58 protein-coding genes, 1 tRNA gene and 1 pseudogene (2 of these 60 cut by a window edge) are annotated in these 55,146 nt (G+C 63.6%); 42 read left to right on the forward strand and 18 right to left on the reverse strand.

Annotated features, from left to right (window positions below; all coding sequences use genetic code 11):
- Window positions 1-364 carry the 5' portion of a DUF2628 domain-containing protein gene (locus LB559_RS23525; protein WP_224675095.1) on the reverse strand. 113 nt of this gene lie to the left of the window's left edge, so only the first 364 of its 477 coding nucleotides appear in the window; its start codon is at window positions 362-364; its stop codon lies off the left edge, out of view.
- A 4-nt stretch (window positions 365-368) separates the two neighbouring features.
- Window positions 369-968, reverse strand: coding sequence for an imidazoleglycerol-phosphate dehydratase HisB (hisB, locus tag LB559_RS23530; RefSeq protein ID WP_024502002.1), 600 nt, complete (start codon window positions 966-968; stop codon window positions 369-371).
- Window positions 969-1,210: 242 nt separating this feature from the next.
- Between hisB and hslV the strand changes: the two genes are divergently transcribed.
- The 6 genes from hslV to LB559_RS23560 all read left to right on the forward strand — a co-directional run bounded on the left by hslV (window position 1,211) and on the right by LB559_RS23560 (window position 6,582).
- Window positions 1,211-1,762 carry an ATP-dependent protease subunit HslV gene (gene hslV, locus LB559_RS23535; protein WP_013528351.1) on the forward strand — a complete coding sequence of 184 codons (552 nt, stop codon included), beginning with the start codon at window positions 1,211-1,213 and terminating at the stop codon, window positions 1,760-1,762.
- Window positions 1,752-2,267, forward strand: a complete 516-nt coding sequence (locus LB559_RS23540) for a GNAT family N-acetyltransferase (protein ID WP_224675096.1) — start codon at window positions 1,752-1,754, stop codon at window positions 2,265-2,267. Before hslV ends, LB559_RS23540 begins: the two co-directional genes overlap by 11 nt.
- Complete coding sequence (locus LB559_RS23545; RefSeq protein WP_027161037.1) at window positions 2,264-3,424, forward strand: hypothetical protein; 1,161 nt, start codon at window positions 2,264-2,266, stop codon at window positions 3,422-3,424. Before LB559_RS23540 ends, LB559_RS23545 begins: the two co-directional genes overlap by 4 nt.
- A gap of 52 nt (window positions 3,425-3,476) precedes the next feature.
- The gene (locus LB559_RS23550; RefSeq protein ID WP_013528354.1) at window positions 3,477-4,076 is read left to right on the forward strand and encodes a DUF2585 domain-containing protein; all 600 of its coding nucleotides are present in this window, start codon (window positions 3,477-3,479) and stop codon (window positions 4,074-4,076) included.
- Between the two features lie 4 nt (window positions 4,077-4,080).
- Entirely contained in the window at window positions 4,081-5,391 is a 1,311-nt protein-coding gene (gene hslU / locus LB559_RS23555; RefSeq protein WP_024502005.1) for an ATP-dependent protease ATPase subunit HslU, read from the forward strand.
- 231 nt (window positions 5,392-5,622) lie between these two features.
- On the forward strand, window positions 5,623-6,582 hold the full coding sequence (locus LB559_RS23560; RefSeq protein WP_064992846.1) for a DUF1402 family protein: 960 nt from the start codon (window positions 5,623-5,625) through the stop codon (window positions 6,580-6,582).
- A gap of 118 nt (window positions 6,583-6,700) precedes the next feature.
- Here LB559_RS23560 and LB559_RS23565 read toward each other — a convergent pair whose 3' ends face one another.
- The 3 genes from LB559_RS23565 to LB559_RS23575 all read right to left on the reverse strand — a co-directional run bounded on the left by LB559_RS23565 (window position 6,701) and on the right by LB559_RS23575 (window position 9,430).
- Complete coding sequence (locus LB559_RS23565) at window positions 6,701-7,939, reverse strand: NAD(P)/FAD-dependent oxidoreductase (protein ID WP_064992845.1); 1,239 nt, start codon at window positions 7,937-7,939, stop codon at window positions 6,701-6,703.
- Window positions 7,936-8,250: a MocE family 2Fe-2S type ferredoxin gene (locus LB559_RS23570; protein ID WP_224675097.1), complete on the reverse strand. Its 315-nt coding sequence runs from the start codon at window positions 8,248-8,250 to the stop codon at window positions 7,936-7,938. The genes LB559_RS23565 and LB559_RS23570 overlap by 4 nt, the downstream gene beginning before the upstream one ends.
- Before the next feature lie 88 nt (window positions 8,251-8,338).
- Complete coding sequence (locus tag LB559_RS23575; protein WP_224675098.1) at window positions 8,339-9,430, reverse strand: fatty acid desaturase family protein; 1,092 nt, start codon at window positions 9,428-9,430, stop codon at window positions 8,339-8,341.
- A gap of 170 nt (window positions 9,431-9,600) precedes the next feature.
- On the opposite strand from LB559_RS23575, the gene LB559_RS23580 reads away from it, so the two are divergent.
- The 7 genes from LB559_RS23580 to LB559_RS23610 all read left to right on the forward strand — a co-directional run bounded on the left by LB559_RS23580 (window position 9,601) and on the right by LB559_RS23610 (window position 17,383).
- The gene (locus LB559_RS23580) at window positions 9,601-10,632 is read left to right on the forward strand and encodes a LacI family DNA-binding transcriptional regulator (protein ID WP_013528360.1); all 1,032 of its coding nucleotides are present in this window, start codon (window positions 9,601-9,603) and stop codon (window positions 10,630-10,632) included.
- Window positions 10,633-10,932: 300 nt separating this feature from the next.
- A complete protein-coding gene (locus LB559_RS23585; protein WP_024502009.1) occupies window positions 10,933-11,874 on the forward strand; it encodes a sugar ABC transporter substrate-binding protein in 942 nt (313 codons plus the stop codon).
- Between the two features lie 114 nt (window positions 11,875-11,988).
- The gene (locus tag LB559_RS23590) at window positions 11,989-13,065 is read left to right on the forward strand and encodes an ABC transporter permease (RefSeq protein WP_013528362.1); all 1,077 of its coding nucleotides are present in this window, start codon (window positions 11,989-11,991) and stop codon (window positions 13,063-13,065) included.
- A 2-nt stretch (window positions 13,066-13,067) separates the two neighbouring features.
- On the forward strand, window positions 13,068-13,835 hold the full coding sequence (locus tag LB559_RS23595) for an ATP-binding cassette domain-containing protein (protein ID WP_023810655.1): 768 nt from the start codon (window positions 13,068-13,070) through the stop codon (window positions 13,833-13,835).
- Between the two features lie 114 nt (window positions 13,836-13,949).
- Window positions 13,950-14,942 carry an inositol 2-dehydrogenase gene (gene iolG / locus LB559_RS23600; protein WP_224675099.1) on the forward strand — a complete coding sequence of 331 codons (993 nt, stop codon included), beginning with the start codon at window positions 13,950-13,952 and terminating at the stop codon, window positions 14,940-14,942.
- A gap of 37 nt (window positions 14,943-14,979) precedes the next feature.
- The gene (locus LB559_RS23605; RefSeq protein ID WP_224675100.1) at window positions 14,980-15,774 is read left to right on the forward strand and encodes an SDR family oxidoreductase; all 795 of its coding nucleotides are present in this window, start codon (window positions 14,980-14,982) and stop codon (window positions 15,772-15,774) included.
- A gap of 517 nt (window positions 15,775-16,291) precedes the next feature.
- The gene (locus LB559_RS23610; RefSeq protein ID WP_224675101.1) at window positions 16,292-17,383 is read left to right on the forward strand and encodes a 3-deoxy-7-phosphoheptulonate synthase; all 1,092 of its coding nucleotides are present in this window, start codon (window positions 16,292-16,294) and stop codon (window positions 17,381-17,383) included.
- 34 nt (window positions 17,384-17,417) lie between these two features.
- Here LB559_RS23610 and LB559_RS23615 read toward each other — a convergent pair whose 3' ends face one another.
- Entirely contained in the window at window positions 17,418-18,053 is a 636-nt protein-coding gene (locus tag LB559_RS23615) for a LysE family translocator (protein ID WP_024502012.1), read from the reverse strand.
- 129 nt (window positions 18,054-18,182) lie between these two features.
- Between LB559_RS23615 and LB559_RS23620 the strand changes: the two genes are divergently transcribed.
- Window positions 18,183-18,884 carry a helix-turn-helix transcriptional regulator gene (locus tag LB559_RS23620; RefSeq protein WP_024502013.1) on the forward strand — a complete coding sequence of 234 codons (702 nt, stop codon included), beginning with the start codon at window positions 18,183-18,185 and terminating at the stop codon, window positions 18,882-18,884.
- 11 nt (window positions 18,885-18,895) lie between these two features.
- Here LB559_RS23620 and LB559_RS23625 read toward each other — a convergent pair whose 3' ends face one another.
- Window positions 18,896-20,005, reverse strand: a complete 1,110-nt coding sequence (locus LB559_RS23625; protein WP_013528369.1) for a Gfo/Idh/MocA family protein — start codon at window positions 20,003-20,005, stop codon at window positions 18,896-18,898.
- 155 nt (window positions 20,006-20,160) lie between these two features.
- On the opposite strand from LB559_RS23625, the gene LB559_RS23630 reads away from it, so the two are divergent.
- The 9 genes from LB559_RS23630 (at window position 20,161) to phnN (ending at window position 29,891) form a co-directional block, all read left to right on the forward strand.
- Window positions 20,161-21,006 carry a MurR/RpiR family transcriptional regulator gene (locus tag LB559_RS23630; protein ID WP_024502014.1) on the forward strand — a complete coding sequence of 282 codons (846 nt, stop codon included), beginning with the start codon at window positions 20,161-20,163 and terminating at the stop codon, window positions 21,004-21,006.
- A 141-nt stretch (window positions 21,007-21,147) separates the two neighbouring features.
- Window positions 21,148-23,082 (forward strand): bifunctional 5-dehydro-2-deoxygluconokinase/5-dehydro-2-deoxyphosphogluconate aldolase, encoded by a 1,935-nt coding sequence (locus LB559_RS23635; RefSeq protein WP_024502015.1) that lies wholly within the window; start codon window positions 21,148-21,150, stop codon window positions 23,080-23,082.
- A 34-nt stretch (window positions 23,083-23,116) separates the two neighbouring features.
- Window positions 23,117-24,967, forward strand: coding sequence for a 3D-(3,5/4)-trihydroxycyclohexane-1,2-dione acylhydrolase (decyclizing) (iolD, locus tag LB559_RS23640; protein ID WP_224675102.1), 1,851 nt, complete (start codon window positions 23,117-23,119; stop codon window positions 24,965-24,967).
- A gap of 114 nt (window positions 24,968-25,081) precedes the next feature.
- Entirely contained in the window at window positions 25,082-25,999 is a 918-nt protein-coding gene (gene iolE, locus LB559_RS23645) for a myo-inosose-2 dehydratase (RefSeq protein ID WP_224675103.1), read from the forward strand.
- 58 nt (window positions 26,000-26,057) lie between these two features.
- Window positions 26,058-26,276: a hypothetical protein gene (locus LB559_RS23650; protein WP_027161053.1), complete on the forward strand. Its 219-nt coding sequence runs from the start codon at window positions 26,058-26,060 to the stop codon at window positions 26,274-26,276.
- 150 nt (window positions 26,277-26,426) lie between these two features.
- Window positions 26,427-27,239: a 5-deoxy-glucuronate isomerase gene (iolB, locus tag LB559_RS23655; protein WP_224675104.1), complete on the forward strand. Its 813-nt coding sequence runs from the start codon at window positions 26,427-26,429 to the stop codon at window positions 27,237-27,239.
- A 153-nt stretch (window positions 27,240-27,392) separates the two neighbouring features.
- Window positions 27,393-28,100 (forward strand): DUF1045 domain-containing protein, encoded by a 708-nt coding sequence (locus tag LB559_RS23660; protein ID WP_224675105.1) that lies wholly within the window; start codon window positions 27,393-27,395, stop codon window positions 28,098-28,100.
- Window positions 28,101-28,113: 13 nt separating this feature from the next.
- Entirely contained in the window at window positions 28,114-29,265 is a 1,152-nt protein-coding gene (locus LB559_RS23665) for an alpha-D-ribose 1-methylphosphonate 5-triphosphate diphosphatase (protein WP_127368108.1), read from the forward strand.
- Entirely contained in the window at window positions 29,262-29,891 is a 630-nt protein-coding gene (gene phnN / locus LB559_RS23670; RefSeq protein ID WP_027161056.1) for a phosphonate metabolism protein/1,5-bisphosphokinase (PRPP-forming) PhnN, read from the forward strand. The genes LB559_RS23665 and phnN overlap by 4 nt, the downstream gene beginning before the upstream one ends.
- Window positions 29,892-29,896: 5 nt before the next feature.
- Here phnN and LB559_RS23675 read toward each other — a convergent pair whose 3' ends face one another.
- The 3 genes from LB559_RS23675 to LB559_RS23685 all read right to left on the reverse strand — a co-directional run bounded on the left by LB559_RS23675 (window position 29,897) and on the right by LB559_RS23685 (window position 33,623).
- Complete coding sequence (locus LB559_RS23675; RefSeq protein ID WP_027161057.1) at window positions 29,897-30,892, reverse strand: ABC transporter permease; 996 nt, start codon at window positions 30,890-30,892, stop codon at window positions 29,897-29,899.
- Window positions 30,893-30,943: 51 nt separating this feature from the next.
- The gene (locus tag LB559_RS23680) at window positions 30,944-32,488 is read right to left on the reverse strand and encodes a sugar ABC transporter ATP-binding protein (RefSeq protein ID WP_081714222.1); all 1,545 of its coding nucleotides are present in this window, start codon (window positions 32,486-32,488) and stop codon (window positions 30,944-30,946) included.
- Between the two features lie 172 nt (window positions 32,489-32,660).
- Window positions 32,661-33,623: a sugar-binding protein gene (locus tag LB559_RS23685; RefSeq protein WP_013528381.1), complete on the reverse strand. Its 963-nt coding sequence runs from the start codon at window positions 33,621-33,623 to the stop codon at window positions 32,661-32,663.
- Window positions 33,624-34,181: 558 nt separating this feature from the next.
- On the opposite strand from LB559_RS23685, the gene LB559_RS23690 reads away from it, so the two are divergent.
- From LB559_RS23690 to LB559_RS23710, 4 genes and pseudogenes are all read left to right on the forward strand, one after another.
- Complete coding sequence (locus LB559_RS23690) at window positions 34,182-35,300, forward strand: LacI family DNA-binding transcriptional regulator (protein WP_224675106.1); 1,119 nt, start codon at window positions 34,182-34,184, stop codon at window positions 35,298-35,300.
- An 808-nt stretch (window positions 35,301-36,108) separates the two neighbouring features.
- Window positions 36,109-36,354, forward strand: coding sequence for a hypothetical protein (locus tag LB559_RS23695; RefSeq protein WP_127223424.1), 246 nt, complete (start codon window positions 36,109-36,111; stop codon window positions 36,352-36,354).
- Complete coding sequence (locus LB559_RS23700; protein ID WP_013528384.1) at window positions 36,311-36,703, forward strand: MAPEG family protein; 393 nt, start codon at window positions 36,311-36,313, stop codon at window positions 36,701-36,703. Before LB559_RS23695 ends, LB559_RS23700 begins: the two co-directional genes overlap by 44 nt.
- A 198-nt stretch (window positions 36,704-36,901) precedes the next feature.
- Window positions 36,902-37,015, forward strand: a pseudogene (locus LB559_RS23710) (DUF899 family protein); the annotation flags it as partial.
- 51 nt (window positions 37,016-37,066) lie between these two features.
- Here LB559_RS23710 and LB559_RS23715 read toward each other — a convergent pair.
- The 3 genes from LB559_RS23715 to LB559_RS23725 all read right to left on the reverse strand — a co-directional run bounded on the left by LB559_RS23715 (window position 37,067) and on the right by LB559_RS23725 (window position 39,782).
- Window positions 37,067-37,143, reverse strand: a tRNA-Arg gene (locus LB559_RS23715).
- Between the two features lie 132 nt (window positions 37,144-37,275).
- The gene (locus LB559_RS23720) at window positions 37,276-38,202 is read right to left on the reverse strand and encodes a DUF1003 domain-containing protein (RefSeq protein ID WP_224675107.1); all 927 of its coding nucleotides are present in this window, start codon (window positions 38,200-38,202) and stop codon (window positions 37,276-37,278) included.
- 692 nt (window positions 38,203-38,894) lie between these two features.
- Complete coding sequence (locus tag LB559_RS23725) at window positions 38,895-39,782, reverse strand: D-alanyl-D-alanine carboxypeptidase family protein (protein ID WP_224675108.1); 888 nt, start codon at window positions 39,780-39,782, stop codon at window positions 38,895-38,897.
- A 216-nt stretch (window positions 39,783-39,998) separates the two neighbouring features.
- On the opposite strand from LB559_RS23725, the gene LB559_RS23730 reads away from it, so the two are divergent.
- From LB559_RS23730 to LB559_RS23745, 4 genes are all read left to right on the forward strand, one after another.
- A complete protein-coding gene (locus tag LB559_RS23730; RefSeq protein WP_224675109.1) occupies window positions 39,999-41,813 on the forward strand; it encodes a methyl-accepting chemotaxis protein in 1,815 nt (604 codons plus the stop codon).
- Window positions 41,814-41,931: 118 nt separating this feature from the next.
- Window positions 41,932-43,032 carry a hypothetical protein gene (locus LB559_RS23735; protein ID WP_224675110.1) on the forward strand — a complete coding sequence of 367 codons (1,101 nt, stop codon included), beginning with the start codon at window positions 41,932-41,934 and terminating at the stop codon, window positions 43,030-43,032.
- 110 nt (window positions 43,033-43,142) lie between these two features.
- Window positions 43,143-43,763 (forward strand): nucleoside triphosphate hydrolase, encoded by a 621-nt coding sequence (locus LB559_RS23740; protein ID WP_013528389.1) that lies wholly within the window; start codon window positions 43,143-43,145, stop codon window positions 43,761-43,763.
- A gap of 85 nt (window positions 43,764-43,848) precedes the next feature.
- Window positions 43,849-44,196: a hypothetical protein gene (locus LB559_RS23745; RefSeq protein ID WP_027161062.1), complete on the forward strand. Its 348-nt coding sequence runs from the start codon at window positions 43,849-43,851 to the stop codon at window positions 44,194-44,196.
- 23 nt (window positions 44,197-44,219) lie between these two features.
- On the opposite strand, the gene LB559_RS23750 is transcribed toward LB559_RS23745, so the two are convergent.
- The 3 genes from LB559_RS23750 to LB559_RS23760 form a co-directional block, all read right to left on the reverse strand.
- Window positions 44,220-44,924: a glutathione S-transferase N-terminal domain-containing protein gene (locus LB559_RS23750; protein WP_027161063.1), complete on the reverse strand. Its 705-nt coding sequence runs from the start codon at window positions 44,922-44,924 to the stop codon at window positions 44,220-44,222.
- A 158-nt stretch (window positions 44,925-45,082) separates the two neighbouring features.
- Window positions 45,083-46,291: a beta-ketoacyl-[acyl-carrier-protein] synthase family protein gene (locus LB559_RS23755; RefSeq protein ID WP_224675111.1), complete on the reverse strand. Its 1,209-nt coding sequence runs from the start codon at window positions 46,289-46,291 to the stop codon at window positions 45,083-45,085.
- 5 nt (window positions 46,292-46,296) lie between these two features.
- The gene (locus LB559_RS23760; RefSeq protein WP_013528393.1) at window positions 46,297-46,551 is read right to left on the reverse strand and encodes an acyl carrier protein; all 255 of its coding nucleotides are present in this window, start codon (window positions 46,549-46,551) and stop codon (window positions 46,297-46,299) included.
- Window positions 46,552-46,766: 215 nt separating this feature from the next.
- Between LB559_RS23760 and LB559_RS23765 the strand changes: the two genes are divergently transcribed.
- From LB559_RS23765 to LB559_RS23785, 5 genes are read left to right on the forward strand one after another with little or no spacing between them, the layout of a single operon-like run.
- Entirely contained in the window at window positions 46,767-47,600 is an 834-nt protein-coding gene (locus LB559_RS23765; RefSeq protein WP_411970111.1) for an urease accessory protein UreD, read from the forward strand.
- Between the two features lie 28 nt (window positions 47,601-47,628).
- The gene (locus LB559_RS23770) at window positions 47,629-47,931 is read left to right on the forward strand and encodes an urease subunit gamma (protein WP_013528395.1); all 303 of its coding nucleotides are present in this window, start codon (window positions 47,629-47,631) and stop codon (window positions 47,929-47,931) included.
- A 10-nt stretch (window positions 47,932-47,941) separates the two neighbouring features.
- Window positions 47,942-48,196, forward strand: coding sequence for a DUF1272 domain-containing protein (locus LB559_RS23775; RefSeq protein WP_013528396.1), 255 nt, complete (start codon window positions 47,942-47,944; stop codon window positions 48,194-48,196).
- A 33-nt stretch (window positions 48,197-48,229) separates the two neighbouring features.
- A complete protein-coding gene (locus LB559_RS23780) occupies window positions 48,230-48,817 on the forward strand; it encodes a HupE/UreJ family protein (protein WP_224675112.1) in 588 nt (195 codons plus the stop codon).
- Between the two features lie 8 nt (window positions 48,818-48,825).
- Complete coding sequence (locus tag LB559_RS23785) at window positions 48,826-49,131, forward strand: urease subunit beta (protein WP_127366072.1); 306 nt, start codon at window positions 48,826-48,828, stop codon at window positions 49,129-49,131.
- A 20-nt stretch (window positions 49,132-49,151) separates the two neighbouring features.
- Here LB559_RS23785 and LB559_RS23790 read toward each other — a convergent pair whose 3' ends face one another.
- Window positions 49,152-49,640, reverse strand: coding sequence for a hypothetical protein (locus LB559_RS23790; RefSeq protein ID WP_024502035.1), 489 nt, complete (start codon window positions 49,638-49,640; stop codon window positions 49,152-49,154).
- Window positions 49,641-49,769: 129 nt separating this feature from the next.
- On the reverse strand, window positions 49,770-50,153 hold the full coding sequence (locus LB559_RS23795) for a hypothetical protein (RefSeq protein ID WP_064992829.1): 384 nt from the start codon (window positions 50,151-50,153) through the stop codon (window positions 49,770-49,772).
- 182 nt (window positions 50,154-50,335) lie between these two features.
- Here LB559_RS23795 and ureC point away from each other — a divergent pair, with 182 nt between their 5' ends.
- The 6 genes from ureC to ureG all read left to right on the forward strand — a co-directional run.
- The gene (ureC, locus tag LB559_RS23800; protein ID WP_027161069.1) at window positions 50,336-52,048 is read left to right on the forward strand and encodes an urease subunit alpha; all 1,713 of its coding nucleotides are present in this window, start codon (window positions 50,336-50,338) and stop codon (window positions 52,046-52,048) included.
- A gap of 92 nt (window positions 52,049-52,140) precedes the next feature.
- Window positions 52,141-52,734: a hypothetical protein gene (locus LB559_RS23805; protein WP_024502037.1), complete on the forward strand. Its 594-nt coding sequence runs from the start codon at window positions 52,141-52,143 to the stop codon at window positions 52,732-52,734.
- Window positions 52,735-52,836: 102 nt separating this feature from the next.
- The gene (gene ureE / locus LB559_RS23810; RefSeq protein ID WP_224675113.1) at window positions 52,837-53,430 is read left to right on the forward strand and encodes an urease accessory protein UreE; all 594 of its coding nucleotides are present in this window, start codon (window positions 52,837-52,839) and stop codon (window positions 53,428-53,430) included.
- Entirely contained in the window at window positions 53,423-54,094 is a 672-nt protein-coding gene (locus tag LB559_RS23815; RefSeq protein WP_224675142.1) for an urease accessory protein UreF, read from the forward strand. The genes ureE and LB559_RS23815 overlap by 8 nt, the downstream gene beginning before the upstream one ends.
- A complete protein-coding gene (locus LB559_RS23820) occupies window positions 54,091-54,531 on the forward strand; it encodes a DUF3995 domain-containing protein (RefSeq protein WP_224675114.1) in 441 nt (146 codons plus the stop codon). The genes LB559_RS23815 and LB559_RS23820 overlap by 4 nt, the downstream gene beginning before the upstream one ends.
- Window positions 54,528-55,146: the 5' portion of an urease accessory protein UreG gene (gene ureG / locus LB559_RS23825; protein WP_013528407.1), read on the forward strand. The gene runs 26 nt beyond the window's last position; only the first 619 of its 645 coding nucleotides appear in the window; the start codon lies at window positions 54,528-54,530; its stop codon lies beyond the right edge, outside the window. The genes LB559_RS23820 and ureG overlap by 4 nt, the downstream gene beginning before the upstream one ends.

Here is a 55,146-nt window from a genome sequence, read left to right on the forward strand (position 1 = left end):
CTTCCGCCTCCAGCGCATAGCGTGTGTCGGCATCGTCGAGCCAACCGGCTTCGACCGTGCCCCACTCGTGCCAACCACGCCGGCGAAGTGCCGCGATGCGCAGGCCTTGCCCTTCCAGGCCGACATAGAGCGAAACCAGCAACGACAGCAGCGACCCGGCCAGACCAAGGCCGAGCTTCTGGCCCAGCATCGAAAGCAGGCCCATGACGACGAAGGCAAGTGCTGCTTCGATCCACAGCCGATGCCAGGCGAACCATAGCGGCGGCACCAGGAGGCCCAGCCAGGTGAAGCCATCGCGGACAAAGGCCGTCGCATCAGCCTTTTCGCTGCGGCCTGGCGGTTCCATCACGACGTAGGTGGCCATGGCCTTATCCCTTCAACGATCCCTTGGTGGAGGGAACCGCATCCGGCTGGCGCGGATCGCGTTCGAGAGCAGCGCGCAGCGCGCGCGCCACCGCCTTGAAGCAGGTCTCGGCGATGTGATGGTTGTTGGCGCCATAGTGGTTGGTGACATGCAGCGTAATGCCGGCATTCTGCGCCAGCGCCTGGAAGAACTCGCGCACCAGTTCGGTGTCGAAGGTGCCGATCTTCGGCGACGAGAACGAAACGTTCCAGACCAGGAAGGGACGGCCGGAGACGTCGATCGCCGCGCGCGTCAGCGTCTCGTCCATGGCAAGGTCGATCGAGGCATAGCGCATGATGCCGCGCCGCTCGCCGAGCGCCTTGGTCAAGGCCTGGCCGAGCGCGATGCCGGTGTCCTCGACCGTGTGGTGATCGTCGATGTGCAGGTCGCCCTTGGCCCTGACCGTCATGTCGATCAGGGAATGGCGCGACAGCTGGTCCAGCATATGATCGAAGAAGCCGACGCCCGTAGCGATATCCGACTTGCCGGAACCGTCGACATGGATCGACACGGAGATGTCGGTTTCCTTGGTCTTACGGCTCGCTTCGGCGGAACGGGGCGGCATCACTCTATCCTTGTCCAGAGGTTCACATCGTGACCGGCTCAGAGGCTTCAAGCGCTCGCAGGCTTGAAAACGAAAGCCTTCTAGCAGCATGATCCGGCGATTGCCAGTTGCCTCTGGCAGCGGTATCGGCCTTGCCAGAGAGCGATTTGCAATCACCGGCCCCATGCATACATATGGCCGATCAAAGTTACTCGTACCGCGCCAATCGCCTTATCGGGATGGCGCTGCTCGGAGCCCAAGAAATGTCCAATGAACTGACCATGCACGCCACGACCATCGTGACGGTGCGCAAGGGCAACAAGGTGGTGATCGCCGGCGACGGCCAGGTCAGCCTTGGCCAGACCATCATGAAGGGCAACGCCAAGAAGGTGCGCCGCATCGGCAAGGGCGGCAATGTGATTGCCGGTTTCGCCGGCGCCACCGCCGACGCCTTCACGCTTTTGGAGCGGCTCGAGGCCAAGCTCGAACAATATCCCGACCAGCTGACGCGCGCCTGCGTCGAGCTCGCCAAGGACTGGCGCACCGACCGCTATCTGCGCCGGCTGGAAGCGATGATGCTGGTGGCAGACAAGTCAGTCTCGCTGGCGCTGACCGGCACCGGCGACGTGCTCGAACCCGAATTCGGCGTCATGGCCATCGGTTCGGGCGGCAATTACGCGCTGGCCGCGGCCCGCGCGCTGATGGACAGCGACAAGGATGCCGAGGAGATCGCCCGCAAGGCGATGCAGATCGCATCCGACATCTGCGTCTACACCAACAACAATTTCGTCGTCGAAACGCTCGATGCCGCCTGAAGAGGTGGTGACCTATGATTTTCGGCCGGTGACGGAGAAAGACCTGCCGATGATCGCCGGCTGGCTTGCCCAGCCGCATGTTGCAGAGTGGTGGGACGATCCGGAGACGGAAATCGCCGGGATTCGCGAGCATATCGACTCGATTTCCGTCGAGCCGCTGATCGTCGAGCTCGACGGCAAGCCGATCGCCTATCTGCAGAGCTACGACCCGCATCTGGAAGACGACCACCCCTACGCCGACCAGCCGTTCGGCACGCTCGGCATCGACGTGTCGATCGGCGTGCCGGAGCTGGTCGGGCGTGGCCATGGCTCGGCGATCGTGCGCCAATTTGTCGAACAGCTTTTCGAGGAAGGTGTTCCGCGCGTCATCATCGACCCGGATCCCGCCAATGTCAGGGCGATCCGCGCCTACGAAAAGGCCGGCTTTGTTGCCTTTGACACCAGAACATCGGAGTACGGGCCAGCCCTGTTGATGGCGCGCGACGCGATGCAGGAGCCCAATTGATCAGCGCCGAAACCCTCGACAAGGCAGTCGCGAAAGGTTTGATCTCGCAGACCTTGCGCGATCAGTTGGAGGCCATGGAACGCGCGGTCGCTCTCGCCCCCGAGGCCAGGCGCGCCGATGACGAGGGTGACGAGGAAAACCTGCGGCTGGTCGGCGGCGGCAACGATCTGTTCGTCACCGTGGGAACCGTTCTGCTCAGCGCCGGCTTCTTCTTTGTCCTCACCACCTTGCTTCCAGGCCAGACATTCTGGATCGCCGGCATCCTCGCGGTTTTCGCCTGGGGGCTCGCCGAAATCGTCACGCGTCAGCACCGGATGAAGCTATCGTCGTCCGTGCTTGCCCTGATTTTCATGGCCGCCATTCTGGCCGCTCTGGCGCTGCAAGTGGAGGCCAGCTTCGGCATACGCAAGCCGGAAACCATCTGGCAGCTATTGGCGTTGCGCCAGACGGCGTCCCGGGCCGGATATCTGTTCCTGGGCGGAGGAATAATCGCGGCGGCGATCTATTTCTGGCGCTTTCGCGTCCCCATCATTGCCGGGACCATCGCCATCGCCTTCACACTGCTTGCCTTCCTGCAAACGGCGATAATCCTGTATGACAGTGTGACAACCGGCGCGATTGCGCCGCCGCGCCTCGAGGACGTTCCCGAATTGCTTCGCGCGGCCCTTTACATGCCGCTGATCTGCGGCCTGATCGTGTTCGCAACGGGTGTCGCTTTTGACATTTACGACAGGGATCGACGCAAGATCTGGTCCGATTGCGCTTTCTGGCTGCATGTCGTCTCGGCGCCGATGCTGGTGCATCCGCTCTTTATCATGGCAACCGGCCAAAACGTCGTATTCGGACATATCGCGCCGGATGCCAATGCAACCATCATGCTGACGATTCTGATCCTTGGCTTCCTCTATGTCGCGCTGGCCATAGACCGCCGTTCGCTTCTGGTTCCTACATTGGCTTACTTCGGCTCGCTGGGCATCTATTATCTGGTGAATTCCGCCTCCGATTCGACGGGCATCCCGCCTTTTGCCTTGATCCTGGTCGTTGTTGGCGCGCTGATTATCCTGTTCGGGGCCGGCTGGCAGCGTATCCGGCGGATTGTGGTCAACCCCACCTTGCCGGCGGCCGTGATCCGCCGGCTACCGCCGCTGAAGGCGTGACAGGACTTTGTGATGGTCGAGACGGCGACGCGAAACGAGGGGGAATGAACCGATGACGACACCGGCCACGGAAAACAGCTATTCGGCCTACGAAGACAGCTGGCGGATGGGGCTTCTGCTGGTGCTTGCCCTGGTCATCTTCCAGGCCGGGGCGCTCTACGGCATGGGGCGGACGCCGATCTGCACCTGCGGCTACGTCAAGCTCTGGCATGGCGTGGTGAACAGTTCGGAGAATTCCCAGCACATTTCGGACTGGTACACGTTCTCGCACATCATCCACGGCTTCCTGTTCTATGCGCTGGCGCGGTTCCTGTTCCCGCGTTCGCCGATCGGCCTGAGGCTGGCGTTCGCCGTCTTCATCGAGGGCGGCTGGGAGCTGCTGGAAAACAGCCCGTTCATCATCGACCGCTACCGCGCCGGCACCATTTCGCTCGATTACTATGGCGACAGCATCATCAATTCGGTGTCGGACACACTGGCCATGGTGCTGGGATTTGTGATGGCGCGAAGGCTACCTATATGGGTGATCGTCAGCCTCGCCATCATCTTCGAACTCGGCACCGGCTACCTCATCCGGGACAATCTGACACTCAACGTGATCATGCTGCTGCATCCGTTCGAGGCCATCAAGCAGTGGCAAAGTGGAATTTAGTGATATGAGCACATTTTCTCCCCGCGAAATCGTTTCGGAACTCGACCGCTTCATCATCGGCCAGAAGGACGCCAAGCGCGCCGTGGCCATTGCCTTGCGCAACCGCTGGCGCCGCCAGCAGCTGGAAGGCCAGATGCGCGAAGAGGTGATGCCCAAGAACATCCTGATGATCGGGCCGACCGGCGTCGGCAAGACGGAAATCTCGCGCCGCCTGGCGCGGCTGGCCGGTGCGCCCTTCGTCAAGGTCGAGGCGACCAAGTTCACCGAAGTCGGCTATGTCGGCCGCGATGTCGAGCAGATCATCCGCGACCTGGTCGAGATCGCCATCGGCCTGGTGCGCGAGAAGATGCGTGAGGACGTCAAGGCGCGCGCCCACGTCAACGCCGAGGAACGTGTGCTGGAAGCACTGGTCGGCAAGACGGCGAGCCCGGCCACCCGCGACAGTTTCCGCAAGAAGCTGCGCGACGGCGAGCTCGACGACAAGGAAATCGAGGTTGAGGTTGCCGACACCGGCAGCGGCGGCATGCCCGGATTTGAAATCCCCGGCATGCCGGGCGCCAATATCGGCGTGCTGAACATCAACGACATGCTGTCGAAGGCGATGGGCGGCAAGAAAACCAAGATGCGCAAGACGACGGTGAAGGAGTCCTACGACCTGCTGGTCAATGACGAGTCCGACAAGCTGCTTGATCAGGACGAGGTGGTGCGCCGGGCGCTCGATGCCGCGGAAAACGACGGCATCGTCTTCCTCGACGAGATCGACAAGATCGCGGCGAGATCGGACATTTCCGGCGGGCCCTCGCGCGAAGGCGTGCAGCGCGACCTGCTGCCGCTGGTCGAAGGCACCACGGTGGCGACCAAATACGGACCGTTGAAGACGGATCACATCCTGTTCATCGCCTCCGGCGCCTTCCACGTCTCGAAGCCGTCCGACCTGTTGCCGGAATTGCAGGGCCGCCTGCCGATCCGCGTCGAACTGCGGGCGCTGGAGAAGGACGATTTCGTGCGCATCCTGACCGAGACCGAGGCCAGCCTGATCAAGCAGTATATCGCTCTGATGAAGACCGAGGGCGTCGAGTTGACCTTCACCGAAGACGCCATCGATTCGCTCGCCGGCATCGCCGTCGATCTCAACGCCAGCGTCGAGAACATAGGCGCCAGGCGCCTGCAGACGGTGATGGAGCGGGTGCTGGACGAAATCTCCTACGATGCGCCCGACCGCAACGGAACGAGCGTCACTATCGACGCCGCCTATGTCGAAAAGCATGTCGGCGATCTGTCCAGGAATACCGACCTGTCGCGGTTCATCCTTTAAACGACGGCGCCGAAACGTTCCGGCGCCGGTCCAGGCAACATTTTCCGGCAAGCAAAATCATGTGTGGCCAGATGGTACCATCTGGCCACCTTTCGTCCTGCCGGGTGAAGGGGCGCTCTCGACTCGACCAGGAGCTTTACCTAGTTTGCGCGGCAATTCTCGATCTCTTGGTTGACGCAATTCCGGAAAACCGTTTCACACTTTTCCTGGAATTGCTTGGGCGGCGGGTGCATGAAAAAACTGATCCTGGTCATTCTCGGCTTGACGCTGGCGGCGACGCTGTTCGCCGCCGAGGCAGCGACATTGGTGCCGCCGGGAAATCGCAATGCCGTGCAGCCCGACATTCCCGGCGCCTCCAGCCGGCGCACGCAGGCGACCAACACCAGCTTCCAGGCGAAGTACCGCAAGGTCTATGCCCTGCTGCAGAACGACGCCGATTTGCGCGGCAAGATCAGGAAGGCGGCGGCCGCCTACGGCATCGATCCCCTGCACATCGTCGGCGCCATCGTCGGCGAGCACACCTACAATGTCGATGCTTATGACCGGCTGCAGACCTACTATGTCAAGGCGATCTCCTATCTCTCCAGCAAGCTGTCCTTCGCCTATGACGGCGAGGACATCACCGATTTCGTCCAGCGGCCGGAATTCAAGAAATGCGCGGGGATGTCCGACAGCTACGATCTGTGGGAATGCCGCGAACAGGTGTGGAACCGTTCGTTTCGCGGCAAGTCGGTCGGCGGGACGAGCTTTCCCGACGACCGCTTCGGCGCCACCTTCTTCCAGCCTTATTATGCCGGCCAGACCTTCGGCCTCGGCCAGCTCAATCCGCTGACCGCCCTGCAGATGAGCGATCTGGTGCACAAGGTTTCGGGCCTGCCCAAGCTCGACGTCGGCGATCCCAATTCGGTCTACAAGACCATCATGGATCCCGACCTGACGCTGCCCTACGTCGCCGCGACGATCAGGAAATCGATCGATGCCTATAAAAGCATTGCCGGCTTCGACATTTCGGGCAATCCCGGGCTGACCGCCACGCTCTACAATGTCGGCAATCCGGAGCAGCGCGCTTATGCCCTGAAGGCGGAGAACGACAGGCGCCGCGCCGCCGGTGAGCCCGAAAAGCTGCCGGAAGAGAATTATTATGGTTGGCTGGTGAACGACAAACTGCCGGAGCTGAAGGCGCTGTTTTAGGGCTGGGGTTCAGAGCCTTTACCTCCCCCTTGTAGGGCAGGTCGGACCGAAGGTTAGGGGCGGTGCCGCACTCCCATCCCGCAGCTGCGCAGCGACCCCAAAAAGGGGGAGCGTAGGCTCAGGCCGCCAACAACGACTTCAGCTTCACGTCCTGTGATCCCAGCGCTTCCGGCGCCGGCTTGGCGCGCTTGGCGATCAGCATTTCGGCCAGCCTGATGTCGCGGGCGACCGCGTTGCCGGGGCCGATGCCGCTGGCCGCGACCAGCCTGCCGTCTTCAGCCAAATGGAAGAGGATGAAGGCGCCGTCGCCGAGATCGCGGCGCACGGTGTTTTTGCCCTCGTCGGAGAGCCCGGCGATCTGCAGGGACAGACCATATTGATCCGACCAGAACCACGGCACCGCCGCATGCGCCTCGCCGGCGCCGAGCATGTTCCTGGCCGCCAGCGCGCCCTGTTCCTGGGCGTTGCGCCAGGCTTCCAGCCGCACCCGGCGGCCGCCATAGACGGCGAGCGGAAACGAGCAGCAATCGCCGGCGGCAAAGATGTCGGGATCGCTGCTGCGCAGCTCGGCATCGACTGCAATGCCATTGTCGATCGTGAGCCCCGCTTCGGCCGCAAGCCAGGTCACCGGCACGGCGCCGATGCCGATGATCGCGAGGTCGGCTGATATCTCCCGGCCGCCGGCAAGTGTGACGCGCACCTCGTTGCCATCGTCGGCGATGGACGCGATGCCGTCGCCGCACAGGATGTCGACGCCCTCGGCGACATGCGCCTCATGGATGATTTCCGCGATCTCCGCCGGCACGCCGCGCATCAGGATGCGAGGCTGCGCCTCGATGACGGTGACCGCGGCACCGAGCTTGCGGGCCGCGGCGGCGAGTTCGAGGCCGATAAAGCCGCCGCCAATGATGGCGATACGGTTGCCGGGGGTGAGATGCGCGCGAATGGCGAGCGCATCAGCGAAGGTTCTGAGATAGACGCAGCGCGGGCCCAGGCCCGGCATCGGCAGCTTGCGCGGCGTCGAACCGGTTGCCAGCAGGAGCTTGTCGTAAGGCAGGACCGATCCGTCCGACAGGCGCACAGTATGCGCCGCGCGATCGATCGCGACGGCCTGGACGGAATGGACATGCCGGATCGATTTCTCGGCCAGAATTGCGTCGCTGGCGATCGCCTTGATCTCGGGCGCATCGCTGGCCATCGCCTCCTTGGACAGAGGCGGGCGCTCATAGGGCAGATGCGGCTCGTCGCCGACCAGCGTCACCGGCCCCTGATAATCGAGGTCGCGCAGCGCCAATGCCGCCCGCCCGCCGCATTCGCCGGCGCCGATGATGAGCATCCCCCCCGCCATGTCAGTCATCCGATCTGGATCAGGACTTTGCCGGCATCGACCTTGACCGGATAGGTCTTGAGATTGATGCAGACCGGGGCGCCGCGGGCGTCACCCGTCTTGTAGTTGAAGCGCCCATTGTGCTTGGGGCATTCGATGATGTCATCCATCACCAGCCCGTCGGCCAGGTGCACCTTTTCATGCGTGCAAAGGCCGTCGGTGGCGAAGAACTCGTCGTCGGGGCTGCGATAGATGGCGAAGGTGCGGCCGCCATGGTCGAAGCGCATCACATCCTCCTTGTCTATGTCGCCGGTGGCGCAGGCCTCGACCCAGTCGCTCATTCAAGTCCTCCCAAAAGCAAAAAAGTGCGCAGCGGTTTTCCGTCCGGAATTGCGTTAAATAAACAGTCTGGATCGGATGGAAGCACGATCATTCCGCCGCGGCGGCGATAGTGTCGTTGTGGAATTCCTCGCGATATGGCCGTGCGGTCGGCGGCAGCTCGCGCTTGAGGAAATAGTCCTCGTTGCGCAGCTGGCGCAGGAAGACCGGGATCATCTCGCGGTAGCCGGCCAGGATCGACGGTGTCGGTTCCGGCAGATCGTGCTTGATCAGTTCGTGCAGCCTCGGCAGCGCATGATAGGGCACCATCGGAAACATGTGATGCTCGACATGGTAGTTCATGTTCCAGTAGATGAACCGGCTGATCGGGTTCATGTAGACGGTGCGGCTGTTGAGCCTGTGGTCGGTGACATTGTCGGCCAGGCCGCCATGCTGCAGCAGCCCGACCATGACATGGTGCCAGGCGCCGTAGAGCCTGGGCAGGCCGACCAGCATCAGCGGCAGGAACGAACCGGTGTAGAGCGCCAGCCCGACGGTGGCGGCATAGATCGCCGTCCAGATGCGGGCGACGCGGATCGCCTTGGGCTGTTCCTGTTCTGGAATGAAGGTCTTTTCGGCGGCGCTGACGGTGCCGGCGGCGTTGCGCAGCATATCGCTCATCGCATGCCAGGCGTCGAGCACGCCGACGAAGCCCAGCATGGCGCGAACCAGATCCGGCGGCCGCATCACCGAGATTTCCGGGTCGCGGCCGACGATGACGGTGTCGGTGTGGTGGCGCGTGTGGCTCCAGCGCCAGGTCACCGGATTGCGCATGATCATGAAGCAGGCGATCTGATAGACCGCATCGTTCATCCATTGCGTGCGGAAGGCGGTGCCGTGACCGCATTCGTGCCAGCGTGAATCCGTCGAGGAGCCGTAGAGCACGCCATAGACGAAGAAGAACGGCACGCACCACCATGTGCCCCAGAGCCAGGCGCCGCCGGCGCCGCTGACGATCAGGGCGGCGAACCAGATCGCCGTATCGCGGATCGCCGGCCCGTCGGAGCGCTGCATCAGCTCCTTCATCTGCTTGCGCTGTATGTCGGTGTGATACCACTCGGCCGCCGACAGGCCGGTCTCGACGGCGAGCTTGGCGTCGCGGCCGATCAGGCTGTAGTCACGCCGGGACGGCGCAGTGGACATGATTGCCTCCCTCGGCAAAGGCATCCGCCAGAGCGAATGCCATGAAATCCCTTGGCTTCGGGCGTCAAAGTAACGCCGACTAATGATAGACTCAACATCATAAAGATAGTTTCTATCATTTCCCATCAGGATGATGTACGAAGGGCTCGAGCAAACCCGACGAGGCAAGCATGGTGAAGCGGCCGACAATATCCGATCTGGCGCGCATCTCGGGCGTCAGTGTCGCCACCGTCGACCGCGTGCTGAACAACCGGCTGCCGGTGCGCGAAGAGACAGCGCGCCGCGTCTACGAGACCGCTACCGACATCGGCTACCACGCCGCCGGCCTTATCAAGCAGCGCATGCGCCAGGAGTTGCCGGAGTACCGCCTGGGCTTCCTGCTGCTGCGGGGCAACGATGCCTTCTACGGTGACTTCGCGCGGGAACTCGAACTGGCCATCTCGCAATCGCAGCGCTTCCGCGGCGTTGCGAGCATCGATTTCGCCAGCTCCCTGGCTCCCGACGAGATCGCCTTGCAGATGCGCAGGCTGGCGGCGAAATCGAGGGCCATCGCCGTTGTCGGTCCGGACCATCCGACCCTGACAGCGGTCGTGGAAACCTTGAAGGCGAGAGGACAGCCGGTCTTTTCGGTGCTGTCCGACTTTGCCGCCGGCATCCGGGAGGGCTATATCGGCCTCGACAACCGCAAGGTCGGGCGCACCGCCGCATGGATGATCTCCAAGGCAGCCAAGCGGCCCGGCAAGGTCGCCCTCTTCGTCGGCAGCCACCGCTTCCACGGCCATGAGCTGCGCGAGATCGGCTTTCGCTCCTTCTTCCGCGAGCATGCGCCGGAGTTCAGCGTGCTTGAAACGCTGGTCAATCTGGAAGCCAACCAGGTGACCCATGACGCGATGATCGATCTTCTGGCGCGCTATCCGGATCTTGCCGGCTGCTACGTCGCCGGCGGTGGCATGGAAGGCGCGGTCTCGGCGCTGCGGGCAGCGAAGCCCGCGACCATGCCGGTGGTCGTCTGCAACGAGATCAACGCAGAGTCGCGCGCGGCGCTCGCCGACAACATCCTCACCATGGTGATCTCGACCCCGCTCGCCGCTTTATGCCGTGAGCTCGTCGACCTGATGGCGCATGCCATCGAAACCGGCGCCGCCAACGCTCCGGGCCAGACCTTTCTGCCCTTCGACATCTATCTGCCGGAAAACATCTAGCCAGCCGCCGCGCAAGGCGCCGAGGCAAATGATAGAATCCATCAGAGCGATGCGTAAATCGGCCCGCAGGCCGCGGAATCGCCCTTGACGCCCCGATGTGAAATGGAATAAATATTTCATCATCTGTATATTTTGGTTCTTTCGTTCCGGAATATCTGTTTCAAACAGAGGGTTTGACGTTCCAGCCAACGGCAAGCGTCACCCGGAATAGAAATGACATCAGGGAGAGATTCCCCGGGGAGATCGGGGATTCCGGATAAATCGGTGAAACCGGACACCAATATGTGGAGGAGAAACACAATGAAGAAATTGATTTTAGGCGTCGCCTTCGCGGCGCTGATGAGTTCATCCGCCCTGGCCGCCAAGGTTGGCGTGTCGATGGCCAAGTTCGACGACAACTTCCTGACCGTGCTGCGCAACGGCATGATCGAGCAGGCCAAGGGCATGAGCGGCGTCGAGCTGCAGGTCGAGGACGCGCAGAACGACGTTGCCAAGCAGCTTGACCAGATCAAGAACTTCGCCGCTTCGGGCGTCGACGCCATCATCGTCAACCCGGTCGACACTTCGGCCACGCAGGCGATGTCGGATGCCGCCGCCGCAGCCAAGATCCCGCTGGTCTATGTCAACCGCGAGCCGGTCAATGTCGACACGCTGCCCGACAACCAGGCCTTCGTCGCCTCGAACGAAGCCGATTCCGGCACGCTCGAGACCAAGGAAGTCTGCCGCCTGTTCAAGGAAGCCGGCAAGAAGGAAGCCAATGTCTATGTGATCATGGGCGAGCTTTCCAACCAGGCCGCCGTGCAGCGCACCAAGGACATCGACGATGTGATCGCGACGCCGGATTGCAGCTTCATCAAGATCATCGACAAGCAGACGTCGAACTGGAACCGCGACGAGGCGCAGAACCTGATGACCAACTGGCTTTCGACCGGCAAGCCGTTCGATGGCGTCATCGCCAACAATGACGAAAGCGCCATCGGCGCCATCCAGGCGATGAAGGCCGGCAACATCGACATGAAGGCGGTTGTCGTCGGCGGCGTCGATGCCACCCAGGACGCGCTGGCGGCCATGCAGGCGGGCGACCTCGACGTAACTGTGTTCCAGGACGCGGCCGGCCAGGGCGCCGGCGCTCTCGATGCGGCGCTCAAGCTCTCCAAGGGCGAGAAGGTCGAGCACAAGGTCTACGTGCCCTTCCAGCTGGTGACGCCAGCCAACATCGACAAGTTCCTGAAGAAGAACTGAGCCGCCAGCGGTTCGATACGGAGCGGCGCTCTCGATCAAGACAGCGCCGCTCCCCTCTCTCCCTCAGCGCCGGCACGGCGCGAGGGCGACCGCGGCTGATGGAGGACAGAATACGTGGCACAGACATCTCATGGCGTCGGCGGCGTCGGTTATGATGCGAAGAAGCGCACATGGCCGGCCGAGTTCAATGTTTTCCTGGCCCTGGTCATTCTCGTCGTCATCTTCGAACTGATCGGCCGCATCTTTCTCGGCGACAGCTTCCTGTTCAACACACGCAGCGATGTCGGCGGCATCTTCAACGAAGCGCGCCTGCAGATCATCATCCTGCAGGTGTCGATCGTCGGCATCATCGCCATCGGCGTGACACAGGTCATCATCACCGGCGGCATCGACCTGTCCTCGGGCTCGATCGTCGGCGCGACCGCCATGATCGCCATGAGCTTCGCCCAGGTGGCGACGGTCAACGGCAACCCCAATCCCAAGGCGATGTTCCTGGCGCAGGGCTGGACCGACCTGCCTGTCATCGTGCCGCTGCTGGTGGCGATCGCCTGCGGCCTCTTCGCCGGCCTGGTCAATGGCGCGCTGATCGCCTACACGCGCATTCCGCCGTTCATCGCCACGCTCGGCATGATGGTGACCGCGCGCGGTATCGCCAAATGGTGGTCCAAGGGCCAGCCGATCTCGTTTCCCACCGAGAGTTTCGCCAGCATCGGCAAAGGCCTGATGCCGGTCGTCATCTTCCTGTCGCTGGCCATCCTGTTCCAGCTGATCATGACCTATACGAGGTACGGCAAGCACTGTTACGCGATCGGCTCCAACGAGGACGCCGCGCGCATGTCCGGCATCAAGATCGCCAACCACAAGATCCTGGTCTACGTCATCGCCGGCATTCTCGCCGCGCTCGCCGCCGTGGTGCTGAGCTCCAAGAACCTGACCGCGCAGTCCGGCATGGGCGTGATGTACGAACTCGACGCCATCGCCATGGCGGTCATCGGCGGGGTCTCGCTGTCGGGCGGCCGCGGCTCGATCATCGGCACGGTGATCGGCTCGCTGATCTTCGGCGTCATCATCTCCGGCTTCACCTTCCTGCGCCTCGACGCCTACTACCAGGAGATGGTCAAGGGCGTGATCATCGTCGGTGCGGTGGTTCTCGACCAGTGGCGCCAACGCCTGCGGGCAATGAGGGCATGACCATGTCAGACATCGTCCTGAAGACCGAAAACCTGACCAAGCGCTATGGCGGCGTGCATGCGCTGGAAGGCGCGAATTTCGAGCTGCGCAAGGGCGAGCATGTCGCCATCATGGGCGACAACGGCGCCGGCAAATCGACCTTCGTGCGCCAGATCACCGGCGTCGAGCAGCGCACCAGCGGCCAGATCTGGTTCGACGGCAAGGAAGTGAACTTTGCCGGGCCGATCGAGGCCCGCACGGCGGGCATCGAGACCGTGTTCCAGAATCTGGCGCTGGCCGACGATCTCGACGTGCCGTCGAACCTGTTCCTCGGCCGCGAGAAGGTTTTGTTCAACCTCGGCCCGTTCTCGATCCTCGACCGCAAATACATGCGCAAGGCAACCGAGGCGGCGCTGGTCCGCACGGCGGTGAAGATCCCCAATCTGTCCAACACCATCCGCCACATGTCAGGCGGTCAGCGCCAGTGCGTGGCGATCGCCCGGACCGCGACCTTCGCCTCCAAGCTGATCATCATGGACGAGCCTACCGCCGCCCTTGGCGTGCAGGAGACCGCCCAGGTCGAAAACATCGTGCGTACGCTGAAGGACAATGGCGAGCCGCTGATCCTGATCAGCCACAATATGCGCCAGGTGTTCGATCTCTGCGACCGTATCGTCGTGTTCCGGCGCGGCCGCATCGTCGCCAATCTGCGCAAGGAGAACACCGACGGAAACGATATCGTCTCCTACATCACCGGCGCCAAGACCGGGGAGGCGGAACTCGCGGCCTAAACAGGATGGTCATCCTGTTTTCTGGCGCGCTCGAAAAATAGCCTTGCCACCTTTCCCCAAAAGGAAGGTGCGGGACACAACTCTCTCTAACCCATCCCCCCAGAGGAAATACCCATGACCGTTCGCTTCGCTCTCCTCGGTGCCGGCCGCATCGGCAAGGTCCACGCCCGTGCCGTCGGCTCCAATCCGCAGGCCAAACTGGTTGCGGTTGCCGATGCGTTCGAGAAGGCGGCCACCGAACTGGCCAGCGCCTATGGCGCCGAGGTGCGCAGCATCGAGGACATCGAGAAAGCCGGAGATATCGACGCCGTCATCATCTGCACGCCGACCGACACCCATGCCGATCTGATCGAGCGCTTCGCCAAGGCCGGCAAGGCGATCTTCTGCGAGAAGCCGATCGACCTCGACGTCAAGCGCGTCGAGAAATGCCTGGCCGTGGTCGAGAAGACCAAGGCGACGCTGATGGTCGGCTTCAACAGGCGCTTCGATCCGCACTTCGCCGCCGTGCGCAAGGCGATCGACGACGGCGCCATCGGCACCGTCGAGATGGTCACCATCACCTCGCGCGATCCCGGCGCGCCGCCGATCGACTACATCAAGCGTTCTGGCGGCATTTTTCGCGACATGACCATCCATGATTTCGACATGGCGCGCTTCCTGCTCGGCGAAGAGGTCGTGGCGGTCAGCGCCCATGCCTCGGTGCTGGTCGACAAGAAGATTGGTGATGCCGGCGATTTCGATAGCGTCAGTGTCATCCTCGAAACCGCTTCCGGCAAGCAGGCCGTCATCTCCAACTCGCGCCGCGCCACCTATGGCTACGACCAGCGCATCGAGGTGCACGGCTCGAAAGGCATGGTCGCGGCCGAGAACCAGCGCCCGGTGTCGATCGAGCTGGCCAACGAGAAGGGCTATACCCGCCCGCCGCTGCACGACTTCTTCATGACCCGCTATCTCGACGCCTATGCCAATGAGATCGCTGCTTTCATCGCCGCAGCGACATTAGGCAAGAAGGCCGCGCCGAGCGGCGCGGACGGACTGGTGGCGCTGAAACTGGCCGACGCAGCGCTGAAATCAGCGACGACCGGCAAGACCGTCCGTCTCGACTAGTAAGAGAACCCTAAGGAAAAACCACAGGAGCAGAGCGATGAGCGCATCAGCCGATCGCAATTCACAGACACGCGCCATCGTCACCGGCGGCGCGCAAGGCATTGGCTTTGCCGTCGCCGAGGCCTTGGCCGATGAGGGCTGCCGGGCACTGGCGCTCGTCGGCCGCTCGCAGGAGAAGGGCGACAAGGCTGTCGCCCATTTCAAGAAAGCCGGCGTCGATGCCATTTTCATCAGCGCCGATGTGTCAAAAGTGGCGGACTGCAAGCGCGCGGTCGCCACCGCGATCTCGCATTTCGGCACCGTCAACGCGCTGGTCAACGCCGCCGCCACTTCGGCGCGCGGTTCGCTGGTCGAAACCTCCGAAGAGTTGTTCGATACGATTTTCGATACCAATGTGCGCGGCCCGTTCTTCCTGATGCAGGGCGTGGTGGCGCATCTCCTTGAGAAGAAGGCACCCGGCTCGATCGTCAACGTGCTGTCGATGTCGGCGCATACCGGCCAGTCGTTCCTGACGCCCTATTCGACCAGCAAGGGCGCGCTGATGACGCTGACCAAGAACGTCGCCAACGCCTACCGCTTCAACCGCATCCGCTGCAACGCCGTGCTGCCCGGCTGGATGGACACCGAGGGCGAGGACATCGTCCAGAAGAAGTGGCACGACGCGCCGGACGACTGGCTGGCGAAGGCCGAAGCGACGCAGCCGATGGGCCAGTTGGTCAAGCCGGACCAGCTTGCCCGTCTGATCAGCTACATGGTCAGCCCGCAGTCCGGTGTCATGACCGGATCGCTGGTCGACTACGATCAAAGCATTGCGGGGGCGTCACCGGAGTAACGCCGGCGAGTCTCAAACGCCCATCACTTCGTCATCCACGGGCGGAGCACGGAGCGAAGCGACGCAGCGCAGACCCGAGGATCCATGCCGCGACTTCTGAGCGTTGCTGCGGTGCGGAATTCTGCTCCGCTGCACCATTCGGCCAAAGTCACGGAATGGATCCCAGGGTCTCCGCGACGGAGCTTCGCTCCTGCTCCGCCCAGGGATGACGAAGTTTGGGTGCTTCGGCCATCCCGAATTGTCTCCGCATCAGGGCACGTGACAAGTGCCTCCGCATCGACTATATGAGCCTCATGATCAACCTGACCGCCACATATTGGTACTTTAGGAGCTCGCTGGCGGCGGGAGGATTGCGCTCGATCTGAAGATTGCAGCAACAAGATCCGAACAGCCGCCATACCTGGCGGCTTTTTTGTTTTCAGCCGGCAGGTTCCCTCTAAATCAAAGAGGAGCATGATGTCGTCCGAAAACCGCTTCACACTTTTCGGCATCATGCTCTCGACAGGAGCAGAAAGCCGTGTTGACCACCACAGACGACCTCCGGGTCAAGGAAATCCGAGAACTGAGCACACCGGACGAGGTGATGCGGGAGATACCGCGCACTTTGACGGCGACGCGCACCGTCAGCGCATCGCGCAACGCAACCCATGCCATCTTGAACGGGACCGACGACCGGCTGCTCGTCATCGCCGGCCCGTGTTCGATCCACGACCCGGTCGCGGCCGTCGACTACGCCAGCCGTCTGGCGGCGCTGCGCGAGAGCCTGTCGGACCGGCTGGAGATCGTGATGCGGGTCTATTTCGAAAAGCCGCGCACGACGGTCGGCTGGAAGGGCCTGATCAACGATCCCGACCTCGACGGCAGCTTCAACATCGACAAGGGGCTGCGGATGGCACGCAATGTGCTGTCGGCCGTCAACAATCTCGGCCTGCCGGCTGCGACCGAATTCCTCGACATGACCACCCCGCAATACATTGCCGACCTCGTGGCCTGGGGCGCGATCGGCGCGCGCACGACCGAGAGCCAGATCCACCGCGAACTGGCCTCGGGCCTCTCCTGCCCGGTCGGCTTCAAGAACGGCACCGACGGCAATCTGCGCATAGCCGCCGAGGCGGTGAAATCCGCCGCGCAGCCGCATCATTTCATGGCGGTGACCAAGGGCGGGCGCAGCGGCATCGCCACGACCACGGGCAATGAGGACTGCCACGTTATCCTGCGCGGCGGCGTTCAGCCCAACTATGACGCGGCGAGCGTCGAAACCGCCGCTGTGGAACTCGCCCGCATCGGCATTGCGCCCCGTCTGATGATTGATGTCAGCCACGCCAACTCGGCCAAGAAGCCCGAGAACCAGCCCAAGGTGGCGGCAGATGTCGCCGGCCAGGTCGCGGCAGGCGACGAGCGCATCATCGGCCTGATGATCGAGAGCAATCTCGTCGCCGGCCGGCAGGACGTGGTGCCGGGCAAGCCGCTGGTCTATGGCCAGAGCATCACCGATGGCTGCATCGACTGGGCGACCACCGAGACGGTGCTGCACGGCCTTGCCGGCGCCGTCGAGTGGCGCCGCTCGGCACGCCGCGCCATGATCGACAACCGGCAGGGAGCTGCCTGACAGGGCATAGGGAAGTGGGCGGCGGTGACCGGGATTACGCCGCCCTTAATCCTTCCCATGCCGTGAACACCGACACGGCAAAGAGCAGCAGTCCGGCCGCCCGGCCGGCAAAAATGGTCGCCCGCGGATTGGCGATCAGAAGGTTGCGGCTGCGGCCGGCCGTGATAGCCAGCCCGCCATAGATCGCAGCCTGCGTCACCACGGTCAGCAGCCCCATGACCGTCGCCTGCATCCAGATCGGACCGTAGTCCGGTTTCAGGAACTGCGGGTATACGGCAAGCACGAACAGGTATGCCTTCGGGTTGATCAGGCAGGTCACAAACCCCTGGCGAAACGCCTTCCACGCGGAACGGCTGCCGGCAGGCCCCTCCTGGCCGACAGTGATGGAACTGCGCATCAGCGTGATACCGATGAAGGCCATGTAGGCGGCGCCGGCAAGCAGAAGGGGCTTGAACAGGATCGGCACGAAATGCATCAGCAGGCCGACGCCAATGGCGCCGTTCAGCGTATGCACCATGCCGCCGACCATGATGCCGCCGGTCGCGGCGAGACCCCTGTCGCGCCCGCCGGTCAGTGCATTGGCAAGCACGAAGAGCATGTCCATGCCCGGAACGGCGATGATGCCGAACAGCAGGATAAAGAAAAGCCAGAGATTTTCCGCATAGCCCATGTCAGTTGCCTGCCGCCTCGCTCCGCCAAACCGCAGCGGAACCCGTTGATTTTCAATTCGATAGGCGCTCCTATAGGTCAGCCCAACTGACGATGGTGTGTCAGTTGTGATGGAAACCGGGCGAGAAAAATGCGCAAGGCGTCGCGCCTGTTCGAGATCATCCAGATCGTGCGGCTGGCGCGGCAGCCGGTGACGGCAGCGACGATCGCCGAGCGGCTGGAGGTGACGGTGCGCTCGATCTATCGCGACATTGCCGCCCTGCAGGCGATGCGCGTGCCGATCGAGGGCGGGCGCGGCATCGGCTACATCCTGCGTCCCGGCTTCGACCTGCCGCCGCTGATGTTCTCGATCGAGGAGATGGAGGCGATCGTCCTGTCGCTGGCGCTGCTGGAGCGCACCGGCGACAGCGAGCTCAAGCAGGCGGCCAAGCGCGTCAGCGCCAAGATCGCCGGCGCGGTGCCGCCGCCCTTGCGCCAGGTATTCGACGCCAATGCGCTTCATGCGTGGGGGTTCGCCGCGCCTTCGACCGGCGCGATCGACCTGGCGCTGGTGCGACGCGCCATCCGCGACGAGGAGAAGCTCGACCTCTCCTATCGAGACGAAATGGGCCGCGCCTCCGAGCGCCTCATCCGCCCGATCGCGCTGATCTACTACGCCGAAACCGCCAACATCGTCGCCTGGTGCGAGCTGCGCCAGGCGATCCGCAATTTCCGCAGCGACCGGATCGCGGATTGCCAGGCGACCGGGTTACGCTTCAAGGGCGAAGGCGACCGCTTGCGGCAGGTCTGGGTGAATGGATGGGAGACGAACGTCGCTGCCACGGTCGTCTGAGCGGGCTTATATCACCGTACGTCCACCCAGCGCTTTTCCTCGAACGAACGCGCCATCGCATGCACGGTGCGCTCGATCTCCAGCCCTTCGGCAAACTCGATGAGCCGCGCCGGCTTGCCTTCAAGCCGCGTCAGCAGTTCGTGGCACTCGATGATCTTGAGGTCGTTGAAGCCGAGGCCATGGCCTGGCGCCGGCACGAAGAGGTCATAGGGCTTGTGGTGCGGCGCCACCAGGATGGTGCGGTAGCCCTGTTCGGTCGGCCGGTCTGATGTGAGATAGAGCTGGAATTCGTTCGATCGTTCCTGGTCGAACAGGATCGACCCTTTAGAGCCGAAGATCTGGACGGCGATGCGGCCCTTGCGGCCCCAGGCTGAGCGGTTGACCAGCAGCGTGCCGGCAATGCCGTTTTCCAGATGCATCAGCACGCTGGCGATGTCGTAGGTCTCCACCGCGCGACGACCGCCGCTGGCCAGCTTGCGATCGGCATAAGGTTTAGCCATGTCGCAGATGACACTGGCGACGCGGCCGAACAGGGCCGAGACCAGAGACAGCGGATGCACGGCGAAATCGTCGAGCGCGCCATAGCCGGAAGCTGCTTCGTGCTTCCAGAAGAACAGCGCTTCGGGGTCGGCCATGAAGTCCTCGTCCATCTCGATGCGCAGATGGTTGACCTCGCCGATGATCTTCTCTTCCAGCAGCGCGCCGATATGGCGGATGGCCGGGCTCTGGATGTAGTTGTAGCCGAGGGCCGCGACCTTGCCGGACTTTTTCGCCGCGGCCGCCATCGCCTCGGCCTCGGCAAAGCTCGGCGCCATCGGCTTTTCGCACCACAGATGCTTGCCTGCTTCGAGGATGGCGACGGCCATTTCCGGGTGGAACTGGTTGGGCGTGGTCAGCGAGACGATGTCGACTTCGGGATCGTTGACGACGGCGCGCCAGTCGCCCGACGCCTTGGCGAAACCGAACTCGCCGGCCTTGCGCCGGGCAAGCTCTTCATTGACCTCGCCGAGATGGACCAGCCGTGGCTTGGCCACGTCGGGAAAGACAGCGCTGACGGCACTCCATGCGATGGCGTGACACTTGCCCATGAAACCCGTACCGATGAGACCGACGCCGACCATTTTCCGTTTCTCCACTGCTTGAAGCGCTGCGTGGATGAATTAGTCCATTTTCTCCTGAAATGGAATGTCTGCCTCATTTTTTATGGTGTTCTTGCGCAGGCTCGCTATGATGAGGCACAGAGGACGCTTCACGCATGAGCCTGGACAGAGCGACGATGGACGAACGGGTACCTCGCGATTTCGAGACGCTGCGCACCACCATCCTGGAGCGACGCGAAAGCCTGCCGAAGCGCATCGCCCAGATCGCTGCCCATGCGCTCGACAATCCCGACGATATCGCCTTCGGCACCGCCGCCAGCATCGCCGCTTCGGCGGGCGTGCAGCCTTCGACCCTGATCCGATTTGCCCAGCAGCTTGGCTTCGATGGTTTCACCAGCCTGCAGCAGGTGTTTCGCGAACGGCTGCGCGAGCGCAACTCATCCTATGACGAAAGGCTGCAGGCGCTGCGCGTCAAGGCTGAGGGAGGCGCCGGCCACCGGGCGATCTTCGACGGCTTCGTCGCCGCCGCCTCGACCTCGCTCAACGATATTTCGCGCACGCTGGACGAAGCGCATCTGGAAGACGCTATTTCCCTGCTGGCAAAGGCGGAAACCATCTATGTGCTGGCCAAGCGGCGCTCCTATCCGGTGGCGTCCTACATCGCCTATGCACTGGGCAAGCTGAAGATCCGCAACCAGCTGATCGAATCGGCGGCCGGGCTGAATGCCGAGATGATCGGCTTCGCCACGCCGGCGGATGCCGTCATCGCCATCTCCTTCTCGCCCTACGCGCCCGCCACGATCGAGGAGGCGCGCAGCATTTCGGAACAGGGCGTGCCGATCGTCGCCATCACCGACAGCTCGTTTTCGCCGCTCGCCCAGTTCGCCAAGGTCTGGTTCGAGGTTGCCGAGGCCGATTTCGCCGGCTTCCGCTCACTGTCGGCGACAATGGCGCTGGCCATGGCACTGACCGTCGGCGTCGGCGAGAAGCGGCGCGATACGGGCCGCAAGCGCAAGGCCTGATCCACCGCCGAAAAGGTACTTTTCACCGAAGGAATGCTCATTCCATATTGACTATGGATTGGAATTATTATTTCATATTCCCGGCGCCACGCTGCCGCTCGCGCGTGTACCCCAACACAACAAGGCCGACGGGAGGTTCCAATGAGCGAAGCCGTGGACGCTGAATACGCGCCGCTCGACGTCATCACCATCGGTCGCGCTTCCGTCGACCTTTACGGCCAGCAGATCGGCTCGCGGCTGGAGGACATCACCTCCTTCGCCAAGTCGGTCGGCGGCTGCCCGGCCAACATCTCGGTCGGCACTGCCAGGCTCGGCCTGCGCTCGGCGCTGCTCACCCGCGTCGGCGACGAGCAGATGGGCCGCTTCATCCGCGAGCAGCTGACGCGTGAAGGCGTCAATGTCGACGGGCTCAAGACCGACAAGGAGCGGCTGACCGCACTGGTGCTGCTGTCGGTCGAGGACGAAGGCGTCTCGCCGATGATCTTCTATCGCTCGGACTGCGCCGACATGGCGCTGGCGCCGGAAGACATCGATGAGGCCTTCATCGCCTCGGCGCGCTCGATCGTCGTCACCGGCACGCATTTTTCCAGGCCTAACAGCGATGCCGCGCAGCGCAAGGCGATCCGCATCATGAAGGCCAAGGGCGGCAAGGTGGTGTTCGACATCGACTACCGGCCGAACCTGTGGGGCCTCGCCGGCCATGCCGAAGGGTTCGAGCGCTATGTGAAATCGGACCGCGTCTCGGCGCAGCTGAAGACGGTGCTGCCCGACTGCGACCTCATCGTCGGCACCGAGGAAGAGATCATGATCGCGTCGGGCGCCGATGATTGCCTGAGCGCCTTGAAGACAATCCGCTCGCTGTCGTCCGCCACCATCGTCCTGAAGCGCGGCGCGATGGGCTGCATCGTCTATGACGGACCGATCAGCGACGATCTCGAGGACGGCGTCGTCGGCAAGGGGTTTCCGATCGAGATCTACAATGTGCTCGGCGCCGGCGACGCCTTCATGTCGGGCTTCCTGCGCGGCTGGCTGGGCGGCGAAGACCATGCGACGGCGGCGACCTGGGCCAATGCCTGCGGCGCCTTCGCCGTGTCGCGGCTGCTCTGCGCGCCGGAATATCCGACTTTCGAGGAGCTGCGGTTCTTCCTCAAGAACGGCAGCAGGCATCTGGCGTTGCGCAAGGACGAGGCGATCAACCACATCCATTGGGCAACGACGCGCCGGCGCGACATTCCCTCGATGATGGCGCTCGCCTGCGACCACCGCGTGCAGCTCGAGGATGTGGCGGCGAAGGCCGGTGCCGATCCCGCACGCATCCAGGATTTCAAGGTGCTGGCGGTCAAGGCGGCGGCGAAGGTTGCCGCCGGCCGCGACGGCTACGGCATGCTGATCGACGAGAAACACGGCCGCAAGGCGATGTTCGAATTCGCCAGGCATTCCTTCGCCTGGCTCGGGCGGCCGGTGGAGCTGCCGGGTTCGCGGCCGCTGCGCTTCGAATTCTCGCAGGACATCGGCTCGCAGCTCACCGAGTGGCCGGTCGACCACTGCATCAAGTGCCTGTGCTTCTATCATCCCGACGATCCGGCGGCGCTCAAGGACGAACAGCAGCAGAAGTTGCGCGCGCTGTTCGAAGGCGCGCGGAAGGTCGGCAGGGAACTTCTCATCGAGATCATTGCCGGCAAGCATGGCAAGCTCGACGACACGACGATCCCGCGCGCGCTGGAGGAACTCTATGCGCTCGGCATCAAGCCGGACTGGTGGAAGCTCGAGCCGCAGGCGTCGAGCGGCGCCTGGGCGAAGATCGAGGCCGTGATCCTGAAGCACGACCCCTGGTGCCGCGGCGTCGTGCTGCTGGGCCTGGAAGCGCCGCAGGACGAACTGGAAGCGGCGTTCGCCGCCACCGCCAAGGCACCCATCGTCAAGGGTTTTGCCGTCGGCCGCACCATCTTCGTCCACGCGGCCGAACAATGGCTGGCCGGCAGGATGTCGGATGACGAGGCGATCGCCGACATGGCGCAGCGCTTCGAACAGTTGACGGATGCGTGGCTTGCCGCGCGCGGCCGCAAGGCGGCATAAGAAGGCGCGGAATAGGACTGCGGAGGAAAACACCATGAGCAAGACAATCCGCCTGACGATGGCGCAGGCGCTGACCCGCTTCCTGTCGCGCCAGATGACTGAGATCGACGGTAGCAAAGTCCCGATCTTCGGCGGCGTCTGGGCGATCTTCGGCCACGGCAATGTCGCCGGCATCGGCGAGGCGCTCTATCAGGTGCGCGACGAACTGCCGACCTTTCGCGCCCACAACGAACAGGCGATGGCGCATGCGGCAATCGCCTACGCCAAGGCCAATTTCCGCCGCCGCTTCATGGCCGCGACCTCTTCGATCGGCCCCGGCGCGCTCAACATGGTGACGGCGGCGGCGCTCGCCCATGTAAACAGGTTGCCCGTCCTGTTTTTGCCAGGCGATGTCTTCGCCAACCGCATCCCCGACCCGGTGCTGCAGCAGGCCGAGGATTTTTCCGACGGCACGGCGACGGTCAACGACTGCTTCCGTCCGGTTTCGCGCTATTTCGACCGCATCACCCGGCCGGAGCAGGTCATTCCTGCGCTGAGCCGCGCCATGGCCGTGCTGACCGATCCGGCCGAATGCGGCCCGGTGACGCTGTCGCTCTGCCAGGACGTCCAGGCCGAGGCCTATGACTATCCCGAGAGTTTTTTCGCGGAGCGGGTCTGGCACCAGCGCCGGCCGCGCCCGGATCGCCAGGAACTGGCGGCCGCGGTCGCCGCGCTCAAGGGTGCAAAAAAGCCGTTGGTGGTCGCCGGCGGTGGCGTCCTCTATTCGCAGGCGTCGGACGAACTGGCGAAATTCGCCGAGGGCGCCGGCATTCCTGTCTGCGAGACGCAAGGCGGCAAATCCTCGCTGCCGGACGACCACCCGCTCAACATGGCGGCGGTCGGCGTCACCGGCACTTCTGCCGCCAACCGGCTGGCTGAGGAAGCCGATGTCGTGCTGGCCATCGGCACGCGCCTGCAGGATTTCACCACCGGTTCGTGGGCGCTGTTCAAGAATTCGGGCAAGACCATCATCGGGCTCAACGTGCAGCCCTTCGATGCCGGCAAGCACCGCGCCCTGCCACTGGTGGCCGATGCGGCCGAGGGCCTGGGGGAACTCGGTGCTGCGCTGAAGGGTTGGGAGGCGCCGGCAAGCTGGACCGACAATGCGTCCTCCGGCAAGAAGGCCTGGGCGGTCGAGGCGGCCAAGGTGACGGCGTCGACCAATGCCGCCTATCCGTCCGATGCGCAGGTGATCGGCGCGGTGCAGCGCGCCATGGGCTCCGGTGTGACGCTGCTGAATGCCTCCGGCGGGTTGCCGGGCGAATTGCACAAGCTTTGGCAGGCGGGCGCGCCCGGCTCGTACCATGGCGAATACGGCTTCTCGACCATGGGCTACGAGATTGCCGGCGGGCTCGGCGCCAAGATGGCGAAGCCCGGCGAGGAGATCGTCGTCATGATCGGCGACGGCTCCTACCTGATGATGAATTCGGAGATCGCCACCTCGGTGATGCTCGGCCTCAAGCTGACCATCGTGCTGCTCGACAACCGCGGCTATGGCTGCATCAACCGGCTGCAGATGGCGACCGGCGGCGCCAACTTCAACAATCTGCTGAAGGACTCGCGCCACGAGGTTCTGCCCGACATCGACTTCGCCGCGCATGCGGCGAGCATGGGGGCGATTGCCGAGAAAGTGCCGTCGATCGCCGGGCTGGAAAACGCGCTGGCACAGGCCAGGAAGAATACGCGCACCACGGTGCTCGTCATCGACACCGACCCGCTGGTTTCCACCGATGCCGGCGGTCACTGGTGGGATGTGGCGGTGCCGGAAGTGTCAGTGCGGCCGCAGGTCAACGCGGCGCGCAAGGCGTATGACGAAAAGCGGCAGATGCAGACCATCGGCGATTGATAGAGGCGCCGAAGCTCCTCCTTCTCCCCGCCTCTACACGGGGAGAAGATGCCGGCAGGCAGATGAGGGGCGGCGCCAACGAGCAAGAAACTGTTTTAGGACCGGAGTGACGACTTGAAAGCCAAACTGGGCATGTCCCCCATTGCGTGGTGGAACGACGATCTTGCGGAGCTCAGCGATGACGTGTCGCTGGAAGAATGTCTGCGCCAGTCGCGCTCGGCCGGCTTCACCGGCATGGAGATGGGCCGGCGTTTTCCCAATGACCCCGAAATCATGCTGCCGATCCTGAAGGCCGCCGACGTCACGCTGTGCGGCGGCTGGTTCTCGGGCACGCTGGTCGATGGGGAGATGGCCGACAACAAGGATCGCATCCAGCCGATGATCGACCTGTTCAAGGCGGTGAACGCGCCTTGCATCGTCTATGGCGAGGTTGGCCGTTCGATCCAGGGCGACCGCTCGAAGCCGCTGGCGATCAAGCCGAAGCTGTCGGACGACGAGATGAAAGCCTATGCGAAGCGCCTGACCGAATTTGGCGAATGGTGCGCCGAACAAGGCATGCCGCTGTCCTACCACCACCACATGGCGGCGGTGGTCGAGACCGAGCCGGAACTCGATGCCTTCATGCGCTATTCCGGAGCCGGCATTCCGCTACTGCTCGATGCAGGCCATCTGGCATTCGCCGGCGGCGACGTGCTGCGCGCCATCGACAACCATCATACCCGGATCAGCCATGTGCATGTGAAGGACGTCCGCATGGGGGTGATCGAAAAGCTCGATCGCACGAAACAATCCTTCCTCGACGCGGTGGCGCTCGGCGCCTTCACCGTGCCGGGCGACGGTTCGCTGGACTTCGGCGCCATCGTGCAGCGCTTCGCCGACCATGGCTATGAGGGCTGGTTCGTGGTCGAGGCCGAGCAGGACCCGAAGAAGAACCCGGCGCTCAGGATGGCGCAAGTGGGCTACAAGGAATTGATGCGCGTCATGACGGCGGCCGGATACACGGTCGAGACGCAAGGCTTTCCAAATGTCTAGTCTCCCAATGGCTGGTGCGACGGGTTCCCGGCGAGGCCGATTGCTGTAGATTGGCCCGATGAAAGATTCCGAACACCCCTTCTTCCGGCCTTTGTGGCGGCGTGTCGCCGTCGTCGCGGTCTGCGTCATCTGGTCGATCATCGAGTTCGCCACCGGCACGCCGTTCTGGGGCATGATCGCGCTCGGCTTCGCCGGCTACGCCGTCTGGCAGTTTTTTTATCTCTACAAGCCTGCTGACGAGGCGAGGCCTCCGGTCGGGCCCGAGCCGAAGGAGTGACTGATCGCATGCGTCGGCGGTTAGCTTCCAGTGCTTCTAACTTCGTCATCCTAGGGTCTCCGCGACGGAGCTTCGCTCCTGCTAGGCCCTAGGATGACGAAGTTGAGAGGCTTCGGCCGATCTCGAAGATTTGCGATAGGAGAGACAAAAATGTCGAAGCTGCTCGTCAAAGCCGACAAGGGCCACGGTCGCGTCGCCCATGTGACGCCGAAAAGCGCCGGCTGGACCTATGTCGGTTTCGACCTGCATCGGCTGAAGCCCGGCGAGAGCGCCTCCGGCAAGACGGAGGATCGCGAAGTCTGCCTGGTGTTCGTCACCGGCAAGGGCAAGGCTTCAGCCGGCGGCAAGGATCTCGGCCTGCTCGGCGAGCGCATGTCGCCCTTCGAGGGCAAGCCGTGGTCGGTCTACGTGCCTGAGGGTTCGGACTGGTCGGTGACCGCGGACACCGAACTGGAACTCGCGGTCTGCTCGGCGCCGGGCCTTGGCGGCGGCCTGCCGGTTCGCGTCATCGGACCGGACGATCTCGGCCAGGAGGTGCGCGGCAAGGACACCAACACGCGCTATGTCACCAACATATTGCCGGAGGGCAAGCCGGCCGATTCGCTGCTGGTGGTCGAGGTCATCACGCCCGGGGGGCATACGTCGAGCTATCCGCCGCACAAGCACGACCAGGACAATCTGCCCGCTGAATCCTACCTCGAGGAAACTTACTATCACCGCCTCAACCCGCCGCAGGGCTTTGCCTTCCAGCGCGTCTACACCGACGCCGACAAGAACGGCCATCGCGCGCTCGACGAAGCAATGGCGATCGAGGATGGCGATGTCGTGCTGGTACCCAGGGGTTATCACCCCTGCGCCGCCTGCCATGGCTACGACCTCTATTATCTCAACGTCATGGCAGGACCGAAGCGGACGTGGAAGTTCCACAATGCGCCCGAGCATGAATGGCTGATGAAGGCCTGATCGGTCGCTGCGTGAGCACTCGCTCCCTGGTCCAGCACGAAAAAATCGTCGGCTAATGACCCCGCCGCAGCGTTTTGTTACCTGAAAGCCAGCAAGGCTTCGTCAATTCGTCATGGAAATCACCTATGGCAGCGAAGCTGACAAGGACTTTCCATGCGCTACGCCCTCTATTTCACTCCCCGGCAGGACGAGCCACTGGCGCGGATTGCCGCCGACTGGCTGGGCCGCGACCCGTTTGGCGCCGCCACGAGGCCGGTCGAAGCGGTGGCCGACCTGTCGGCGGCGGAAGTCGCTTTCCACACCGCTTCGGCGCGCCGCTATGGTTTCCATGCGACGCTGAAAGCACCGTTCCGCCTGGCTGCCAACGAGACGGAAGTCTCGCTGCGCGCCGCACTCGACCATTTTGCCGAGGTGACGCCGGTGGTGACCATTCCCCGTCTCGTGGTCAGCCAGATCGACGGCTTCTTCGCACTGGTGCCGGAAGGGCCAGTGCCTGCGCTCAACCGGTTCGCCGATGACGTGGTGCGCGACTTCGACCGGTTTCGCGCACCGCTGAGCGAGGCGGAAATCGAGCGGCGCAGCCCGGATTCGCTGAAGCCGGCCGAGTTCCGCAATCTCTGCCAATGGGGCTACCCCTATGTCTTCGAAACCTTTCGCTTCCACATGACGCTCTCCGGCCGGGCGGGGTCACAGGAGAGCCCGCGTTTGCGCGTAGCGATCGACAGCCTGTTCGCGGAAGTGCTGCAACAGAAGGTGCTGGTGGATGCGCTGACCTTGTTTGTCGAAACCGAACCGGGTGCGCCGTTCATGGTGCTCTCGCATCACGCGCTCGGGCGCCGCCCGGCCAGAAAAACCGCCTGAAGGACTGCCTGAAATGACCGCCGAGACTGTTCTCCACAATGCCCGCATCGTGCTTGCCGACGAGATCGTCGAAGGTTCGCTGGTGCTGCGCGACGGCTTTATCGCCGGCATCGAAGCCGGCGCAAGCTCTGGTTCTGGCCGCACCGGCGAGGATATGGGCGGCGACTATATTATTCCCGGGCTGGTCGAGTTGCACACCGACCATCTCGAAGGCCATTACGCGCCGCGGCCCAAGGTGCGCTGGAATCCGATCGCCGCCGTGCTCGCCCATGACGCGCAGGTGGCAACCGCCGGCATCACCACCGTGCTGGATGCCTTGCGCGTCGGTATGGACGAAGACGCCGACCTGACATCGGCCGACATCCGCAAGCTGGCCGACGCGATCGAGGACAGTGTGAAGCAGGACCGTCTGCGCGCCGACCATTTCATCCACCTGCGCTGCGAGGTTTCGGCTCCGGACTGCCTCAGGGCTTTCGCCAATTTCGACGGCGACGAGCGGGTTAAGCTGGCATCGCTGATGGATCATGCGCCAGGCCAGCGCCAGTTCGTCAATCTCGAAACCTATGCCTACTATTACCAGCGCAAGCTGAAGCTGACCGATCGCGACTTCAAGGTGTTCTGCGAAAAGCGGATGGCCGAATCGGCGCGCAATTCGGCGCCGAACCGGGCGGTGATCGCCGCCGCCTGCCAGGAGCGCGGCATCGTGCTGGCCAGCCACGACGACGCCACATCGGGCCATGTCGACGAAGCGATCGAGCAGGGCGTGCGGGTCGCCGAATTCCCGACCACGGAAGAGGCCGCCAGGGCCTCGAAAGAGGCCGGGATGGGTGTGCTGATGGGCGCGCCAAACGTTATGCGCGGCGCCTCGCATTCGGGCAATGTCTCGGCCCGTACGCTGGCCAGCGACGGCCTGCTCGACATCTTGTCGTCCGACTACATTCCCTTCAGCCTGATCCAGTCGGCGTTCTTCCTCGGCGATGTCGTCGAAGGCATTTCCCTGCCGCAGGCCGTCGCCATGGTCTCGAAGAACCCGGCCGATGCGGTTGGCCTGACCGACCGCGGCGTCATCGAGCAGGGCCGCCGCGCCGATCTGGTGCGGGTGCGCGTCGACGACCATGTTCCGGTCGTGCGCACCGTGTGGCGGCAGGGACGCCGGGTGGCATGATGGTGTCGGCACTGATCGAGCGGGAACTTTCGGCCGAGACGTTTCCGATCCGCGATGGCGTTTTCGTCGCCGTCGTCGGCCCAAGCGGCGCCGGCAAGGACACGGTGATCGGCTACGCCCGCAACCATTTTGCCGACGAAACGCGGCTGGAGTTCGTCCGCCGGGTCATCACCAGGCCGAGCGATGCCGCAAGCGAGGATCACGACACGCTGGCCGACGCTGCCTTCGCCGAAGCCGAAGCCGATGGCGCCTTCGCCATTTCCTGGGAAGCACACGGCTTGCGCTACGGCATCCCCGCCGATGTCGACTGGTCTGTCGCCAATGGCCGTGTCGCTGTCGCCAATGTGTCGCGCGCGATCATCCCCTCCTTGCGCGAACGCTATGCCAACCTGGCCATCGTCGAGATCACTGCCTCGCCTGACGTGCTGGCCGAGCGTCTGGCGATGCGCGGCCGGGAGTCCCGCGGCGAAGTGCTGGCGCGGCTGGCACGCAGCGCCAATGTCACTCTGTCCGGGCCCGGCGTCACCTCGATCGACAACAGCGGCCCGCGCGAAGCCGCCGGCGAACGCTTCGCCGAGGTGCTGCGCAAGGCGATGGCCTTTTCCGACATGTCGGGCCTGATCTAGGCTAGCTATTCCGCAGCCTGGCCCGCCACGCCCTTGCGGGTGGCGTCGACCATCAGCCGCCGTTCCCGGAACACGCCCCATTGCTGGTCGACCAGCACGCCGATGAGGATGACGCCGCCCATCACCGCGAAGTTGAGCGAGGACGGGATGCCGAGCAGGTTGACGAGATTCTGCAGCTCCTGCAGCAGCACCGTGCCGAGGATGACGCCGATCAGCGAGCCTTCGCCGCCGCGCAGCGAGAAGCCGCCGAGCACGGCGGCGGCGATGGCGTAGAGTTCGTAGAACTGGCCGTGGCTGGCCGGCGAGATCGAGCGCGTGTACATGGCGAAATAGATCGCCGACAGCGCCGTCAGCACACCGCAGATGACATAGGCGGCGATGACGACACGGCCGGTGCGGATGCCCGAATATTTCGCCGCCTCCTCGTTCTTGCCGATGGCGTAGAGATAGCGGCCGAACACCGAGCGATGCAGCACCACCCACATGACGATCGAAATAACGATCAGCGCGATGAAACTGTTCGGCACGCCATAGGAGCGTCCGGCCGTCAGGAATTCGAGCTCGGGAAAATTCTGGCCGAACGCAAAACCCGCCGTGCCGTCGGCGGTGTAGAAGCGGGCGACACCGCGGTAGATCAACAGGCCGCACAAAGTGACGACGAAAGGCTGCAGCTTGAGCCTTGTGATCAGCCAGCCATGCACCAGGCCTATGATGGCGCCGAGGAACAGGATCAGCACGAAGGCCAGCGGCCAGCCCACCTCGCGCACGGCGATGAAGTCGATGAACAGCGTTCCAAGCAGCGCGACCACCGAGCCGACCGACAATTCGATGCCGCCGGTGATGATGACGAAGGCCTGGCCGATCGACAGGATGCCGAACAGGCCGATCAGGTTCGAGGTGTTGGCGAGGTTGATCGGCAGCAGGAAGCGCGGATTGATGATCGCCACGATCGCCCCGACCACCAGGATCAGGATCAGCAGGCCGAGATCTTTCTTGCTCATCGTCGTCTCCCCAATGCCTGAGCAGATCGCGCTTGCGCGACCCCGGCAAAACTACTTCGGCTGCTTGCCCACCGCCAGCAGCAGCACGTTTTCCTGGCTGAACCGGTCCTTGTCGAGAATGCCGGAGATTTGGCCCTCATGCATGACGGCGATGCGGTCGGACACGCCGATCACCTCTTCCATGTCCGACGAGATCATCAGCACGGCGACGCCGGCATCGGCCAATGCGCGCATCAGGCCGTAGATTTCCGCCTTGGCGCCAATGTCGATGCCGCGCGTCGGCTCGTCGAGGATCATCACCTTGGGGTTCATGGCCAGCCACTTGCCGAGCACGACCTTCTGCTGATTGCCGCCCGACAGCGTGCCGGTGCGCGTCTGCACCGAAGGCGCCTTGATGCCGAGATCTTTCTTCTGCTTCTCGGCGGTGGAGGTCTCGGCGCTTGAGGACACCAGGGAGCGGCGCGCATGCGCGGGCAGATTGGGCAGCGAAATGTTCTGAGCGATCGACAGGTCGAGCAGGATACCGGTCAGCTTGCGGTCTTCCGGAACCAGGAAGATGCCGTGCGCGACGGCGTCGGCCGCGGAAGCCAGCGCAAGCGGCTTGCCGTCGAGTTCCAGCGCGCCGCCGAGCTTCGAATCGATGCCGAAGAACACCCGCGCCAGCTCGGTGCGGCCGGAACCGACAAGACCGGCGAGGCCGAGGATTTCGCCGCGCCTGACGTCGAGATCGACCGGGCGGCCGGGATAGGCAGGGGTGCGGATGGCCTTGGCCGCAAGTGCTACGGCGCCGGGCGCACGCGCCGCTTCCGAGGCCTTCTCGCGCTCCTTCAGCATGCGGCCGATCATCAGCTTGACCATCTGGTCGTGGCCGATATCGCTCTTCGGCAAGGTGCCGGCCAGCATGCCGTCGCGCAGGACCACGACGCGGTCGGCGACGCGCTCGACCTCGTGCAGGCGGTGCGAGATGAAGATGACGCTGATGCCGTCGGCCTTCAGCGCCTTGATGACGTCGAGCAATTTGTCGGTCTCGGCGAGCGGCAGGCTCGATGTCGGCTCGTCGAGGATGACCAGACGCGCCTCGATCGACAGCGCCTTGGCGATCTCGACCATCTGCTGCTGCGCCAGCGACAGGGTCGCAACCGGCGTGTCGGCGGAAAAATTGGCGCCGACGCGCTTCAAAAGCGGCGCCACCATGGTGCGCAGCTTGGCGCGGTCGACGAGCTTGAGCGGCCCGGCGCGCAAAGGTTCGCGGCCGAAGAAGATGTTGGCGGCGACGTCCAGATTTTCGAACAAATTGAGTTCCTGGTGGACGAAGGCGATGCCCGATCCCAGGCTGGCTTCGACGGAGAGCCTGTCATGCGCGGTGCCGTCGACGGTGATCGTGCCGCTGTCGGGCCTGGTGACGCCGCCGAGGATCTTCATCAACGTCGATTTGCCGGCGCCGTTTTCGCCGACAAGGCCGATGACCTCGCCCGGCCTGACCTCCATGGAGAAGCCGTCGAGCGCGACGACGCCCGGATAGGTCTTGCGCACGTTCTCAAGGCTGAGGAACGGGGCGGTCACGGATGCAGCAATGGATGTGTCGGAATAATTCATCATGCCTGACAGCGATTGGCGGACCAATTTATGAGCATGATCTTTTCCGAGAACCGGCTTCCACTTTTCGGGATCATGCTCTTGGCTTTTGGCAGACTGACGATCCTCGCGGTGTTCGTCAATGCGAGCAGCCGGCCCAAGCGACGTTGAGCCGGCTGAACTGCTTCAAGTCTTAGTTTCCGGCCATCGCCTTCAGATTGGCGGCGTAGGCGTCGACGTCATCCTTGCCGATGATCTTGGTCGGGATGATGATGAGGTTGCCTTCCGGGATGCCCGACTTGTCGCCCTTGAGATAGGCAGCCATCAGCTTCATGCCCTGATAGGCCCATTCGAAGGGCTGCTGCACGACGGTGGCGGCAATGGTGCCTTCCTTGACGCCGCCCAGCGTGATCGGATCGTCATCGAAGCCGACGACGGTGATCGAGCCGAGCTTGCCGGCATCGCGCAGCGCTTCATAGATGCGCGGCGTGTTGTAGGAGTAGAAGCCGACCATGCAGGTGACGTCGGGGCTGGCGACCAGCGCGTCCTCGACGTTCTTTTTGGCGCGCGCCTGGTCGATGTCGTCGCCGCGCACGTCGATCAGCTCGATCTTGGTGCCGGCCAGGCCGTCCTTCATGCCCTGGATGCGCTCCTTGGCATTGTCGGCGCCGAGCAGGCCGACGAAGCCGAGGCACTTGCCGCCATTGGGCATCGCCTTCTTGGCGATTTCGGCCGCCTGCTTGCCGGCATCGACGTTGGACGAGCCGATATAGGCGACGCGCTTGGTCTGCGGCGCGTCCGAGTCGGTGGTGAACAGCGCGGTTTCCGAGGCGATCTTATTCAACCCATCGGTCGAGGTCTTGGGATCGACGGCCGAGACCATGATGCCCTTGACGCCGGCCGTCACCAGATCGTCCATCAGCCGCTGCTGGATGGCGACCGAGGACTGTTCGGGATATTTGAGCTCGAGCGTATAGTCGGGCAGTTCGCCCTGCGCCTTCTTGACGCCGGCTTCGGCGGCCTTCCAGAAATCGGAAGCGCCGTTGACGACGAAGGCCAGCGTCGGCTTGTCGTCGGCGCGCGCGATTGCCGTGGCCGACAGGCCAAGCAGCAGCGCGGTCGCGGCTACGGATGCATTGCGTATCAAGGATTTCATGTTCAACCTCCCGTTTGGCTCAGTCGTTGGACCGGCCGATCTTGCACTGACCTGATTTGCCGTTTGCAGCGTGGACGCCCTCCTCCTCAAAGGGGTTCCCGGCACCGAAAGAATGGCGTCGTTCCAGCCACGACAGCGACCTTAGAGACTCATCCTTCATTCGTAAATAGTCCGATTTGTCTGACATATCACATATCCGAGACAAGGCTTGCGGAGATAGGATCCGCTCGCCACCGGGCCATTTTTCGTACTCTCCCGCCGCCCCGGACGTGACCGGCCGGATGCGACGATTGACGGTACAGCGCATTTTTGTATTAGTAAACAGTATTAGTTCGGAGCCAATGCCAGCGGTTTCGCGGTGTGCCCGCCGGCGTGCCGCCCTCACCGCTGGGCCGCCGCCCGGGCCTTTTGTTAATTGAGCTTTCGCTTGTATGGAGATGCGTGGCGGATGGACCTCCGGCATACTAATAGTTATAAACGAGCCTGACGTTATTCCGATAAATCGACGGCGTCACGCCACCTTGCCGGCCTGACCGGCCAGCCAGACTGGGATTTGCCATGAGCGAGACGACGGATCGGGCCAGCGACACGGCCAGGCGGCGCAAGGCGCCGGCCAAGGGCGCCAAGGGTCGCGTCACCATGATCGATATCGCCAGGGCCGCCGGCTGCTCGCAGGCGACCGTGTCCTTCGTGCTCAACAATTCGCCAGGGATCAAGCTGTCGCAGCAGACCCGCGACCGGGTGATCGAGGCCGCACGGACGCTTGGCTACACCGCGCCCGCTTTCGAGGCGCTTCACCCGGCATTGCCTGCCTTCGAGGGGCCCGCCTTCGAAGGGCTGGACGGGGTGATCGGCTTTGCCGTCGACCAGCTCGCCACCAGCCCCGAAGCCGTGGTCGCCATCGAGGGCGCGCGCCAGGCCTCGTGGAATGCCGGCAACGTGCTTCTGGTGGCGCAGACGCTGGGCGATTCCGTCATGGAGCCGCGCGCCATTTCAGCGCTGACCAAGCGGGGCATTTCGGCGCTGATCTACATGACCATCTTCACCCGCGAGATCACAGCGCCCGACTATCTCTACGGCCTCGACATCCCGGTGATCCTGCTCAACTGCTACACGGCGGACTACGCCTTCCCGGCCGTGGTGCCGAGCGAGATCGCCGGCGGCCAGAGCTCGACCCGCCATTTGATCAGCCACGGCCACCGCCGCATCGCCACCATCACCGGCGAGCCGTGGATGCAGGCGGCACAGGACCGGCTGAAGGGCTACCGCCGCGCGCTCGCCACGGCCGACATTCCGTTCGATCCCGAGCTGGTGGTCGAGGGCGACTGGTCGGCCAGCGCCGGCTATGCCGCCACCGTCAAGCTGCTGGCGCTCAGGGATAAGCCCACCGCCATCTTCTGCCAGAACGACCGCACCGCGATCGGCTGCTACGAAGCGCTGAAGGAAGCCGGCCTGCACATTCCGCAAGACATTTCCGTGGTCGGCTACGACGACGAGGAAATCGCCCGGCATCTGTTCCCGCCGCTGACGACCTCGATCCTGCCGCACATGGCGATGGGCCAATGGGCGATCGAACAGCTGGAAGCGCCGGCGGCGCCTGGACGGGGGCGGTATCCGATCACGAAGCTGGAGTGTCCGCTGGTGGAGCGGGAGAGTGTGAGGGGAGTGGTGGGGTAACGCGACTCGGCGGGCCCGCGCTGGCTTACCTTCGACCGTTAGGGAAACCTGACCAGTGGGACGAAGAGCTGATGGCGGCAATGCAGACGATTCTTGCGCGGAAGGGGGTCAACGTCGAAGCCCGAGACATTCATTCCATTGGTGCAACAGACCGGCACGGTTGCGAATTTGGGGTTGGACACGCCGTGCCGGCCAGTGCTGGACACCCCAGCCCGATTACGCTACCGGCACAACAGGAATCCAGCAATTAAGCCTGATGGTCTAGATCGCGAGTACAGAGCCTGTTCTCGCGCTTCAGGGGGCCTTTTTACCACGGGCATTACTTCTCCTCCGGGCAGTCCAGCAGCTTCGCATGGCGATGCATTTCTTCGCACCCGTCCGACAAGGCCGGGCTTGAACCATTCCGCCTTGTCTTTCTTCAGGCCTTCGGCACTGGTCCGCTAACCGTGCCCTGCACGCGGTCCCACAGGCAGTTGCGTCTGCCGAACTTGAAATTGACGTTGGCGGTGCCGACTTGCGGAATCGGCTGTCGTTTCCTGGAGAAAGCAAAAAGCCCGCCACCTTTCGGCAGCGGGCTTTCCAAAACTGTAACTCTCTTGGTTAATCGATAATCCCGGATGAGCTGGGCGAAGCCGTCACTGACGACAGTCGCTCACGCTTCGTGAAAACGGGCTTCTGATAGATTTTCTTCATCGACATTCCCCTTTGCCAATAATGTGTCACTCTTTGCCTTCCGCCGGGCAGCGTGTCAATCGCGCAACAAAATGCCGCCACCTTTCGGCAGCAGGCCGGTCACGGCGGTATGTCGATGGCCATCACCGCCTCCACGGAAGGAACGCTGATGGCATTCCAACTTGCCCATCGTTTTCGGATGATTAACAAAAAGGGCAATTATGTAACTGACAAACCCGGCTCTTATTGGCGCTGGCTGTCAGGAAAGATCTGCCTGCGCCTTGCCCTTGCCGATAACCTTTGCTTGCCTACTGTACCGACCATGAGAGGAGGCAAACATGGAACGGCTTTACCCGGTAGCTCTCGTGACGCTGTTTTGTAGCTTGATGATATTCGGAATGGCGGTGACGGTCGCGAGAACCCACAAGAAGACTGGCATACTGGCGCCCGCAATGACCGGTGACCCGCTCCTTGAACGAACCATCCGGGCACATGCCAACGCGGTGGAATGGTTTCCTATCTTTATGCCGTCGATGTGGCTGTTCGCGATCTACTGGAATGCCGCGTGGGCTTCCGGCCTTGGGCTGCTCTGGATGATAGGTCGGATTGCATATTTCGTAGGGTATCGCACCGCGCCCTTGAAGCGCTATCCCGGCTTCTTCGTCCAGTCGATTGCAGCCTTCGCGCTGCTTTTTGGCGCTCTGGGCCGGATCATCTATCTGATGCTCTAGGCGCTCCCCAGCCACGGGAGAATGGCACAGTACCTCATAAGTGGAGATAGGGCGCACCCACTCCGGTCGGTGTCGGGTCGGTAACATTGCTGGACGCGTTCGAGGGGCGCCAAATGCTCATCGCCTACTATTACATGTGGTTCGACGGCCGGCCGGCAGCCGAGCAATGAGGGGTGCACCTTCTTCACGACGCAGGTGGCCCATTCGCGGGCTCGCGACACCCTCGCCGCCGAACGCTGGCGGTTGCCCTGGCTGGCGGTTGAGAAGAATTATGCCTTTGAAGGGCTGAAGGGCCGCGTGAGCCTGCTCGACCGCAAAGCTGCCCACGACAAACGCAGTGCCCCGAAACGGTCCTACATGAACTGGCGCACCCGACAGGATTCGAACCTGTGACCTCTGCCTTCGGAGGGCAGCGCTCTATCCAGCTGAGCTACGGGTGCTTTCCGGAATCCGGAAAACGAACCAGCCGGTGAACCGGCAAGTCACGGCTTCTTAGCGGAAGCGGGCGCGGGCTTCAACGGGCAATTGGCGATTGGCGTAGCGACTTGGGCCGGGTGCGTCCAGGCTGCGGCCTATGAGGTTCCCGCCCCCGCCTTCACCGTCCGCCTTCCACGCACCGCCCGCTTCGGCTTCTTGGCGCCCGCCAGTTCGTGCATCGCGTCCAGCTGCATCTGCTGCATTTCGGCCAGGCGCGTCCATTGGCGCGAGATGAGGTAGTCGAGTTTTTCGTGCAGATGGCGCACTTCGAGCTCGGCCTTGAGGTTGACGCGGTAGTCGTTGAAGGAGCGCAGGCGGTCCTTGGACTCCTGCCGCCGCTGGCTCATCATGATGATCGGCGCCTGGATGGCGGCGATGCAGGAGAGCAGCAGGTTGAGCAGGATGAAGGGATAGGGATCGAAAGCGGCGCTCATGCCGGCGACCAGATTGATGCCGATCCACACCAGAAGCACGCTGCCGAACGAGATCAGGAACCACCAGCTGCCGCCGAAGGCCGCCATGTTGTCGGAGACGCGGTCGGCGAAGGTGCGGTGCTCCTCGAATTCTTCTTCCGAGTTTTCGGAAATCGTGTCCTGCCTGGCGATCGATTCGACCACCTGGCGGTCGAGCTCGGAGAATTCGCCGTGCTCCTGCTGCAGCAGCTCCTCCATATAGCGCATGCGGTAGCGGCCGAGCTCGGCGCGGCTGATGCGGGCGCCGGGCGGCAGGTCGGGATGGTCCGAGCGGATGCGGTCGGCGAGGCTCGGGCGCAGCGTGTCGATGCGCACCAGATCGCGCTTGCGGAATTTGCGGCCCGATATCGCCGACGGCTTTTTCTTCGGCTTGCCACGGTGGGCGCCGGGGCCTGCCGGTTCGGAGTCCGGCACTTCGGGCGTGTCGAAGTGTTCGTCCGATACCGGATCGGCCTCCAGCTCACCGACGATCGGCGCCTCGAAATACTCGCCGCCGTCATCGTTCTGATTGTCTGCCGCCTGTTCGGGCGTTTTGGGGACGGTGCTCATGGTGGGCTCCTGAGGGTGCTGGGCGACGATAGACAGAGGTGGCGGCGCATAGCCAGCGCCGGGCACGGATTTCGCAGGCCGGACAAGTGTTTTTGATCGGAGAGGCGATGTGGCTGACGGCGGCTCGCCCCTCAGGGAGGGTGGAGACGTTCGAAATTGGCCGGAGCGGGAAGAACTTGCCCGATGTTTGCGCCAATCACCCCCCTCTGTCCTGCCGGACATCTCCCCCTCAAGGGGGGAGATTGGCTGTTGTCCCGGCTTTCGCCAATTTCCACCGTCACAGGAGTGAGCGGAGCGCCGAAGCTGCCAATCTCCCCCCTTGCGGGGGTTGAGGAGCGGTCCGCGCAGCGGGCGGAAAGCCAATTGCTTGGCTTTCCGAGCGACGAACATCCGGCAGGACAGAGGAGGGCGCTGTCCCGCCAACGTGCACAAGGTTCTGCAGGGCGGCGGGCAACAAAAAACCCGCCTTGCGGGCGGGTCACGTTTCCAGTCGATCAATTGGCGCGACTCAGCACCATACCGAAAATAGTAGCATAGCTGCCCTCAGGGTCAAGAAAAAATTCCTATCGATATCCATCCCCGCGCAGCCAAGCGCGATGCTTGCTACCGGCAGCTCGCCCTTCGCAGGCTCAGGGCGTTCGTCGTTCAAAAAGCCAAGCAATTGGCTTTTTGTCCGCTACGCGGACCACTCCTCACTGTTCCGCGAACATCAGCCTGGTCTTGGCGCCGTCCGTGGTCGGCGACAGGCTGCGCTGGATAAGCGCTTCGACATGGTCGTTGCGCTGGCGGGCTGAGTCGGCGCCCATCACCACGACGATCAAATTGCGGCCGTCGGCATTGTAGGAGGTGACGATGTTGAAGCCCGACGCCCTGATGTAGCCGGTCTTGATGCCGTCGACGCCGCGCACGCGGCCGAGCATGTCGTTGTGGCCGCGCACCAGCCGGCCGCGGAACATGAAGTCGCTTTCGGAGAAATAGTGGAACTGCTGGGGAAAGCGCTGATGCAGCGCCATGCCGAGCACCGCCATGTCGCGCGCCGTCGTCATCTGGCCATCGTCGGGCAGGCCCGACGCGTTGCGGAAGGTGGTGCTGGTCATGCCGAGCTGGCGCGCCTTGGATGTCATCATGGCGGCGAACTGATCCTCCGAGCCGCCGAGATATTCGCCGACCGCCACCGCCACGTCGTTGGCCGATTTGACGACGATGGCGCGGATCGCGGAATCGACGTCGATGCTTTCGCCGCGGCGGAAGCGCATCTTGGTCGGCGGCTGCGAGGCGGCATGGTCCGAAACCGGGATCTGCGTTTGCTTGCTGACGCGGCCGGACTCCAGTGCCTCGAACAAAAGATACAGCGTCATCATCTTGGTCAGCGAGGCGGGATAGCGCTGCGCCGTCGAGTTGACCTCGAACAGCTGCTTGCCGGTCCTGGCGTCGACCACGATGGCCGCATATTTCTGCGCCGGCGCGGGCACGGCCAGCACGCTGTCGGGCGGCGTCGTGGCGCAGCCGGCCAGCAGCACCAGCAGGGCTAGTGCCGCAAAAACTCTCTGGATGAGCGGAAGGGGACGCAGGTAGGACAAGGGCTGGACTGTTCTGGGTCGGCTGTTGCTGAGATGAGACGACGCTAACGTAACGCAGCTGTTGCGTCCATTTGGTTAATGCCGGTTAGCCCCAGGATTGTCGAGCCGCGCAAGCTTGGCATCCGCCGCGAAAACGCCGGTTTTCCCGTGTCTTTGCTTGCCAAGGCCGCGTTTCCCGTGGGAAGGGGCGTGGTATCGAGGGCTTGGGGGCTTGGCATGACGAACATCGGGGCCGGGGGCGCTGCGCCCTCGCTTATCAGGGCATCACTCAGCCGCACCGGCAAATGGGCCGGCAGCGTCGCCTTTGTCGGGGGTGCCGTATCCGACATCCTCAATCCGCTGGCGCCGTTCGCCGCCTATGTCGCGCTGGTCGCCGCGGTCGCCGCAATCATCATCGCCATTGCCATCGTGCTCCGGCTGGTGCTGGCGGCCAAGGCGCTGCCGGCCTTGATCTTCGCCACCAGTGCGGCGGCCGTCGCCGGCGGCGTCTACGGCCTGCAGCAGCAGACCAACGCCCAGCATGGGGTGATCGCCAGCCTGGTGCCGGCCATTGCCGGGCTGCAGCAGTCGATGGGCATCGTTACCGAGAAAGTTGCGAAGATCGAGCAGACCGTCACGCAGACGCAAAAGACGGTCGACGCGGTCAAGCAGTCGACCGACACGGCGGCGAAAAAGACCGACGAGATCGCGTCCGTCCAGCAGCAGCAGACTGAGCAGACGGCGGAAGTGCAGAAGACCACCGACGAGGTGAAGAAGGAGACCGAGACGCTGGTCGCCGGCCAGGCGCAGCAGCAGGCCCAGACCGAGAAGCTGCAGGCGACGACGCAGCAGATCGCCGCCTCGATCGACATCATCGCCAAGGGCTTTGCCGCCCTTGCCGCGCAGGGCGGGGCGATCGCCGAGCCGAAGCGGCCGGACGAGTTCTACCACAATGCCCGCGTCTACGAGTTGTCCGGCGACATGCTGAATGCGCGGCGCTCCTACCTCGCCTTTGCCGGCTTCGACGTCGACGCCATCGATCCCTACACGCGCTTTGCCGCGCTGCTTCGGGTGCAGGACGGCAAGGCCGGCGCGCGCGAGGTGTTCGGCGCGCTTGCCGACAAGGGCAAGGCGCTGTCGATCAAGCTGGTGCATATCCAGCAGTTCGACGACGCCCAGCGCCTCGACAAGCTCAACGTCTTCATATCAGCCAATCCAGATTTCGCGCCGGCCTATTTCCTGTTGGCGCAGGAGTTTTCCGAAGACCGCCTCGGCGCCCAGACGCTGGCCGACAAGCGCAACGAGGCCAAGGCGCTGACCAAGTTCACGTCCTACGAAAAGGATGGCGGGTTGCTCAAATATTTCGTCGACCAGACGCAGTTGGCCGACTGGCTGGACCGCAGCCGCAGCCGGCTGGCGGCGCTTGGCGACGTGCTCGACCCCGCCCGCTTCGTGCCTTCGCTGACGCCGATGCGCTCCAACCAGGGCTGGTCGATGACCATCTCGCTGCCCGAGCCGGCGACCGCCATCTCCTGGCGCATGGGCGACAGCGGTCCTTTCACCGACACCGGTTTCCTGGCCATGAACGACCAGACCACCGGCAAGCCGATGGCCAATCCGAGCTTCGAGATACCCGACAGCACCGTGGCGGGGATCATTGCGATCAAATATCTCGACATCAGGGGCCGCGAGACCGGCCCGTTCGACATCCGCTTCGACCCCGAGACAGCGCTTCAGCAAGGCAACAAGCAGATCCTCGACCAGTTCTGGACCTCGTGGATCGCCTTCGATGCCAGCGGCAACCACGGCCTGGTCTATTTCACCCAGATGCTGTCCTACCGCTGCGCCATCAAACAGGTGCATTACAGCCTGAACGGCGCGGCACTCGACAAGGAGATCAAGATGCCGCCTTGCGACAAGAAGGACCCCTACGCCATCCCCTACGATTACCAACCCTATTTCAAGGTCGCCGACAGCGTGAAATTGATGTCGGTGCAGGTTACCTACACCGACGACACCAAGTCGCCGGTGCGGGAATACAAGCGACAGTAGCTCACCCTCCCCTTTGTGGGGAAGGTGAAAGGGCGCTGATGCAAAATGCCTGTCGCGGCGCTTGCGCAACCGCCGCCGAACGGTTCAGTTTGCGCCTTCAGAATCGGTGACAGCGCAAATGACCATCCACACCATCAAGGCCAGAGGCATTTCGGTTTCGCTCGACCTCACGGTCGGCCACATCGCCGAGATGGTCGTCGAGGGCGGCGGGCGGCAGCTGAAGCCGCTGCATCGCGCGCCCTGGGTCGATGCGAACGAGACGCTGCCGATAGACCTGCCGGAAGGCACGGTTCGGCTGTCCGGCGATTTCCTCTGCGCGCCGTTTTCGCGCAGCGATGTCGAGGAAGCGCCGCTGCATGGCTGGACGGCCAACAGTGCCTGGGATGTCGTCGAAAGTGTCGCGACCGACGATGGCTGGCGCGCCGTCTATCGCCTGCGGCACGAGGTGATGGGCGCTTCGGTCGACAAGATCCTGACGCTGCGCGACGGCCATCCCTTCCTCTACCAGGAGCATGTATTTTCCGGCGGTCATGGTGCGATCTCGGTCGCCCATCACCCGATGACGGCCATGACCGGCGGCGGCAGGCTGGCCTTTTCGCCCAAGCGTTTTGCCGCGACGCTGGACGATCCGCTGGAGCCCGATCCCGCACGCGGCCGCTTCATGCTCGCCTATCCGGCTCGCTCCACCGATCTCGGCCATTTTCCCGCCGCCGGCGGCGGCACGCTCGACCTGACGGAATACCGCATGGATGACCGTCGCGAGGATTTCATCACGCTGGTCGAAGCCGACCATGGCGGGCCGGGATGGACCGCGCTTGCACGACAGGCCGAGGACGATCTGGTGCTGGTGCTGAAGAACCCGGCCGAACTGCCAATCACCATGCTGTGGTTCAGCAATGGCGGGCGCGACTACGCCCCATGGAGCGGCCGCCACCTTGGCGTGCTCGGCATCGAGGATGGCCGCGCTGCCGTCGGCCATGCCGCCTCGATCGGCGACAACTGGCTGAAGCGCGAAGGGGTGGCGACCGCTTTTGCGCTGGGCGAAGGTCAAAGCGTGTCCTTTCGCCACGTCATCGGCGTCCTGCCGCTGTCGGGAGGCGAGCCGCCGCGGGACGTCACGACGGCGGATGGCCGCATGCGGCTGCAAGCCGGTGGTTCGACGCCGGAGGTTCCCTTCGACAGCGATTTCCTGCGCATTGGCCAGCCGCTGGCCTCGTAGGTGTGATTGCGCGGCCGCAAGGTTTGAAATTTCCGTGAACTGTCGCCAAGATGTGGCCGAAATCATCATGCGGAACATGGTGGATCTGAAGCTCTGCCAGAGAGGCTCTCATGTCCGAAATCGCCCATCTCGCCGCCACCATCTTCAAACGCGCCGGCAAGGCAAACCGCTTCATCGTCGCCATTGCCGGTCCACCGGGCGCCGGCAAGTCGACGCTGTCGGCAAGGCTGCATGAACTGCTGCCCGAAGGGGCAGCGGAGGTCGTACCGATGGACGGCTTCCACTATGACGACGCCGTGCTCGAGCGGCGCGGTCTGCGCGCACGCAAGGGCGCGCCGGAAACCTTCGACTTTGCCGGTTTTGAGGCCTTGCTGAAGCGTATCCGTGCCGGTGAACCCGACATCGCCATTCCGGTCTTCGACCGCAGCATGGAATTGTCGCGCGCCGCAGCCTCGATCGTCGCCACAGAAACCAAGTTCATCCTGGTCGAAGGCAATTACCTGCTGCTCGACGAAGAGCCGTGGTCGCGGCTGGCGCCGCTGTTCGATTTCTCGATCTTCGTCGACGTGCCGCGCAACGAGCTCGAGCGCCGCCTGATGGAGCGCTGGCACGAGCATGGCCGCTCCGATGAAGATGCGCGCGCCTGGATCGCTTCCAACGACCTGCCCAACATCGAGCGCGTGCTCGCGCGGCGCAGTGCCGCCGATCTGGTGATCGGCCTTTCCGCTTGATTCGACGGATTGTGCAAGGGGAACCTTAAGACTTTCAGGCCGTTATCCCGACACGACAATTGTGCCAAAAGAGGGATTCGGTCCAATGGCAACCAAGGCAAAAAAGCCTGCGCCCGCCAAGGGCAAGGCGACCCAATCCAAAACCGGCGCCGGCCCGGCGATGACAGGCCGTTCAAAGGACGCCAAGCCGGCTTTCGGCAAGGCAGCGCCGAAGAAAGTGGTGCCGGCCGCAGCGAAAGCCGCGCCAAAAGCCGCAAAGCCGAAGAAGCCCGCGAGTTCCAGCGACTCCTTGGGCGGCAGTGCGATGCGCACGGCCAAGGCCACGGCCAACGTCGCTGCCGGCGCGGTCATGGTCGCCGCCCGAGGTGCCGCGTCGCTCGCTGCTTCCGTCATTGGCAAAGGCGGTTCGAAAGCCAAAGCGAAGGCGAAATAGCCGCGCTTCGGAGGCTGGTTTTTCTATCCCTTGGCCGGGATGGTCAGGCCTTTTTGCACCGCCGGCCGCGCCAGGCCGCGCTCCAGCCATGTTCCCAGATGGGCGAAATCGTCAAAGCCGACGAGTTCGCGCGCTTCGTAGAATCCGATCAGGTTGCGCACCCAACCGAGCAGCGAGATGTCGGCGATGGTGTAGTCATTGCCCATGATCCACTTGCGCCCTTTCAGCCGGCCGTCGAGCACGCCGAGCAGTCGCTTTGACTCGTCGCGATAGCGCTCCAGAGGGCGTTTGTCGGCGATCTCGCGGCCGGCGAATTTGTGGAAGAAGCCGACCTGGCCGAACATCGGCCCGACCGAGGCCATCTGGAAGAACACCCACTGGATGGTCTCGTAGCGGCGCGCGCCATCAATGGGCATGAGCAGGCCGGTCTTTTCAGCAAGGTAGAGCAGGATGGCGCCGGATTCGAACAGGCCGATCGGCTTGCCGTCCGGGCCGTTGGGATCGATGATCGCCGGTATCTTGCCGTTGGGATTGAGCGACAGGAATTCCGGTGTCCAGCTTTCGTTCTGGCCGATGTTGACCCAATGCGGCTCGTAAGGAAGGCCGAGTTCCTCCAAGGCGATCGATATCTTCACCCCGTTCGGCGTTGTCGCCGAATAGAGCTGGAGCTGGTCCGGATGCTTGGCCGGCCAACGCGTTGCGATCGGAAAGGCGGACAGGTCTGCCATGGAAACTCCTGGATGAGGATTCGCGCCGAGCGGCGCGGTTTTGGCGGGTCGGCCAAGGATTAGACGCGGCGCACGGCACGATCAATATGGCGGCGAAGGGTTTCATCGAGCACGGACAGTCAACGGAATGGCCGGCCTGGGGCAGATCCGCCCGCCCGTTAGACAGCCTTGAAGGCCAGCACGGCATTGGTGCCGCCGAACGCGAAGCCGTTGCTGATCGCGGCGCGCACCTTGCGCTCGCGCGGCACATTCGGCGTGACGTCGAGGTCGCAATCGGGATCGGCCTCACGAAAATTGGCCGTCGGCGGCACGATGCCTTCGCGGATCGCCATCACGCAGGCGATCATCTCCAGCGCACCCGATGCGCCGAGGCAATGGGCATGCATCGACTTGGTCGACGACACCGAAAGCTTGTAGGCATGGTCGCCGAAGACGCGCTTGATCGCTGCCGTCTCGATCTGGTCGTTGGCCTTGGTGCCGGTGCCATGGGCATTGAGGTAGTCGACATCCTCGGGATTGAAGCCGGCATCGGCGAGGCAGGCGCGCATGGCCGCCGTCGGCCCTTCGACGGTCGGCGCGACAATGTCGGAGGCGTCGGCGGAGAGGCCGGCGCCGGCGACCTCGGCAAGGATGGTGGCGCCGCGCGCCATGGCGTGCTCGTACGTCTCCAGGACCGCCATGCCGGCGCCCTCGCCGAGCGACAGTCCCTGGCGGTCGGCCGAGAATGGCCGGCAGGTGTCGGGCGCCAGCACGCGCAGTGCTTCCCAGCCCTTCAGGATGCCCCAGACCAGCGGCGCATCGGTGCCGCCGGCGACCATCACGTCGGCGCGGCCAAGTCTGATCTGGTCGACGGCCGAGGCGATGGCGTGGTTGGACGATGAGCAGGCCGAGGTGACGCCGAAGACCGGGCCGCGCAGGTCCAGATTCATGCTGACATGGCCGGAGGCCGCGCTTGGCATGACCTTTGGCACGGTGAAGATGCCGGCGCGGTTCTTGCCCTCGACCAGGATGGCGCGATAGCTCTCTTCGATCGCCTCCCAGCCGCAGACGCCGACACCGACGACGGTGCCCATCCGATAAGTGGTGGCTTCATTCGAAACCAAGCCGGCGTGCTGCATGGCTTCCCTGGCTGCGATCGTCGCCAGCAGGCTGAAGCGGTCCATCGACACGGTCTGCTTGCGGTCGATGCCGTGATCGGGAAGCGTCTTGATTTCGCAGCCGACCTTGACCTTCAAATCATGCAGTTGGGGACTTGTGATCTGGCCGATGGCCGAGCGGCCGGCGCGCATCTCATTCCAGATCGCGGGCGCGCTGGTGCCGAGCCCGCAAATGCCGCCCATGCCGGTGATGACAACGCGCTGCCGCATTCAGTTCAGGCTTTTTTCGCGATCAGCGCGCGCACAGCTTCGACCATGTCGCCGACGTTCTTCAGATTGCTCCAGGCGTCGACCGTGTTCATCTCGATCTCGATGCCATACTCTTCCTCAAGATCGAAGATAATCTCCGTCAGCTCGAGCGAATGGATGCCAAGCGAGGTCAATTCGGTGGTGGTGGTGATTTCTTCGCCGCCCGGCTCGGCATGAGCCTTGATCTTCGCGATGATATCCGTTGCCAGCTGGTCGGCCATTCGGTTCCTTCCCCACTATCTCGCGTTTCCCGACGCCGACTGAGCAGCGCCCCTTTTTCTCCTGGTATCAAGCCGCCGTCGTCGTTTAATACCCCCGCCAAGCGCAGCATGACCGTACCAAGGTGGTTCCCTCTATAGAAACCGAAACGTTGTCAAGCAACAAGCTATATCGAACTCCATATCGACAAAGCCGCCGGAGTGCTTAACGTGCAGGCATGGATATGGGCGAACATGGCGGGATTTCGACGCAGCGCGTTGCGGGCGTGGCGCGGCTTTCCTGCGCGCTTGGCGAGGGCCGCACGCGCCTGCGGCGCCTCTATCAGGACGGCGCCGCCAAGATAAGAATGCCGGCCGTCTCGGCCGATCCGCTCGAAGCGGTGCTGATCAACACCGCCGGCGGAATGACGGGCGGCGACCGTATCGCCTGGGACGTGGATGTCGGCGCGGCCGCTTCGGCATCGATCACCACGCAGGCCTGCGAGAAGATCTACCGGGCGGCATCCGACCATGCCGAAGTGCGGGTCAATTTGTCGGTAGGCGAAAACGGCCGCATCGCCTGGCTGCCGCAGGAAACCATCGTCTTCGACAGGGCGGCCTTTGCCCGTACGCTCAACGTCGAGCTTGCCGTCGGCGCCGAGGCGCTGGTGCTGGAAGCCACCGTCTTCGGCCGCCTGGCGATGGGCGAACGCGCCACGCAGGGCAACTTCCATGACCGCTGGCGTGTGCGTCAGGATGGCGCCCTCGTTCATGCCGAGGATTTCCGCATCGGACCCGATATCGCCGCAACGCTCGATCGCCCGGCGGTTGCCGGCGGCGCGATCGCGGTGGCGACATTGCTTCTGGTATCGCCACGCGCCGAAGCCCTGCTCGATCCGGTTCTGGAGATCGTCGGCGACCAGGGCAGCGCCAGCGCCTGGCGCGTGAAGAAATCTGGCAAGCTTCTTGCGAGGCTCTACGCCGGGGATGGCTACCGACTGCGCCAGCGGCTGGTTCCACTCGTCGAATTGCTCAACGGAAGGGCGGGGTTGCCCAAATTATGGTCACTATAGGCCTGCCTCTACCAATCCAGGGAAACGCATGAACCTGACGCCGAGGGAAAAGGACAAGCTGCTGATCGCCATGGCGGCGATGGTGGCGCGCAAGCGGCTCGAACGCGGCGTCAAGCTCAACCATCCGGAAGCGATTGCGCTGATCACCGATTTCGTCGTCGAAGGCGCCCGCGACGGCCGTCCGGTTGCCGAACTGATGGAAGCCGGCGCTCATGTCGTCAGCCGCGCGCAAGTCATGGAAGGCATCGCCGAGATGATCCATGACGTGCAGGTCGAGGCGACGTTTCCCGACGGCACCAAGCTGGTGACCGTGCACGAACCGATCCGTTGAGGAGGACAGGATGCTGGAGCTGCGTCCCAACTGCGAATGCTGCGACAAGGACCTGCCGCCCGAGGCGACGGATGCGCTGATCTGCACCTTCGAGTGCACCTTTTGCGCCGGATGCGTGGAACAGGTGTTGGGCGGCATCTGCCCCAATTGCGGCGGTGGTTTTTCGGCGCGGCCGATCCGCCCGGCAGCGATGCTGAAGAAATATCCGGCGTCAGCCAAACGCGTTCTCAAGGCCGAAGGCTGCGGCCCCCGCAAGGCGGCGTGAACACCAGACCGAGCAAAACGAAAGGCAAACAGAATGATATCCGCCAAACGCCTCTGCCTGTCGGCGATCCTGCTGCTGGCCGCCGCCCTGCCGGCCTATGCCCATGTCGGCCTGGGTACCACCTCCTCCTTCACGGCCGGCTTCATGCACCCGCTCTCCGGCCTCGATCACATGACGGTGATGATCGCGGTCGGGCTGTGGGCGGCGCTCAAGGGCGGCAAGGCGGTTCTTGCCTGGCCGGCTGCCTTTGTCGGCGTCATGCTGGTCGGCGGCGCGCTGGGCATGCTGCATATGCCGCTGCCCTTCGTCGAACCGGGCATACTGGCATCGGTCGTGACACTCGGACTGCTGGTGGCGCTGGCGATCGATCTGCCGGTCTCGGCCGGCGTCGCCATCATCGGCCTGTTCGCACTTTTCCACGGCCACGCGCATGGCACCGAGGTGCCGGAGAATGCCGGCGGGCTTGAATACATGGCCGGCTTTGCCATCGCCACGCTGTTGCTGCATGCCACCGGCATCGCCGCCGGTCTCGGTCTCAGCATCCGGTTTCGTGGCCTGGCCCGCGCTGCCGGTGCCGCCTGCGCGGCGATCGGCATCGGTCTCGCCTTCGGCATCGTGTGAGGGTGACCATGATCCCCGGTGAAATCATCACGGTGGGCGGCGACATCGAGCTCAACAAGGGCCTGCAGACCGTCACCCTGAAAATCGCCAACAGCGGCGACCGGCCGATCCAGGTCGGCAGCCACTACCATTTCTTCGAAACCAATGAGGGGCTGAAATTCGACCGCGAACGGGCGCGTGGCATGCGCCTCGACATTGCCGCGGGCACGGCCATGCGCTTCGAGCCGGGCCAGGAGCGCGACGTCACGCTGGTGCCGCTCGGCGGCAAGCGCGAGGTCTACGGATTTCAGCAGAAGGTGATGGGCAAGCTGTGAAATCTTCCGGCGCGCTCAGCTCAGTTCGATGGCTTGGCCGCGGCGTAGATGACGATCTTTCCGGGATTGTCGAATTCGACGGCGAGGACATCCTGCGCCTGCACGCGCCGCGATTCGATGGCGTTGAACAGCAGCGCGTTGGCCTCGATCTCCTTGCGCAGCTCCGTAATGTCGTCCTGATGCTGCTTGACCTTGGTCTCGATCTCCGGCGGCGGGCCGCCTTCGCTGCGCGCGGCGTCGGTGAGGAACACGATGTCGACCTTGTCGAGCTTGGAGGTCTTGCGCACCGTGCCGATGTTTTCACGCGTGCGGTCGATCGCCGTGTTGACGTTGCCGGCCTCAGTGTTGGCCTTGGCCTCTTCCTGTTTGACCTGCGAGCCGACGATGCGATTGACGGTCTCCGTGCTTTCCAGTCCTTGCGCCTTCAGTCCGGCAGCAGGACCAGCCGCCGCCAGGAACGTCATGGCGGCGACTGCCTGCATTCTGGTCGAGAAAGAAGTGATCGCCATCGCTCGCTCCTGAGAGAAATCGTTTCGGGGCGCGGGTTAGTGCGAAAAGAACAAAACGAATCCGGCCCGGCGAAGGTTCCTTTCCCGATGCGGCCGGCCGGCCGGATGCCGGCCCGCCATGCCGTGGCGTCAGCTCGCCTTCTTGGTGATCAGGGTCAGTGCGCCATTGGGTTCCATACTGGCTGCGACCACCTGCGCCGAGGTCATTCCCTTGGCTTCGAGCGCCGACTTGACCTTGGGTGTGGCGTCGATCGAGCTGCGCAGTTTCTTCAAGCCGTCATCGCCGCGCTGGGCGATCACCTGGTTGACCTGCGTCTGGGTGTCCTTTGGCAGCTCCGTGATGTCGACGATGTTGACGCTCTGGATCGTCGGAACGGCCGGCTGAGCCTGGGGCGTGGCTGGAGCAGGCGTTGCCGGCGCCGGAGCGGGCTGTGGCGCGGGTTGCTGCTGGGCACTGGCGGCGCCCGCCAGCATCAGGCTGGCTGCGGCGGCAAGAGCTATCGTTTTGCGCATGGATTTTCCTTTCCATCGATTGGCAAACGGTCGGTCTGGGGTGACCCCCTAACCTCAACCGCCAAATGGGATCAGAAGGTGTCGCCCAGCAGGTCATTGCGTGACCATAGGATGGCAGCAATGTGCAGCCGCGCTTCAATCCAACCGCATTTCGGCAAACCGCATTTCGGGAGCAATCGCTGATGGCCAGAATTACCCGCGCCGCCTACGCGCAGATGTACGGCCCGACGGTCGGCGACAGAGTGCGGCTTGCCGACACCGAACTGTTCATCGAGGTCGAGAAGGATCTCACCATCCATGGCGAAGAGGTGAAATTCGGCGGCGGCAAGGTGATCCGCGACGGCATGGGCCAGAGCCAGGTTTCCAGGGCGCAAGGCGCCGTCGATACCGTGATCACCAACGCGCTGGTGATCGATGCCAGTGCAGGCATCTTCAAGGCCGATGTCGGGCTTCGCGACGGGCGCATCGCGGCCATCGGCAAGGCGGGCAATCCGGACACGCAGGATGGCGTCACCATCATCATCGGCCCCGGCACCGAGATCATCGCCGGCGAAGGCAAGATCCTGACATCAGGCGGCTTCGACGCGCATATCCACTTCATCTGCCCGCAGCAGATCGAGGAAGCGCTGATGTCAGGCATCACCACCATGCTCGGCGGCGGCACCGGTCCGGCGCACGGCACGCTGGCCACCACCTGCACGCCGGGGCCATGGCACATGGCCCGCATGATCCAGTCCTTCGACGCCTTTCCGATGAACATCGGCCTGTCGGGCAAGGGCAATGCCTCGCTGCCCGCCGCGCTCGAGGAAATGGTGCTGGGCGGCGCCTGCTCGCTGAAGCTGCACGAGGACTGGGGCACGACGCCGGCGGCCATCGATTGCTGCCTGTCGGTCGCCGACGATTACGACGTGCAGGTGATGATCCACACCGACACGCTGAACGAATCCGGCTTTGTCGAGAACACGGTCGCCGCCATCAAGGGCCGCACCATTCACGCCTTCCACACCGAGGGCGCCGGCGGCGGCCACGCGCCCGACATCATCAAGGTCTGCGGCCTGCCCAACGTCATTCCGTCTTCGACCAATCCGACGCGGCCCTACACGGTCAACACGCTGGCCGAGCATCTCGACATGCTGATGGTCTGCCATCATCTGTCGCCGTCGATCCCCGAAGACATCGCCTTTGCCGAAAGCCGCATCCGCAAGGAGACCATCGCGGCGGAAGACATTTTGCACGACATCGGCGCCTTCTCGATCATCTCGTCGGATTCGCAGGCCATGGGCCGCGTCGGCGAAGTCGCGATCCGGACCTGGCAAACCGCCGACAAGATGAAACGCCAGCGCGGCTCGCTGCCGCAGGAGACCGGCAACAACGACAATTTCCGCGTCCGCCGCTACATCGCCAAATACACGATCAACCCGGCCATCGCGCATGGGCTGTCGAAAGACATCGGCTCGATCGCGGTTGGCAAACGCGCCGACCTGGTACTGTGGAACCCGGCCTTCTTCGGCGTCAAGCCGGACATGGTGCTGATCGGCGGTATGATCGCCGCCGCCCCGATGGGCGACCCCAACGCCTCGATCCCGACGCCGCAGCCGATGCATTACCGGCCGATGTTCGGCGCCTATGGCAAGGCCAGGACCAACTCGTCGGTGACGTTCGTTTCGAAAGCAGCGCTCGAGTCGGGACTGCATGGCAGGCTCGGTGTCGACAAGCAGTTCGTCGCCGTCGAAAACACCCGCGGCGGCATCGGCAAGCATTCGATGGTGCTCAACGACGCCACGCCGCATGTCGAGGTCGATCCGGAAACCTACGAGGTGCGCGCCGACGGCGAGTTGCTGACCTGCGAGCCGGCGACGGTGCTGCCGATGGCGCAACGGTATTTTCTGTTTTGAAGCGGCGCTTCCACCGGGCGAGCATTATCCGTTGCAGCCCTTGGTGGAAGGCAGCACTATGCGGCCAACCAACAGCTGCATTGTGATCGAGCATGACCACCGAAATCGCTTCCGCCCACGACATCTTCCCGCACATCCGCATCGTCATGGGCATGGTGATCGGGCTTGGTGTCGCCCGCCTGCTGTCGGGGGTGGCGCGCATCGTCCAGCATCCCGGCCAGTACAAGCTCTATACCGTGCATCTGGCCTGGGTCGTCTCGGTGCTCCTGATGCTGGTGCATTTCTGGTGGTGGGAGTTCGGCCTCTACGCCGTCGAGACCTGGACCTTCGGCAAATATTTGTTCATCATTTTCTACGCGATCACGCTGTTCCTGCTGTGCGCGCTTTTGTTCCCAGATTCGATGCTGGACTACACCAGCTACGAGGATTTCTTCTATTCGCGGCGGGCGTGGTTCTTCGGCCTGCTGGCGGCGACCTATCTGCTCGACGTCGTCGACACGCTGCTGAAGGGGCCGGAGCATTTCGCCCGCTTCGGCAGCGAGTATCTGTTCCGCACGCCGGTCTTCGTCGTGCTCTGCATCATCGCGATCCTGGTGCGCGACCGCCGCTTCCACATCGCCTTTGTCACGGCGGCGCTTATCTACCAGATATCGTTCATCCTGCGGCTCTTCGACACCATCGTCTGAACGAACGTGATGGTCTAGCTTGTTGGAGAAAGGCAGGGTTGGACATGTACAAGGCCGTCGGATCGCGCGTGTGCGGGCACAAGCAAATGGGAGATCCATGAAATGAAACTCAACCTCAACACCGACTTCACCAAATTCCCGCGCGCCGTCTCGGTGCTGTCCGCCGGCGCTGCCGGAACCACCCTACCGTCCGGCCGGGCCATTCTCGCCCATGACGAGCGGCATCTGCGCCGCCGGGCCATCGAACTTGCCGACGGCGGCAAGGTGCTGGTCGACCTGCCCGAACCCGTCGCCTTGAACGATGGCGACCGGCTGGTGCTGGAGAATGGCGGCCATATCGAGATCATCGCGGCACCGGAAGAGGTCTACGACATCCGCGCCCGCGATGGCGTGCATCTGGCCGAACTCGCCTGGCATATCGGCAACCGCCATCTCGCGGCAGGCATCGAGGCCGGACGCATCCTCATCCTGCGCGACCATGTCATCAGGGCGATGCTGGAGGGGCTGGGCGCCACCGTGACCGACGTTTCCGAACCGTTCAAGCCGGTGCGCGGCGCCTATTCCGGGCATGACGGGCAAAGCCACGATCACGGCCATGCGCATGCCCACAGCCACGCCGAAGCGCACAGCCATTCTCATGGCGAAGCGCATTCCCATTCGCACAGTCATGCCGGCCATCACCACGATCATGACTGACCAGCCTTCGAACATCGCCCTGCTGCGGCTGATGGCGTGGCTGTCGCCTGCCTTTCCGGTCGGCGGCTTTTCCTACAGCCATGGTCTCGAGCGGGCGGTGCATGACGGGTTGGTTGCCGATGCCGGGAGCCTCGCCGGCTGGCTGGAGACGTTGGTCGAGATGGGCTCGGGCTGGAACGACGCCGTGCTGTTCGCCGAGAGCTGGCGCCGAGCACGCGGCACCGGTGATCTCGATGAAGTGGCGGCACTCGCCGAAGCCCTGGCCGGCTCGCGCGAACGCCATACCGAGACCATGCTGCAGGGTGGAGCCTTCCTCAAAGCGGCGGCCGCCTGGCCTAATCCGGTGCTGGAGCGCCTGCCGGCCGAATGCGCCTATTGCGTCGCCGTCGGCGCCATTGCGGGTGGCAACGGCATCGCGCTTCAGGATGCGCTGTCAGCCTTCCTGCAAACCTTCTTCTCCAACCTTGTGCAGGCAGCGATCCGGCTTGGCATCGTCGGCCAGAGCGGCGCGACCACGTTGTTAGCCGGCTTCGAGCCGCTGGCCCTGGCGACCGCAAGCCGCGCCGCGCGCTCGACACTCGACGATCTCGGTGGCTGCGCCTTCGTCTCCGATGTCATGGCGATGAAGCATGAAACCCAATATTCGCGACTGTTCCGCTCATGATTTTTCTCGCCTTCTCGCTATCCTTTGTCCTGCTGCTGATCACCGTTCTGCATGTCTATTGGGGCCTTGGCGGCATCTGGCCGGGCCAGGACGCAGCCTCCTGCGCTCGCGCCGTGGTCGGCTTTCGCGGCGTCGATGAGATGCCAACGCCGTTTGCCAGTTTCGCCGTTGCCGCGTGTCTGTGCCTGGCGACACTATGGCCGCTGGCGCTCATGGGAGTCTTCGCTTCACCCTTCCCCAAGGAGGGTCTCGCCGCCACCTCGCTGCTCATCGGTCTGGTGTTCCTGGGACGCGGCATTGCCGGCTTCACGCCATGGTGGCGGCGGCTGGCGCCGGAACAGCCTTTCGCGCGGCTCGATGTCCGCTATTATTCGCCGCTGTGCCTGTTGATCGGGCTCGGCTTTGCCATCCTCGCCATCACGGAGTTTCCCGCATGACACAGACAAATGGTCCGCTGCGCGTCGGCATTGGCGGCCCGGTCGGTTCGGGCAAGACGACGCTGACCGAAAAACTGTGCAAGGCGCTGCGCGACGAGTTTTCCATCGCCGTCGTCACCAACGACATCTACACCAAGGAAGACGCCATGATGCTGGCGCGGCTGCAGGCGCTGCCCGAGGACCGCATCATGGGTGTCGAGACCGGCGGCTGCCCGCATACCGCGATCCGCGAGGATGCCTCGATCAATCTGCAGGCGATCGCGCAGATGAACAGGAAGTTCCCGGATCTCGACATCGTCTTCATCGAATCCGGCGGCGACAACCTTGCCGCCACCTTCTCGCCGGATCTCGCCGACCTGACGCTCTATGTCATCTCGGTCTGCCAGGGCGAGGAGATTCCGCGCAAGGGCGGGCCGGCGATCACCCGCTCCGATTTCCTGGTCATCAACAAGAGCGATCTGGCACCCTACGTGAACGTCAATCTCGATGTCATGGAGAGCGACGCCGGCCGCATGCGCGGCAAGCGGCCGTTCGGCTTCACGGACCTGTCGCGCGGCAAGGGACTGCAGGAGGTGATCGATTTCATCATCGAGCATGGCGGCCTGCGAGCCGGCG

This window comes from Mesorhizobium sp. BR1-1-3 (genome assembly GCF_020165455.1).
Taxonomy (GTDB): Bacteria; Pseudomonadota; Alphaproteobacteria; order Rhizobiales; family Rhizobiaceae; genus Mesorhizobium; species Mesorhizobium ciceri.

Coding starts and splice junctions, on each gene's coding strand:
- hisB (WP_024502002.1), bottom strand. CDS start 968: ATGCCGCCCCGTTCCGCCGAAGCGAGCCGTAAGACCAAGGAAACCGAC.
- hslV (WP_013528351.1), top strand. CDS start 1,211: ATGTCCAATGAACTGACCATGCACGCCACGACCATCGTGACGGTGCGC.
- LB559_RS23540 (WP_224675096.1), top strand. CDS start 1,752: ATGCCGCCTGAAGAGGTGGTGACCTATGATTTTCGGCCGGTGACGGAG.
- LB559_RS23550 (WP_013528354.1), top strand. CDS start 3,477: ATGACGACACCGGCCACGGAAAACAGCTATTCGGCCTACGAAGACAGC.
- hslU (WP_024502005.1), top strand. CDS start 4,081: ATGAGCACATTTTCTCCCCGCGAAATCGTTTCGGAACTCGACCGCTTC.
- LB559_RS23560 (WP_064992846.1), top strand. CDS start 5,623: ATGAAAAAACTGATCCTGGTCATTCTCGGCTTGACGCTGGCGGCGACG.
- LB559_RS23565 (WP_064992845.1), bottom strand. CDS start 7,939: ATGACTGACATGGCGGGGGGGATGCTCATCATCGGCGCCGGCGAATGC.
- LB559_RS23570 (WP_224675097.1), bottom strand. CDS start 8,250: ATGAGCGACTGGGTCGAGGCCTGCGCCACCGGCGACATAGACAAGGAG.
- LB559_RS23575 (WP_224675098.1), bottom strand. CDS start 9,430: ATGTCCACTGCGCCGTCCCGGCGTGACTACAGCCTGATCGGCCGCGAC.
- LB559_RS23580 (WP_013528360.1), top strand. CDS start 9,601: ATGGTGAAGCGGCCGACAATATCCGATCTGGCGCGCATCTCGGGCGTC.
- LB559_RS23585 (WP_024502009.1), top strand. CDS start 10,933: ATGAAGAAATTGATTTTAGGCGTCGCCTTCGCGGCGCTGATGAGTTCA.
- LB559_RS23595 (WP_023810655.1), top strand. CDS start 13,068: ATGTCAGACATCGTCCTGAAGACCGAAAACCTGACCAAGCGCTATGGC.
- iolG (WP_224675099.1), top strand. CDS start 13,950: ATGACCGTTCGCTTCGCTCTCCTCGGTGCCGGCCGCATCGGCAAGGTC.
- LB559_RS23605 (WP_224675100.1), top strand. CDS start 14,980: ATGAGCGCATCAGCCGATCGCAATTCACAGACACGCGCCATCGTCACC.
- LB559_RS23615 (WP_024502012.1), bottom strand. CDS start 18,053: ATGGGCTATGCGGAAAATCTCTGGCTTTTCTTTATCCTGCTGTTCGGC.
- LB559_RS23620 (WP_024502013.1), top strand. CDS start 18,183: ATGCGCAAGGCGTCGCGCCTGTTCGAGATCATCCAGATCGTGCGGCTG.
- LB559_RS23625 (WP_013528369.1), bottom strand. CDS start 20,005: ATGGTCGGCGTCGGTCTCATCGGTACGGGTTTCATGGGCAAGTGTCAC.
- LB559_RS23630 (WP_024502014.1), top strand. CDS start 20,161: ATGGACGAACGGGTACCTCGCGATTTCGAGACGCTGCGCACCACCATC.
- LB559_RS23635 (WP_024502015.1), top strand. CDS start 21,148: ATGAGCGAAGCCGTGGACGCTGAATACGCGCCGCTCGACGTCATCACC.
- iolD (WP_224675102.1), top strand. CDS start 23,117: ATGAGCAAGACAATCCGCCTGACGATGGCGCAGGCGCTGACCCGCTTC.
- LB559_RS23650 (WP_027161053.1), top strand. CDS start 26,058: ATGAAAGATTCCGAACACCCCTTCTTCCGGCCTTTGTGGCGGCGTGTC.
- iolB (WP_224675104.1), top strand. CDS start 26,427: ATGTCGAAGCTGCTCGTCAAAGCCGACAAGGGCCACGGTCGCGTCGCC.
- LB559_RS23660 (WP_224675105.1), top strand. CDS start 27,393: ATGCGCTACGCCCTCTATTTCACTCCCCGGCAGGACGAGCCACTGGCG.
- LB559_RS23665 (WP_127368108.1), top strand. CDS start 28,114: ATGACCGCCGAGACTGTTCTCCACAATGCCCGCATCGTGCTTGCCGAC.
- phnN (WP_027161056.1), top strand. CDS start 29,262: ATGATGGTGTCGGCACTGATCGAGCGGGAACTTTCGGCCGAGACGTTT.
- LB559_RS23675 (WP_027161057.1), bottom strand. CDS start 30,892: ATGAGCAAGAAAGATCTCGGCCTGCTGATCCTGATCCTGGTGGTCGGG.
- LB559_RS23680 (WP_081714222.1), bottom strand. CDS start 32,488: ATGAATTATTCCGACACATCCATTGCTGCATCCGTGACCGCCCCGTTC.
- LB559_RS23685 (WP_013528381.1), bottom strand. CDS start 33,623: ATGAAATCCTTGATACGCAATGCATCCGTAGCCGCGACCGCGCTGCTG.
- LB559_RS23690 (WP_224675106.1), top strand. CDS start 34,182: ATGAGCGAGACGACGGATCGGGCCAGCGACACGGCCAGGCGGCGCAAG.
- LB559_RS23695 (WP_127223424.1), top strand. CDS start 36,109: ATGGCCATCACCGCCTCCACGGAAGGAACGCTGATGGCATTCCAACTT.
- LB559_RS23700 (WP_013528384.1), top strand. CDS start 36,311: ATGGAACGGCTTTACCCGGTAGCTCTCGTGACGCTGTTTTGTAGCTTG.
- LB559_RS23720 (WP_224675107.1), bottom strand. CDS start 38,202: ATGAGCACCGTCCCCAAAACGCCCGAACAGGCGGCAGACAATCAGAAC.
- LB559_RS23730 (WP_224675109.1), top strand. CDS start 39,999: ATGACGAACATCGGGGCCGGGGGCGCTGCGCCCTCGCTTATCAGGGCA.
- LB559_RS23735 (WP_224675110.1), top strand. CDS start 41,932: ATGACCATCCACACCATCAAGGCCAGAGGCATTTCGGTTTCGCTCGAC.
- LB559_RS23740 (WP_013528389.1), top strand. CDS start 43,143: ATGTCCGAAATCGCCCATCTCGCCGCCACCATCTTCAAACGCGCCGGC.
- LB559_RS23745 (WP_027161062.1), top strand. CDS start 43,849: ATGGCAACCAAGGCAAAAAAGCCTGCGCCCGCCAAGGGCAAGGCGACC.
- LB559_RS23750 (WP_027161063.1), bottom strand. CDS start 44,924: ATGGCAGACCTGTCCGCCTTTCCGATCGCAACGCGTTGGCCGGCCAAG.
- LB559_RS23755 (WP_224675111.1), bottom strand. CDS start 46,291: ATGCGGCAGCGCGTTGTCATCACCGGCATGGGCGGCATTTGCGGGCTC.
- LB559_RS23760 (WP_013528393.1), bottom strand. CDS start 46,551: ATGGCCGACCAGCTGGCAACGGATATCATCGCGAAGATCAAGGCTCAT.
- LB559_RS23765 (WP_411970111.1), top strand. CDS start 46,767: ATGGATATGGGCGAACATGGCGGGATTTCGACGCAGCGCGTTGCGGGC.
- LB559_RS23770 (WP_013528395.1), top strand. CDS start 47,629: ATGAACCTGACGCCGAGGGAAAAGGACAAGCTGCTGATCGCCATGGCG.
- LB559_RS23775 (WP_013528396.1), top strand. CDS start 47,942: ATGCTGGAGCTGCGTCCCAACTGCGAATGCTGCGACAAGGACCTGCCG.
- LB559_RS23780 (WP_224675112.1), top strand. CDS start 48,230: ATGATATCCGCCAAACGCCTCTGCCTGTCGGCGATCCTGCTGCTGGCC.
- LB559_RS23785 (WP_127366072.1), top strand. CDS start 48,826: ATGATCCCCGGTGAAATCATCACGGTGGGCGGCGACATCGAGCTCAAC.
- LB559_RS23790 (WP_024502035.1), bottom strand. CDS start 49,640: ATGGCGATCACTTCTTTCTCGACCAGAATGCAGGCAGTCGCCGCCATG.
- LB559_RS23795 (WP_064992829.1), bottom strand. CDS start 50,153: ATGCGCAAAACGATAGCTCTTGCCGCCGCAGCCAGCCTGATGCTGGCG.
- ureC (WP_027161069.1), top strand. CDS start 50,336: ATGGCCAGAATTACCCGCGCCGCCTACGCGCAGATGTACGGCCCGACG.
- LB559_RS23805 (WP_024502037.1), top strand. CDS start 52,141: ATGACCACCGAAATCGCTTCCGCCCACGACATCTTCCCGCACATCCGC.
- ureE (WP_224675113.1), top strand. CDS start 52,837: ATGAAACTCAACCTCAACACCGACTTCACCAAATTCCCGCGCGCCGTC.
- LB559_RS23815 (WP_224675142.1), top strand. CDS start 53,423: ATGACTGACCAGCCTTCGAACATCGCCCTGCTGCGGCTGATGGCGTGG.
- LB559_RS23820 (WP_224675114.1), top strand. CDS start 54,091: ATGATTTTTCTCGCCTTCTCGCTATCCTTTGTCCTGCTGCTGATCACC.